This window comes from Klebsiella sp. Lac1 (assembly GCF_009825425.1).
Classification (GTDB): Bacteria; Pseudomonadota; Gammaproteobacteria; order Enterobacterales; family Enterobacteriaceae; genus Klebsiella; species Klebsiella electrica.
Map to the genome: position 1 here is coordinate 1,831,578 of NZ_VJZJ01000001.1, position 55,292 is coordinate 1,886,869.

At 54.7% G+C, this 55,292-nt stretch carries 64 protein-coding genes and 1 pseudogene (2 of these 65 cut by a window edge); 7 read left to right on the forward strand and 58 right to left on the reverse strand.

Translation table 11 applies throughout. From position 1 onward, the window contains the following. A protein-coding gene (locus tag FNY10_RS08680) for a flavocytochrome c (RefSeq protein WP_141964519.1) crosses the window boundary here: on the reverse strand, window positions 1–1,391 show its 5' portion. Its footprint begins 1,387 nt before the window's first position; the window shows 1,391 of its 2,778 coding nt (coding positions 1–1,391); the start codon lies at window positions 1,389–1,391; the stop codon falls past the left edge of the window. 636 nt (window positions 1,392–2,027) lie between these two features. On the opposite strand from FNY10_RS08680, the gene FNY10_RS08685 reads away from it, so the two are divergent. Both FNY10_RS08685 and fumA read left to right on the forward strand, forming a co-directional pair. Beyond that, a complete protein-coding gene (locus tag FNY10_RS08685) occupies window positions 2,028–3,539 on the forward strand; it encodes an anion permease (RefSeq protein WP_100685054.1) in 1,512 nt (503 codons plus the stop codon). 55 nt (window positions 3,540–3,594) lie between these two features. Next, window positions 3,595–5,244: a class I fumarate hydratase FumA gene (gene fumA / locus FNY10_RS08690; RefSeq protein WP_141964518.1), complete on the forward strand. Its 1,650-nt coding sequence runs from the start codon at window positions 3,595–3,597 to the stop codon at window positions 5,242–5,244. Between the two features lie 452 nt (window positions 5,245–5,696). On the opposite strand, the gene FNY10_RS08695 is transcribed toward fumA, so the two are convergent. The 9 genes from FNY10_RS08695 to FNY10_RS08735 all read right to left on the reverse strand — a co-directional run bounded on the left by FNY10_RS08695 (window position 5,697) and on the right by FNY10_RS08735 (window position 14,213). Then, window positions 5,697–7,232 (reverse strand): DHA2 family efflux MFS transporter permease subunit, encoded by a 1,536-nt coding sequence (locus FNY10_RS08695; RefSeq protein WP_131049630.1) that lies wholly within the window; start codon window positions 7,230–7,232, stop codon window positions 5,697–5,699. Between the two features lie 10 nt (window positions 7,233–7,242). Further along, entirely contained in the window at window positions 7,243–8,421 is a 1,179-nt protein-coding gene (locus FNY10_RS08700; RefSeq protein WP_100685057.1) for an efflux RND transporter periplasmic adaptor subunit, read from the reverse strand. A 24-nt stretch (window positions 8,422–8,445) separates the two neighbouring features. After that, on the reverse strand, window positions 8,446–8,901 hold the full coding sequence (locus FNY10_RS08705; protein WP_100685058.1) for a MarR family transcriptional regulator: 456 nt from the start codon (window positions 8,899–8,901) through the stop codon (window positions 8,446–8,448). Window positions 8,902–9,148: 247 nt separating this feature from the next. Further along, the gene (pcaC, locus tag FNY10_RS08710) at window positions 9,149–9,538 is read right to left on the reverse strand and encodes a 4-carboxymuconolactone decarboxylase (protein WP_131049632.1); all 390 of its coding nucleotides are present in this window, start codon (window positions 9,536–9,538) and stop codon (window positions 9,149–9,151) included. Next, window positions 9,528–10,295, reverse strand: coding sequence for a 3-oxoadipate enol-lactonase (gene pcaD, locus FNY10_RS08715; RefSeq protein WP_131049633.1), 768 nt, complete (start codon window positions 10,293–10,295; stop codon window positions 9,528–9,530). Before pcaD ends, pcaC begins: the two co-directional genes overlap by 11 nt. Continuing rightward, window positions 10,285–11,637, reverse strand: a complete 1,353-nt coding sequence (locus FNY10_RS08720; protein WP_141964516.1) for a 3-carboxy-cis,cis-muconate cycloisomerase — start codon at window positions 11,635–11,637, stop codon at window positions 10,285–10,287. The genes pcaD and FNY10_RS08720 overlap by 11 nt, the downstream gene beginning before the upstream one ends. Window positions 11,638–11,646: 9 nt before the next feature. Further along, a complete protein-coding gene (pcaF, locus tag FNY10_RS08725; RefSeq protein WP_160704956.1) occupies window positions 11,647–12,849 on the reverse strand; it encodes a 3-oxoadipyl-CoA thiolase in 1,203 nt (400 codons plus the stop codon). Window positions 12,850–12,859: 10 nt separating this feature from the next. Continuing rightward, on the reverse strand, window positions 12,860–13,516 hold the full coding sequence (locus FNY10_RS08730) for a 3-oxoacid CoA-transferase subunit B (RefSeq protein WP_131049635.1): 657 nt from the start codon (window positions 13,514–13,516) through the stop codon (window positions 12,860–12,862). A 10-nt stretch (window positions 13,517–13,526) separates the two neighbouring features. Then, a complete protein-coding gene (locus FNY10_RS08735; RefSeq protein WP_100685065.1) occupies window positions 13,527–14,213 on the reverse strand; it encodes a 3-oxoacid CoA-transferase subunit A in 687 nt (228 codons plus the stop codon). Window positions 14,214–14,380: 167 nt separating this feature from the next. Here FNY10_RS08735 and FNY10_RS08740 point away from each other — a divergent pair, with 167 nt between their 5' ends. Further along, on the forward strand, window positions 14,381–15,187 hold the full coding sequence (locus tag FNY10_RS08740; protein ID WP_100685066.1) for an IclR family transcriptional regulator domain-containing protein: 807 nt from the start codon (window positions 14,381–14,383) through the stop codon (window positions 15,185–15,187). Here the strand turns inward: FNY10_RS08740 and smrA are convergent. After that, window positions 15,184–15,747, reverse strand: a complete 564-nt coding sequence (smrA, locus tag FNY10_RS08745; RefSeq protein WP_160704893.1) for a DNA endonuclease SmrA — start codon at window positions 15,745–15,747, stop codon at window positions 15,184–15,186. The two genes, FNY10_RS08740 and smrA, sit on opposite strands and share 4 nt — an antisense overlap. 98 nt (window positions 15,748–15,845) lie before the next feature. Then, window positions 15,846–16,757: a LysR family transcriptional regulator gene (locus tag FNY10_RS08750; RefSeq protein ID WP_131049637.1), complete on the reverse strand. Its 912-nt coding sequence runs from the start codon at window positions 16,755–16,757 to the stop codon at window positions 15,846–15,848. Window positions 16,758–16,921: 164 nt separating this feature from the next. Here FNY10_RS08750 and FNY10_RS08755 point away from each other — a divergent pair, with 164 nt between their 5' ends. The 4 genes and pseudogenes from FNY10_RS08755 (at window position 16,922) to FNY10_RS08770 (ending at window position 22,089) form a co-directional block, all read left to right on the forward strand. Next, entirely contained in the window at window positions 16,922–18,232 is a 1,311-nt protein-coding gene (locus FNY10_RS08755; protein WP_100685069.1) for a M20 family metallo-hydrolase, read from the forward strand. Continuing rightward, window positions 18,232–19,677 carry a M20 family metallopeptidase gene (locus FNY10_RS08760; RefSeq protein WP_160704892.1) on the forward strand — a complete coding sequence of 482 codons (1,446 nt, stop codon included), beginning with the start codon at window positions 18,232–18,234 and terminating at the stop codon, window positions 19,675–19,677. The genes FNY10_RS08755 and FNY10_RS08760 overlap by 1 nt, the downstream gene beginning before the upstream one ends. A gap of 56 nt (window positions 19,678–19,733) precedes the next feature. Continuing rightward, a pseudogene (locus FNY10_RS08765) lies at window positions 19,734–20,825 on the forward strand (AbgT family transporter); the annotation flags it as partial. 163 nt (window positions 20,826–20,988) lie between these two features. Further along, complete coding sequence (locus FNY10_RS08770) at window positions 20,989–22,089, forward strand: site-specific integrase (protein ID WP_160704890.1); 1,101 nt, start codon at window positions 20,989–20,991, stop codon at window positions 22,087–22,089. A gap of 79 nt (window positions 22,090–22,168) precedes the next feature. Here FNY10_RS08770 and FNY10_RS08775 read toward each other — a convergent pair whose 3' ends face one another. From FNY10_RS08775 to FNY10_RS08995, 46 genes are all read right to left on the reverse strand, one after another. Next, complete coding sequence (locus FNY10_RS08775; RefSeq protein ID WP_160726283.1) at window positions 22,169–22,486, reverse strand: hypothetical protein; 318 nt, start codon at window positions 22,484–22,486, stop codon at window positions 22,169–22,171. Further along, a complete protein-coding gene (locus tag FNY10_RS08780) occupies window positions 22,486–22,725 on the reverse strand; it encodes a hypothetical protein (RefSeq protein ID WP_160705129.1) in 240 nt (79 codons plus the stop codon). Before FNY10_RS08780 ends, FNY10_RS08775 begins: the two co-directional genes overlap by 1 nt. A 97-nt stretch (window positions 22,726–22,822) precedes the next feature. Further along, window positions 22,823–23,110 (reverse strand): hypothetical protein, encoded by a 288-nt coding sequence (locus FNY10_RS08785; RefSeq protein WP_160726281.1) that lies wholly within the window; start codon window positions 23,108–23,110, stop codon window positions 22,823–22,825. 9 nt (window positions 23,111–23,119) lie between these two features. After that, complete coding sequence (locus tag FNY10_RS08790) at window positions 23,120–25,726, reverse strand: hypothetical protein (RefSeq protein WP_416309067.1); 2,607 nt, start codon at window positions 25,724–25,726, stop codon at window positions 23,120–23,122. Between the two features lie 28 nt (window positions 25,727–25,754). After that, the gene (locus tag FNY10_RS08795; RefSeq protein ID WP_160704865.1) at window positions 25,755–25,940 is read right to left on the reverse strand and encodes a hypothetical protein; all 186 of its coding nucleotides are present in this window, start codon (window positions 25,938–25,940) and stop codon (window positions 25,755–25,757) included. Next, the gene (locus FNY10_RS08800) at window positions 25,940–26,857 is read right to left on the reverse strand and encodes a hypothetical protein (RefSeq protein ID WP_160704864.1); all 918 of its coding nucleotides are present in this window, start codon (window positions 26,855–26,857) and stop codon (window positions 25,940–25,942) included. The genes FNY10_RS08795 and FNY10_RS08800 overlap by 1 nt, the downstream gene beginning before the upstream one ends. Then, window positions 26,857–27,633, reverse strand: a complete 777-nt coding sequence (locus FNY10_RS08805) for a DUF2612 domain-containing protein (RefSeq protein WP_160704863.1) — start codon at window positions 27,631–27,633, stop codon at window positions 26,857–26,859. Before FNY10_RS08805 ends, FNY10_RS08800 begins: the two co-directional genes overlap by 1 nt. Next, window positions 27,630–28,829, reverse strand: coding sequence for a baseplate J/gp47 family protein (locus FNY10_RS08810; protein WP_160704862.1), 1,200 nt, complete (start codon window positions 28,827–28,829; stop codon window positions 27,630–27,632). The genes FNY10_RS08805 and FNY10_RS08810 overlap by 4 nt, the downstream gene beginning before the upstream one ends. Further along, window positions 28,830–29,183 (reverse strand): hypothetical protein, encoded by a 354-nt coding sequence (locus tag FNY10_RS08815; protein WP_160704861.1) that lies wholly within the window; start codon window positions 29,181–29,183, stop codon window positions 28,830–28,832. 1 nt (window position 29,184) lies between these two features. Next, window positions 29,185–29,838 carry a Gp138 family membrane-puncturing spike protein gene (locus tag FNY10_RS08820; protein WP_160704860.1) on the reverse strand — a complete coding sequence of 218 codons (654 nt, stop codon included), beginning with the start codon at window positions 29,836–29,838 and terminating at the stop codon, window positions 29,185–29,187. A 291-nt stretch (window positions 29,839–30,129) separates the two neighbouring features. Then, window positions 30,130–30,471 carry a hypothetical protein gene (locus tag FNY10_RS08825; RefSeq protein ID WP_160704859.1) on the reverse strand — a complete coding sequence of 114 codons (342 nt, stop codon included), beginning with the start codon at window positions 30,469–30,471 and terminating at the stop codon, window positions 30,130–30,132. Continuing rightward, complete coding sequence (locus tag FNY10_RS08830; RefSeq protein WP_160704858.1) at window positions 30,468–30,812, reverse strand: hypothetical protein; 345 nt, start codon at window positions 30,810–30,812, stop codon at window positions 30,468–30,470. Before FNY10_RS08830 ends, FNY10_RS08825 begins: the two co-directional genes overlap by 4 nt. After that, window positions 30,809–31,837 carry a hypothetical protein gene (locus tag FNY10_RS08835; protein ID WP_160704857.1) on the reverse strand — a complete coding sequence of 343 codons (1,029 nt, stop codon included), beginning with the start codon at window positions 31,835–31,837 and terminating at the stop codon, window positions 30,809–30,811. The genes FNY10_RS08830 and FNY10_RS08835 overlap by 4 nt, the downstream gene beginning before the upstream one ends. A gap of 2 nt (window positions 31,838–31,839) precedes the next feature. Further along, window positions 31,840–32,142, reverse strand: a complete 303-nt coding sequence (locus FNY10_RS08840) for a phage baseplate plug family protein (RefSeq protein ID WP_416309049.1) — start codon at window positions 32,140–32,142, stop codon at window positions 31,840–31,842. Further along, on the reverse strand, window positions 32,143–32,742 hold the full coding sequence (locus tag FNY10_RS08845) for a phage baseplate protein (protein ID WP_202395498.1): 600 nt from the start codon (window positions 32,740–32,742) through the stop codon (window positions 32,143–32,145). It lies immediately after the preceding gene. Then, window positions 32,742–34,751, reverse strand: coding sequence for a lytic transglycosylase catalytic (locus FNY10_RS08850; RefSeq protein WP_160704856.1), 2,010 nt, complete (start codon window positions 34,749–34,751; stop codon window positions 32,742–32,744). Before FNY10_RS08850 ends, FNY10_RS08845 begins: the two co-directional genes overlap by 1 nt. After that, entirely contained in the window at window positions 34,741–34,893 is a 153-nt protein-coding gene (locus tag FNY10_RS08855) for a DUF6889 family protein (protein ID WP_160704855.1), read from the reverse strand. Before FNY10_RS08855 ends, FNY10_RS08850 begins: the two co-directional genes overlap by 11 nt. Before the next feature lie 41 nt (window positions 34,894–34,934). Next, window positions 34,935–35,381, reverse strand: coding sequence for a phage tail assembly chaperone (locus tag FNY10_RS08860; RefSeq protein ID WP_160704854.1), 447 nt, complete (start codon window positions 35,379–35,381; stop codon window positions 34,935–34,937). Window positions 35,382–35,384: 3 nt separating this feature from the next. After that, complete coding sequence (locus tag FNY10_RS08865; protein ID WP_160704853.1) at window positions 35,385–35,825, reverse strand: phage structural protein; 441 nt, start codon at window positions 35,823–35,825, stop codon at window positions 35,385–35,387. 9 nt (window positions 35,826–35,834) lie between these two features. Next, a complete protein-coding gene (locus tag FNY10_RS08870; protein WP_160704852.1) occupies window positions 35,835–36,986 on the reverse strand; it encodes a DUF3383 family protein in 1,152 nt (383 codons plus the stop codon). 1 nt (window position 36,987) lies between these two features. After that, window positions 36,988–37,554, reverse strand: a complete 567-nt coding sequence (locus FNY10_RS08875) for an LIC_12616 family protein (RefSeq protein WP_160704851.1) — start codon at window positions 37,552–37,554, stop codon at window positions 36,988–36,990. Further along, the gene (locus FNY10_RS08880; protein WP_160704850.1) at window positions 37,547–37,951 is read right to left on the reverse strand and encodes a head-tail adaptor; all 405 of its coding nucleotides are present in this window, start codon (window positions 37,949–37,951) and stop codon (window positions 37,547–37,549) included. Before FNY10_RS08880 ends, FNY10_RS08875 begins: the two co-directional genes overlap by 8 nt. Next, window positions 37,951–38,457, reverse strand: a complete 507-nt coding sequence (locus tag FNY10_RS08885) for a hypothetical protein (RefSeq protein WP_160704849.1) — start codon at window positions 38,455–38,457, stop codon at window positions 37,951–37,953. Before FNY10_RS08885 ends, FNY10_RS08880 begins: the two co-directional genes overlap by 1 nt. Continuing rightward, entirely contained in the window at window positions 38,454–38,864 is a 411-nt protein-coding gene (locus tag FNY10_RS08890; protein WP_160704848.1) for a DUF4054 domain-containing protein, read from the reverse strand. The genes FNY10_RS08885 and FNY10_RS08890 overlap by 4 nt, the downstream gene beginning before the upstream one ends. Beyond that, window positions 38,833–39,189: an STY1053 family phage-associated protein gene (locus tag FNY10_RS08895; protein WP_160704847.1), complete on the reverse strand. Its 357-nt coding sequence runs from the start codon at window positions 39,187–39,189 to the stop codon at window positions 38,833–38,835. The genes FNY10_RS08890 and FNY10_RS08895 overlap by 32 nt, the downstream gene beginning before the upstream one ends. A gap of 47 nt (window positions 39,190–39,236) precedes the next feature. After that, window positions 39,237–40,184, reverse strand: coding sequence for a DUF2184 domain-containing protein (locus FNY10_RS08900; RefSeq protein ID WP_160704845.1), 948 nt, complete (start codon window positions 40,182–40,184; stop codon window positions 39,237–39,239). Window positions 40,185–40,194: 10 nt separating this feature from the next. Further along, a complete protein-coding gene (locus FNY10_RS08905) occupies window positions 40,195–40,698 on the reverse strand; it encodes a hypothetical protein (RefSeq protein ID WP_160704843.1) in 504 nt (167 codons plus the stop codon). Between the two features lie 11 nt (window positions 40,699–40,709). Continuing rightward, window positions 40,710–41,993, reverse strand: coding sequence for a DUF2213 domain-containing protein (locus tag FNY10_RS08910; protein WP_160704841.1), 1,284 nt, complete (start codon window positions 41,991–41,993; stop codon window positions 40,710–40,712). 9 nt (window positions 41,994–42,002) lie between these two features. Then, complete coding sequence (locus FNY10_RS08915) at window positions 42,003–42,197, reverse strand: hypothetical protein (protein ID WP_085332301.1); 195 nt, start codon at window positions 42,195–42,197, stop codon at window positions 42,003–42,005. A 255-nt stretch (window positions 42,198–42,452) separates the two neighbouring features. After that, window positions 42,453–43,001 (reverse strand): phage minor head protein, encoded by a 549-nt coding sequence (locus tag FNY10_RS08920; RefSeq protein WP_160704886.1) that lies wholly within the window; start codon window positions 42,999–43,001, stop codon window positions 42,453–42,455. A 55-nt stretch (window positions 43,002–43,056) separates the two neighbouring features. Beyond that, window positions 43,057–44,526: a DUF1073 domain-containing protein gene (locus FNY10_RS08925; RefSeq protein WP_160704839.1), complete on the reverse strand. Its 1,470-nt coding sequence runs from the start codon at window positions 44,524–44,526 to the stop codon at window positions 43,057–43,059. Window position 44,527: 1 nt separating this feature from the next. Beyond that, window positions 44,528–46,144 (reverse strand): TerL protein, encoded by a 1,617-nt coding sequence (locus FNY10_RS08930; protein WP_160704837.1) that lies wholly within the window; start codon window positions 46,142–46,144, stop codon window positions 44,528–44,530. A 199-nt stretch (window positions 46,145–46,343) separates the two neighbouring features. Continuing rightward, entirely contained in the window at window positions 46,344–46,946 is a 603-nt protein-coding gene (locus FNY10_RS08935; RefSeq protein ID WP_160704835.1) for a hypothetical protein, read from the reverse strand. A gap of 244 nt (window positions 46,947–47,190) precedes the next feature. Then, window positions 47,191–48,195: a tyrosine-type recombinase/integrase gene (locus FNY10_RS08940; protein ID WP_160704833.1), complete on the reverse strand. Its 1,005-nt coding sequence runs from the start codon at window positions 48,193–48,195 to the stop codon at window positions 47,191–47,193. A gap of 64 nt (window positions 48,196–48,259) precedes the next feature. Next, window positions 48,260–48,688 carry a hypothetical protein gene (locus FNY10_RS08945; protein ID WP_160704831.1) on the reverse strand — a complete coding sequence of 143 codons (429 nt, stop codon included), beginning with the start codon at window positions 48,686–48,688 and terminating at the stop codon, window positions 48,260–48,262. Window positions 48,689–48,764: 76 nt separating this feature from the next. Then, window positions 48,765–49,226: a lysis protein gene (locus FNY10_RS08950; RefSeq protein ID WP_160704829.1), complete on the reverse strand. Its 462-nt coding sequence runs from the start codon at window positions 49,224–49,226 to the stop codon at window positions 48,765–48,767. After that, window positions 49,223–49,525 (reverse strand): hypothetical protein, encoded by a 303-nt coding sequence (locus FNY10_RS08955; RefSeq protein ID WP_160704827.1) that lies wholly within the window; start codon window positions 49,523–49,525, stop codon window positions 49,223–49,225. The genes FNY10_RS08950 and FNY10_RS08955 overlap by 4 nt, the downstream gene beginning before the upstream one ends. Beyond that, complete coding sequence (locus FNY10_RS08960; protein WP_160704825.1) at window positions 49,522–50,019, reverse strand: lysozyme; 498 nt, start codon at window positions 50,017–50,019, stop codon at window positions 49,522–49,524. Before FNY10_RS08960 ends, FNY10_RS08955 begins: the two co-directional genes overlap by 4 nt. After that, window positions 50,019–50,234 carry a class II holin family protein gene (locus FNY10_RS08965; RefSeq protein WP_131050591.1) on the reverse strand — a complete coding sequence of 72 codons (216 nt, stop codon included), beginning with the start codon at window positions 50,232–50,234 and terminating at the stop codon, window positions 50,019–50,021. Before FNY10_RS08965 ends, FNY10_RS08960 begins: the two co-directional genes overlap by 1 nt. 235 nt (window positions 50,235–50,469) lie before the next feature. Next, a complete protein-coding gene (locus tag FNY10_RS08970; RefSeq protein ID WP_160704824.1) occupies window positions 50,470–50,664 on the reverse strand; it encodes a hypothetical protein in 195 nt (64 codons plus the stop codon). 205 nt (window positions 50,665–50,869) lie between these two features. Then, a complete protein-coding gene (locus FNY10_RS08975) occupies window positions 50,870–51,652 on the reverse strand; it encodes an antitermination protein (RefSeq protein WP_160704822.1) in 783 nt (260 codons plus the stop codon). Then, on the reverse strand, window positions 51,649–51,783 hold the full coding sequence (locus FNY10_RS27175; RefSeq protein WP_255493184.1) for a hypothetical protein: 135 nt from the start codon (window positions 51,781–51,783) through the stop codon (window positions 51,649–51,651). The genes FNY10_RS08975 and FNY10_RS27175 overlap by 4 nt, the downstream gene beginning before the upstream one ends. A 2-nt stretch (window positions 51,784–51,785) precedes the next feature. Next, complete coding sequence (locus FNY10_RS08980) at window positions 51,786–53,657, reverse strand: toprim domain-containing protein (protein WP_160704820.1); 1,872 nt, start codon at window positions 53,655–53,657, stop codon at window positions 51,786–51,788. A gap of 103 nt (window positions 53,658–53,760) precedes the next feature. After that, window positions 53,761–54,780 carry a hypothetical protein gene (locus tag FNY10_RS08985; protein WP_160704818.1) on the reverse strand — a complete coding sequence of 340 codons (1,020 nt, stop codon included), beginning with the start codon at window positions 54,778–54,780 and terminating at the stop codon, window positions 53,761–53,763. Then, the gene (locus tag FNY10_RS08990; RefSeq protein WP_160704816.1) at window positions 54,773–54,973 is read right to left on the reverse strand and encodes a DUF4222 domain-containing protein; all 201 of its coding nucleotides are present in this window, start codon (window positions 54,971–54,973) and stop codon (window positions 54,773–54,775) included. The genes FNY10_RS08985 and FNY10_RS08990 overlap by 8 nt, the downstream gene beginning before the upstream one ends. A 79-nt stretch (window positions 54,974–55,052) precedes the next feature. Next, a protein-coding gene (locus FNY10_RS08995; protein WP_160704814.1) for a hypothetical protein crosses the window boundary here: on the reverse strand, window positions 55,053–55,292 show its 3' portion. It continues 36 nt past the right edge of the window; 240 of the gene's 276 nt are visible here — the last part of the coding sequence; the start codon falls outside the window, past its right edge — the gene reads right to left on this strand; it ends in the stop codon at window positions 55,053–55,055.

Below are 55,292 nucleotides of genomic sequence, written 5' to 3' on the forward strand. Positions count from 1 at the left end.
GATTTCAGCAGCGCTTTCGATACCGCTTTTTTCACCGCTTCACTCTGGCTGGTCGCGCCAGAAATCGCGTCCACGTGCGGCGTATTGGCGGTCAAAATGCGTTCGCGGATCTCTTCGAAGCTGGTGGTGAACTCGACGTTCTGCCGCGGACCAGCAGCCAGTTCGATATCGGCGATGCGGTCATTTTCCAGACTGACGTTGATAACCAGTTCGTTGGCATCATCCTGGACGGTTTCCACAAACAGGCCGGGTTTAAACTTCGCATCGCCCATGCTCATGTCGCGGATCATGGCTTCAACTAATGAGAAGCGCCACAGCGGCTCCGGAATATTCAGCGCCTCGCGCTGGGTGCTGTCGATAAACAGCTCGAGATTTTCTCCGGCAGCAATCCGCGCCGCCCAGTCAGGATAAGCAATGCAGGCGCGGCCGACGGCCATCAGATCGTAACCATGATCCAGCCCCTGCTCCGCATCCGCGGCGTTGACCACGCCGCCAACGCCCATCACCGGGATTTGAGCCAGGGTCTCGGAGCGCAGCGCACAATATTTTTCAATCAGCGGCGTCGGATCGCAGGTATCGACAATTGACGGACGCAGAGACGCGCCGACGGAGAAGTGCAGATAGTCGAGACCGCGCGCCGCCAGTTTTTCCAGCAGGTACAGGGTGTCGTCAAAACGGATACCCGGCTCTTCCAGCTCTTCCGGGGAGAAGCGATAGCCGATAATAAAGGCATCATCGGCGTACTGACTGGCCATTTTGTGGGTAATGTCCAGCACCGCCAGCGGGAAACGCGCGCGGTTGTCGCGGCTGCCGCCCCACTGGTCATCGCGCTGGTTGGAGTTCGGGGAATAGAACTGCTGGATGAGATAGGTGTTCGCGCCGTGGATTTCCACGCCATCAAAACCGGCCAGAATGGCGCGACGCACGCCGTCGCCAAATTTGCCGATCATCCCCTCAACTTCTTCAGCGCTCAGCTCACGCGGCATCGCGGCGCCTTCACGCGGGGCGGCCAGCGCGCTCGGCGCCACCGGCTGACGGCCGCCGATCAGCTGCGGGTCGACCATACGCCCGCCGTGATAGATCTGCAGAATGGCCTTTGACCCTTCGGCTTTGATGGCGTTGGCGATTTTAGCCAGACCGGCAATTTTCTCGTCTTTGTCAATGCCGATAGCGCCCGGGAAAGCCAGACCGTAGTCATCGATAAAGCAGCACTCAACGATAATCGTGCCAATGCTGCCGGCGCGAGCGCGATAGTATTCCACCAGTTCGCTGGTGACGCTGCCATCAAAATACCCGGTGCAGGTGGTCATCGGCGCCATTAACAAACGGTTTTTTAACTCAGTACCATTCGGTAAGGTAAAAGGACGCAATATACGTGGGTTACTGGTCATATTAACACTCCAGATCTTAAATATTAAAAATTCAGAATTGGGTGACGGAATTGTTTTTGGTTGTGTTTCTTAATTCCTGTTGTCATGCTCATAATATAACGCTATTTTTAGTTACCAAAGCAATTACGTTAGTTAAAAAACTATTTAATACCACCAATAACATCAATACCTCCATTGTATTATTAATTAAAAATACAATATTCACACAAAGCAAAACATCGATAACATATCCGCCACCTTTGTTAAATAACAAAACATATTAATCACAACACAAAACACAATAATATCAATAATATACAATAAACAAGCCGTTAAAAAACACAAATAGCTCGATTAAAAATTAACATTTAGTGATATTTTAAACAAATAAACACCTCACCCGGCAGGGTTATTTGCAAAATAAAAAAACGTCTCTGTATATGGAGTTTATTGATCTTGATCAATTGCAATAAAGCGACAAAGCGCAATATATAAATAACCAACAAATTAAATTTAACGCCCATAAAAATGCGTTAAACAACCGTCACAAAAACCAGTAAAACCGAAGATTAATAAGTAAAGAAAGTTTTGAAATTAAAAAAACCAACGGTTATGGCGTGACGAAACCGTATTTTCAACTACTCGCAGATACTCATTATGAAAGAGAAACAGACAACCATACCACCTGCCGGTACCGCCAGTCCCAAGGCGGCAAACAGGAACCGCCTGCTGATGATGGCGCTGCCCATTATTGTTGCAGTTCTTTTACTCTTCGTGCCGGTGCCTGACGGGTTACCGCCTTATGCCTGGCACTACTTTGCTATCTTCGTTGGCGTCATTGTCGGGCTGATTTTTGAACCTCTGCCGGGCGCCGTGATCGGCATTACCGGGGTGGTGGTCATCGCCCTGTGCAGCCAGTGGCTGCTGTTCAACCCGGCGCAGTTGGCCGACCCCAAATTCAAACTGGCCGGCGCCTCGTTTAAATGGGCGGTCAGCGGCTTTGGTAACTCCACCGTCTGGTTGATTTTCGGCGCCTTCATGTTCGCCGCAGGCTACGATAAAACCCAGTTTGGTCGCCGTCTGGCGCTGATCCTGGTGAAATATCTCGGCCGCCGCAGCCTGACGCTGGGTTATGCCATTACCTTTGCTGACCTGCTGCTGGCACCGTTTACCCCGTCCAACACCGCGCGTAGCGGCGGGACAATCTACCCGATTATCGCCAACCTGCCGCCGCTGTACGGTTCTAAACCGAACGATCCGAGCGCGCGTCGCATCGGCTCCTACCTGATGTGGGTGGCCATTACCGCCGCCTGTATCACCAGTTCGATGTTCCTCTCGGCGCTGGCGCCAAACCTGCTGGCCCTTGCGCTGGTCAAAAGCATCGTCGGCATCAATATCTCGTGGGGCACCTGGTTTATCGCCTTCCTGCCGCTGGGTATTCTGCTGATTCTGGCGATGCCGCTGCTGGCTTACTGGTTCTATCCGCCGGAGGTGAAAGTCAACAACGAGGTGCCGCTGTGGGCCGCTCGCGAGCTGGAAAAACTGGGCAAACTGTCACGCAATGAGATCCTGCTGCTGGTGTTCGTCTGCTTCGCTCTGGCCATGTGGATTTTCGCCGCCGAATGGATTGAACCGGCGCTGGCCGCCCTGCTGGTGATTGTGCTGATGCTGTGGACCGGCGTACTGTCGTGGAGCGATATCACCAACAATAAAGCGGCATGGAACACCTTTGTCTGGTTCGCCACCCTGGTGGCGCTGGCCGACGGCCTCTCCTCGACCGGCTTTATTGCCTGGCTGGGCAAAGAAGGCGGCGCGCTGATGAGCGGCATCTCCCCGGGCGTCGCCACTATCGTGCTGCTGCTGGCGTTCTACCTGCTGCACTACCTGTTTGCCAGCACCACCGCGCACACCACCGCGCTGCTGCCAGCGATGCTGACTATCGCCTCCACCATTCCGGGGATGAATATGCAGGTCTTCGTCCTGCTGATGGTCACCTCGCTCGGCGTGATGGGCATCATCACCCCGTACGGTACCGGTCCAAGCCCGATTTACTACGGCAGCGGCTACCTGCCGACCAAAGACTACTGGCGCCTCGGCACCATCTTCGGCGCCATCTTCCTGGCCGCCCTGCTGCTGATTGGCTATCCGTGGATGTCCATGATGTTCTGATTCATAACCGTCGGAGGCCCTCCTCCGGCGGTTTTACTCTTAGGGAGCTTAAGCTATGTCGACTAAACCGTTTGTTTATCAGGAAGCCTTTCCGCTGGCGAAAGATGAGACTGAATACTATCTGCTGAGCAAAGAACATGTTTCCGTGGCCGAATTTGAAGGCCAGGAGATCCTGAAGGTTGAACCTGAAGGACTGACCCTGCTGGCCCAACAGGCGTTCCACGATGCGGCCTTTATGCTCCGCGTTTCCCATCAGAAACAGGTCGCCGCAATCCTGCTCGACCCGCAGGCCAGTGAAAACGACAAATACGTCGCCCTGCAGTTCCTGCGCAATTCGGAAATCGCCGCGAAAGGCGTGCTGCCGACCTGCCAGGATACCGGTACCGCGATCATCATGGGTAAAAAAGGTCAGCGCGTGTGGACCGGCGGCGGCGATGAAGCGGCGCTGGCTCGCGGCGTTTACAACACCTATACCGAAGATAACCTGCGCTACTCGCAGAACGCGGCTCTGGATATGTACAAAGAGGTCAACACCGGGACCAACCTGCCGGCGCAGATCGATCTCTACAGCGTTGACGGCGACGAGTATAAATTCCTGTGCATGGCGAAAGGCGGCGGTTCGGCCAACAAAACTTATCTGTATCAGGAAACCAAAGCGCTGATTACCCCGGCGAAGCTGAAAAATTACCTGGTTGAGAAGATGCGCACCCTCGGCACCGCGGCCTGTCCGCCGTACCATATCGCCTTCGTGATCGGCGGCACTTCGGCGGAAGCGACGCTGAAAACCGTCAAGCTGGCCTCCACGCGCTACTACGATGGTCTGCCCACCGCAGGTAACGAACACGGCCAGGCGTTCCGTGATATTCAGCTGGAGCAGGAGCTGCTACTGGCAGCGCAAGAGCTCGGCCTCGGCGCGCAGTTCGGCGGCAAATACTTTGCCCACGACATCCGCGTGATTCGCCTGCCGCGCCACGGGGCCTCCTGCCCGGTCGGCATGGGCGTCTCCTGCTCCGCTGACCGCAATATCAAAGCCAAAATCAACCGCCACGGTATCTGGATTGAAAAACTGGAGAGCAACCCGGGCCAGTACATCCCGCACGCGCTGCGTGAGCAAGGTGAAGGTAAAGTGGTCAGCATTAACCTCAATCAGCCGATGAGCGAGATTCTGGCGCAACTGTCCGCCCACCCGGTCTCCACCCGTCTGACGCTGAACGGCACCATCATCGTGGCGCGCGATATCGCCCACGCGAAGCTGAAAGAGCTACTGGATAACGGCGAAGCGCTGCCGCAGTACGTGAAAGATCACCCGATCTACTACGCCGGTCCGGCGAAAACGCCGGAAGGTTACGCCTCAGGCTCGCTCGGCCCGACCACCGCCGGACGCATGGACTCCTATGTCGATCTGCTGCAGTCCCACGGCGCGAGTATGGTGATGCTGGCGAAAGGTAACCGCAGCCAGCAGGTGACCGACGCCTGTCATAAACACGGCGGATTCTATCTCGGCAGCATCGGCGGCCCGGCGGCGGTGCTGGCCCAGCAGAGTATTAAGAGCCTGGAGTGCGTGGCATATCCGGAACTGGGGATGGAAGCTATCTGGAAAATCGAAGTGGAAAATTTCCCGGCGTTCATTCTGGTGGATGACAAAGGTAACGACTTCTTCCAGCAGATTCAGAACAAGCAGTGTAACGGCTGTGCCCAGCGGTAGTGTTGCCGGCTAAAACCGGGCGCTGCATCATGCCTGTCAGTTCAGCGACTGACGGGCATTTTTGTCTTATCCGTCGCTACGCTCCCACCTGACGCAACAGCAGCGATCGACGTTCCGTGGAGAAAAAACTTGCAGCGGGGCCCTGGCTCCCCGCTGAAATCGGCGAACCGAAGGCCGAAAGACAAGGGCTGGCCGCCAGGGATGGCGGCAAGAGGCGAATCGAGACAGGAGCGAGCCCCTGAAAGGGGGTGAGTAGGTCGAGTTGAGCCGACCGCAGGCTGCAGGCCGGGAGGTGAGCGCAGTGCGCAGCACCGATTTCCTTGCGGGACCGCGGGGATTGTTAAGGGGAAGACGGTTATCTTCCCCTTAACCCGGTCACCTGGCGCCGAGGCCGCATGTTCTGCCTCACGTCCGGTGAGCGGAACACCAGCGAATTGACAAGCCCGTTTTGGCTAGTGGCCGGCCGAGGGGGCGCCCGGCGCTCCGGCGCGACTGAACGGCGGACGGGCAAACCAGATAACCACGATCAGCGCCATAAAGCCCCAGCCCAGTACCCAGAAATAATCGATGGTCGACATCATATAGGCCTGCTGCTCGATACTCTTATCAATCAGCGCCATATGCTGCTGCGTCGCGCCGCCCATCCTGGCGATATAGTCCATCGCCGCGGGATTGTAGGCGGAGACGCTTTCCGTCAGGTTGGCATGGTGGAAAACTTCCCGCCGCGACCAGACCCAGGTAGTGAGCGACGACGCAAACGAGCCGCCCAGCACGCGGAAAAAGGTCGCCAGCCCGGAACCTTCCGCCACTTCCGCGCCGTTCAGGTTTGACAGCACAATCGTGGTGATGGGCATAAAGAAAAACGCCACGCCGATCCCCATAAACAGCTGCACTTCGGCGATGGTGCGAAAATCGACGTTGGTGTTGAACTGCGCGCGGATAAGGCAGGAGGCCCCCATCGTCAAAAATGAGAGCGAAGCCAGAATCCGCAAATCGAAATTATTGGCGTAGCGGCCAATAACCGGCGTCATTATCAGCGGCAGGATCCCCATCGGCGCGGCGGCCAGCCCGGCCCAAATTGCCGTGTAGCCCATCTGCGTTTGCAGCCACTGCGGCAGAATAATATTGATAGCGAAAAAAGCCGCGTAGCCCAGGGTCAGCGAGAGCGTCCCAATCGCAAAATTGCGATCTTTGAACAAGCGCAGGTTAACAATCGGGTGCCGCTCGCCCAGCTCCCAGATAACGAAAGACACCAGCGAGATGGCGGAAATCGTCGACATCACAATAATCTGCGCGGAGGCAAACCAGTCAAGATCGTTGCCTTTATCCAGCACCACCTGCAGCAACCCGACCCCAAGCACCAGCAGCGCAATCCCGATGTAATCAATGGGGGCGTGGGTGGTGGTCTCTTGCCGTTCGCGCATCTGCGTCCAGACCACGAGAGTGGCGAAGATGCCGATCGGCACGTTGATGTAGAAGATCCACGGCCAGGAGTAGTTGTCCGTTATCCAGCCGCCGGTAATCGGCCCGACAATCGGTGCCACCACGGTCACCATCGACAGGAGCGCCAGCGCCATACTGCGTTTGCTGGCGGGAAAAATAACCAGCAGCAGCGTCTGGCACATCGGGAACATCGGCCCGGCGAAAAAGCCCTGCAGCGCGCGGAAGATAATCAGCTCGCTCATGCTGTGGGCGAAACCGCACAGGAATGAGGTCAGCGTAAACATCATCACCGAGCCGATAAACAGCTTTAACTGCCCGAAACGGCGCGTAAACCACCCGGTCAGCGGCAGCGCGATGGCGTTACACACCGCAAAGGAGGTGATCACCCATGTTCCCTGATCGGCGCTGACCCCGAGGTTGCCGGCAATCGTCGGCAACGCCACGTTGGCGATAGTGGTATCCAGCACCTGCATAAACGTGGCCAGAGACAGCGCGAGCACCGCCAGCCACATATTGGGCGGTGTAAAGGCAGCCTTATCGTGCATAGCGTCTCTCTTAACGGGCGCCAGCGGCTACCGTTTTGCTGTTGTCATGAAGGATTTTAGCCACCAGTTTGTCCGCCTCTGCCAACGGGTTTTGATACACATCGGTGGTGAAACGCGGGCTGCTCACGGTTTGCTGCGGCAGCAGGTGCCCGTCGGCGTGGCGAATATCGACGCTGACGTTCATCGACAGGCCAACGCGCAGCGGGTTCTTCTGCATATCATGCGGATCGAGCACGATACGCACCGGCAGACGCTGGACAATTTTGATCCAGTTGCCGCTGGCGTTCTGTGCCGGCAGCAGCGAGAAGGCGCTACCGGTGCCAATACCCAGGCTTTCAATGGTGCCGTGATACTCGACATTATCGCCGTACAGATCCGCGCTGAGCGTCACTTTTTGTCCGAGGCGCATCGCCCTCATCTGGCTCTCTTTGAAGTTGGCATCCACCCAGACTTCGTTCAGCGGCACGATAGCCATCAACGTCGTGCCGGAATCAACGCGCATGCCAAGCTGCACCGCCCGCTTCGCCACATAGCCGCTGACCGGGGCCACGATAGTGCTGCGGGAGTTGTCGAGATAGCGCTGACGCAGCGTGGCGACGGCGCTTTTAATTTCCGGGTGGCTGTCGATAACGGTGTCATCCACCATGGCGATATTGGTGCGCAACGCCTCCTGCGCGGCCAGAAGATCGCTTTGCGCGCTGGTCACCGCATCGCGATAGTGCGCGAGGTCTTCCGCGGCGATCGCCCCGCTCTGGAAGATTTTCTGCCGCCGCGCATAGTCGTTTTGCGCCGTTTGCAAGGCCACTTTTTTCGCCGCGACCTGCGCGCGGTAGTTATCCGCGGTGCTGTACAGCCCGCGAACCTGGCGAACGGTATTCGCCAGACTGGCTTCCGCCTGCTGCAGCGCAATTTCGGTATCGCTGGGGTCGAGCAGCACCAGCGGCTGCCCCTTCTGCACAAAGTCGCCCTCATCCACCGTCACCTGCGTGACCGTACCGCCAATCTGCGGGGTGAGCGTCACCTGGTTGCCATTGACATAGGCATCGTCGGTCGTTTCATAGTAGCGGGCGTACAGCAAATACCACGCCACCCCGCCACCGGCGGCAAGAAGCAGGATAATCAATAAGATAATAAAGTTTCGTTTGCGCTTGCTGCCGCGCTCAGCCTGTTGTACCGCAGTGGTTTCCATCTTGTCAGGACCTTTTTGAATGCGTTAGCGATGAGGGGCGACGATCTCGTCCGGCAGCATTTTTGTCATCAGATAGACCAGCTGTCGGGATTCATCGGGAGTGAGTCTGGCGGTGAGTTCGCTGATGATCGACACCAGCGCTTCATTGACAAAGCGTTCGCAAATCAGCAGCCCTTTGTCGGTCAAGGCCAGAATCACCTGGCGTTTATCCTGTGGATTCGGCGCGCGGCTGATAAGCTCGCGCTTGACCATGCGATCCACCATCCGACTCATGGCGCCGGCGTCCATGACCAGGTTTTTACTGATCTCGACCGGGCGGTTAAAGCCTTTATAGATACTGATCAGCACCTTGAACTGCGCGGCGGTAATGTCCATCCCGGAGAAATGCTGGCTAATCAGCTGGTCCTTGAACTGGTTAGCCAGATGGATCAACAAACCTAAGTGAAATTTATTGTTAATAATACCCGGAGGGTTATTCATGATATTTGCCTGGTCAGTAATTACAATTGAAACTACTGACCAGGCAAATATTTGTCAACGCAGTGTCAAGAAGATCGCACATTTTGTCAGCGCCAGGTCCCCGACTCAGCACAGCGTGACGCCGCAGGATCGGGCAGTCGAAGGGAACCGTGACGGTGGCGAAACGGAGCGGTACGCGGAGACGGACGTGCAGATAACAGAGGGATAAGACGATGCCGGCCGGCAAAGACCGGCCAGCAGAACCGCGTCAGGCCGGTTTCCCGTCCAGTTCATCAAACACCTGCTGCGCGAGGTGCATGGTGGCATTGGCAGCAGGCAGCCCGCAGTACAGTGCGGAGTGCATAATCAACTCTTTCAGCTCATCGCGGGTCACGCCATTATTAAACGCCGCGCGCAGATGCATTTTCAGCTCCGCTTCGCGATTGAGCGCAATCAGCATGGCGATGGTTATCATGCTGCGGGTATGGTGATCGAGCCCCGGTCGGGTCCAGGTTTCTCCCCACGCATAGCGGGTGATGAAATCCTGAAACTCGTCATTGAGCGGCGTCAGATTGCGCAGCGTGCGCTCGACGTGGGTATCGCCGAGGACTTTGCGTCGAACGCTCATACCCTGCTGGTAACGCGTTTTATCGTCCACTCGCGTTCTCCTGCAAAAATCCCGACAGCGCCGCGCTAAAAGCCCCCGGCGACTCAATGCTGGACAGATGTGACGCCGAAAGCACCACCACCTGCGAGGAAGGGATCTGCTGATGCAGGAAGTGAGCATCGGCCACGGTAGTGACAGGGTCACTTTCACCGGCGATAATCAACGTCGGCACGCTAATCTGCCCGACTTCGCTGCGCAAATCGGCTGCCGCCAGCGCTTCACAGCACTCGGCATACCCTTGCGCATTGCTATGGGTCAGCTGATGGCACAGCGTCTCGACCACCTCCGGCGCCTTCTGGCGAAAGGCGCGCGTGAACCAGCGGTCCGCCGCACCGGCGGCCACCACGTCCATGCCTTCCTGACGCACGGCGCGCGCGCGGGAAAGCCAGCTGGCCTGATCGCCAATGCGCGCCGCCGTGTTGGCCACCGCGATACCGTAAAAACGATCCGCAGCAAAGCGCCCCAACCACAGCCCGGTCAGACCGCCCATCGAGATGCCGCAAAACCAGGCTTTGGCGATATTGAGATGATCGAGCAGCGCAATCACATCTTCGCCAAGCTGCGCCAGCGTCACCTTGCCCGACTTTTGGGTTTGACCATGACCGTGGGTATCATAGCGCAACACGCGAAAGCGTTGGGTTAAGGCCGCCATCTGCGGCTGCCACATGGCGCGGGTGGTCCCGAGCGAGTTAGAAAGCACAATGACCGGCGCGCCTTCCGGCCCGTCCAGCTGATAATCAAGGTTCATCACGTTGCTCCTTGTAACGCGCCACGACCTGGCGCACAAAACGTTCGGCGCTGCCGGTGGCCGTGGCCGGGTCCAGCAACTGCGTTAAACGGGGGGTCGCAAGGTGCTGGCTGACCAGCGGGTCGTTTTCCAGCAACTCCTGCAGCGGGCGGGATTCGTCGATCGCCTGACGGCACAGCGCCTCAATACGGTGATGGGCATCGGCTTTGCCAATAAACGCCGCCAGCGCCAGCGTCACCGCCTCGGCCATAATCAGTCCGTGGGTCATATCCAGATCGGCGCGCATTTTTTGCGGGAAGACCTGCATATCGCGAACCAGCGCATCGCTTTGCGCCAGCGCGCCGCCCACCAGCATAATCAGCTCCGGCAGCGTTTCCCACTCGGCCTGCCAGCCGCCCAGAGCGCGCTCATGCTGCTGAATCTGGCTGGCGTAAAGCGTCGCCACCAGCCCCGGCGTACGCTGGGCCGCGGTGAGAATCGCGCTACAGGCGATCGGGTTGCGTTTGTGCGGCATGGTCGACGATCCGCCGCGCCCTTGCGCAACCGGTTCGCTGACCTCCGCCACTTCGGTTTGCATCAGCAGAGAAAAATCATTGGCAAATTTGCCCAGCGTGCCGCACAGGCCAGCAAACCAGGCCCCGACCTCCAGCAACCGGTCACGCTGGCTGTGCCACGGCGTATCCGGCAGGGTCAGCCCGAGCAGGCTGGCCAGCGCCGCGGCGACCGGCGAGGCGTCGGCTTTTAGCGAATCCAGGGTACCCGCCGCGCCGCCAAACTGCAGCACCAGCACCCGCGGACGCATCTCCCGCAAACGCTGCTGCCAGCGCAGCAGCGCATCAAGCGTGCCCGCCAGCTTCAGGCCAAAAGTCACCGGCAGCGCGTGCTGCATCCAGGTGCGACCGGGCATTACCGTGTTCTGATAACGTTCCGCCTGCATGGCGAAGCCGTCGATCAACTGTTGCAGCAGCCGCTCCGTTTCGTCCAGCGCGCCGCGCAATTGCAGGACCAGCCCGCTGTCGATAGCGTCCTGACTGGTCGCCCCCCAGTGAACATAGCGTGCCGCCCCGGCATCCTGCGTCTTCACCCGGGCGGTGAGCTGTTTCACCAGCGGAATCGCCAGGTTGCCTGCGTTGGCGGCGGCCAGCCCGAGGGCCGGAAAATCGATCGCCGAATGCTGGCAGGCGCTGACGATGGGGGCGACGGCCTCCTGCGGCACGATGCCACAGGAGGCCTGTGCGCGGGCCAGCGCCGCTTCAAAATCCAGCATCCCCTGCACCCGCTGCGCATCGCTAAACCAGGCGGTCAGCGGACTGCTGCGCAGCATGGGGGTCAACAAACTCATGTTGGCTCCTTAAACACGTTCAATAATCAGCGCAATACCCTGGCCGACGCCAATACACATGGTACACAGCGCATAGCGACCACCGGTGCGGCGCAGCTGATACGCGGCGGTCATCGCCAGACGCCCGCCCGACGCCCCCAGAGGATGGCCCAGCGCAATGGCGCCGCCGTTGGGGTTGACGTGGGGCGCATCGTCGGCCAGCCCTAAATCGCGGGTCACCGCCAGCGCCTGCGCGGCAAACGCTTCATTTAATTCAATGACATCCATTTGCTCCAGCGTCAGTCCGGTCTGCGCCAACACTTTACGGACCGCCGGAGCCGGACCGAAGCCCATGATGCGCGGCGCCACGCCCGCCGTCGCCACGCCGACAACCCGGGCCAGCGGTTGCAGATCGTTGGCCACCAGCGCCGATTCGCCGGCCAGCAGCAAGGCACAGGCGCCGTCGTTAACCCCTGAGGCGTTCCCCGCGGTCACCGAACCGTCCGGACGCACCACCCCTTTGAGTTTCGCCAGCGCTTCCGCAGTCGTGCTGCGCGGGTGTTCATCGCGGGTAAACAGCAGCGGGTCGCCTTTACGCTGCGCGACAGAGACCGTTATCAGCTCATCCGCAAACCGTCCGGCCTCCTGCGCCGCGGCGGTACGCAGCTGGCTGCGCAGCGCAAAAGCGTCCTGATCGGCACGCGAAATGGCAAAATCAACGGCGACATTCTCGGCGGTCTCCGGCATTGAATCCACGCCGTACAGTGCTTTCATCCGGGCGTTGATAAAGCGCCAGCCGATCGTCGTATCCTCAATCTGCATGTTACGGCTGAAGGCATTCTCCGCCTTGCCCATCACAAACGGCGCGCGCGACATGCTCTCCACGCCGCCAGCGATCATCAGCTGAGTTTCGCCGCTTTTGATGGCCCGCGCGGCAATGCCGATCGCATCAAGGCTGGAGCCGCATAGCCGGTTAATGGTGCTGCCCGGCACCGTTTGCGGGAGTCCGGCCAGCAGCAGCGCCATACGGGCAACGTTGCGGTTATCTTCCCCGGCCTGGTTTGCGCAGCCGTAAATCACGTCATCAATGCGCGCGGGATCCAGCCCCGGATTCCGCTCCAGCAGCGCTTTCAGCGGCAGAGCGGCCAAATCATCGGCGCGCATTGTTGCCAGCGTACCACCAAAACGGCCGAACGGTGTACGTACCGCATCACAGATAAATGCCTGATTCATCATAGGTTCCTTATGCGCTTTCCGCCAGATGTTCGAAGGTCAACGCCACCGGAGTGATGCGCTGCAGTTCCTCAAAAGAGAGGCCGTTGAAAATTTCCCGTACCACCGGGCCGCTCGCGGTGATGTCGATGACCGCCAGGTCGGTGTAGATCCGGCTGACGCAGCCCACGCCGGTAAGCGGGTAGCTGCACTGTTCAACCAGCTTACACTCGCCGTCGCGGGTCAGATGGTCCATCATCACAAACACCTGACGTGCGCCGATGGCGAGATCCATCGCCCCGCCCACCGCCGGGATCGCGTCCGGCGCGCCGGTGCTCCAGTTGGCGAGATCGCCACGGGCGGAGACCTGATACGCCCCGAGTACGCAAATATCGAGGTGACCGCCGCGCATCATGGCGAAGGAGTCGCCGTGATGGAAAAAGCAGCCGCCTTTGAGCAGGGTCACGTACTCTTTACCGGCATTAATCAGCTCCGGATCTTCTTCACCCGGCTGCGGCTTGCCGCCCATCCCCAGCAGGCCGTTTTCGCTGTGCAGAAACACTTCTTTGTCGGTCGGCAGATAGTTGGCGATGCGCGTAGGTAAACCGATGCCCAGGTTAACATAGGCCCCTTCCGGGATATCGCGCGCCACTCGCTGGGCCATTTCATCGCGGGTTAGTTTTTGCATAGCTGGCTCCTCAGGCGCGTTGTGCGGTGGTCAGGTGTTCCAGCGAGAACACTCGCTGGACGAAAATCCCCGGGGTTATCACGTTTTCCGGGTCAAGGTCGCCAAGGCTCACCAGGCGGGAGACTTCAACGATGGTGGTTTTTGCGGCGGTGGCCATAATGGGGCCGAAGTTACGTGCCGCTTTGCGGTATACCAGATTGCCCCAGCGATCCGCCTGATGCGCTTTGATCAGGGCAAAATCGGCCTTGATCGGATATTCGAGGACGTAATGGCGACCGTCGATTTCGCGGGTCTCTTTGCCTTCAGCCAGCGGCGTGCCGTAGCCGGTCGGGGTAAATATCGCCCCCAGACCGGCGCCGGCGGCCTGGATTCGCGCCGCAAGGTTCCCCTGCGGGACCAGTTCCAGCTCCACTTTGCCGCGGCGATAAAGATCGTCAAAAATCTGCGAGTCAACCTGGCGCGGGAAAGAACAGACCATCTTTCTCACGCGTCCGGCCTTCAGCAGTGCCGCCAGGCCAACTTCGCCGTTGCCCGCATTGTTGTTGATAATGGTGAGTTCGCGGGCGCCCTGTTCAATCAGGGCATCAATCAGGTACGTTGGCTGACCGGCGGGACCAAAACCGCCGATCATGATGGTCGCCCCGTCGTGAATCCCGGCGATGGCGTCACTTAGCGTCGACACGCTTTTATCAATCATCAGGTCGCTCCTTTACGTGCGGTAATCGCACTTTTATGCGTTGTTCGCACAAAATGTGACCCGCTTAACGATGTTGGTCAAGGGCGATAATCGAAATATGGTGCGATAATCGAACATCGTATATCTTTAGCGAAAGAATGTGATCGATGGCAAATATGGAGAAGAAAATGGAGAAGCATCCAGACGATTTACTGACGGGCGACAGCGATCCGTTTAAAGGCGATCCGAACTTTATGGCCTCGCTGGCTCGCGGGCTGGAAGTGATTCAGGCCTTCACCCCGCAACGCCCGCTCCTGTCTATCTCGCAAATCAGTCAGAAGACCGGCATTCCGCGCGCGGCGGTGCGCCGCTGCCTGTACACCCTGGGCAAACTGGGGTTCGTCTATGCGGAGGATGGCAAAAATTTCCAGCTGCGCCCGCGTATTCTGGCCCTCGGCCACGCGTGGTTAGCCTCCACGCCGCTGGCGCGTTCGGCGCAGCCGGTACTGAAACATCTGAGCGAAATGCTGAACGAGTCCTGCTCGATAGCCACCCTCGATGGCGACGATATTCTCTACATTGCCCGCGCCTCCAGTTCGCGAATTATGACCATCGATCTGGATATCGGCAGCCGCCTGCCGGCCTGGGCGACCTCGATGGGGCGCGTGCTGTTAAGCCATCTGCCAGAAGAGAAGCTCAACGATATGCTGGCGCGGGTCACGATGATTCGCTACACCCCGCAAACGGTGGATTCGGTGAACAAGCTGCGCGCGGAGCTGAAGCGTGTCCAGCAGCAGGGCTACGCGCTCAACGATCAGGAGCTGGAAATGGGACTGCGCTCGCTGGCGGTGCCCTTGTTCAACCCGCAGGGCCAGATACAGGCCGCGCTGAACGTCGGCGTGCATGCCGGGCAGGTCTCCACTCGCGAGATGCTGGAAAGGGTGCTACCCGAGCTGCAAAAAGCGGCCCGCGAGCTGACGCTGCTGCTGCGCTAGCGGCTGCGCTTGGCGTGACGTTCCCAGTTTTCCTGCTTCGCTTCGGCGGATTTGCGCAACGCGACGTAACACGCTCCGCTGCCGCCATGCTGTGCCGAGGCCACGCAGAACGCCTGGACCTCGGGCAGTTCGACCAGCCAGCGCGCCAGATAGCTACGCACGATATTGGCGTGCGCGTTGTCTTCCCGCCCTTTTCCGTGGACGATCAGCAGATTGCGCAGCCCCTCTTTCTGCGCCTGCACCACAAAGGCAAACAGCATTTTCCGACACTGTTCGATCGGACGGCGCAACAGATTCAGGCTCGCCTGCGGGTCATATTTCCCCAGTCGCAGTTTATCCAGCACACCGTTTTGCAACCCTTCGCGTTTAAATTCCAGCGCGGTCGTCAGCGGCAGAATATCGAGATAACCGGTAGTGAGAAAATTATCGAGCTGCAGGACATCGAGACGCTGCGTCGGGCGCGGGTTGCGTTCCGGATGCCAATGAACGTCATTGCCGCGCTTCAGAGGCTGAACGTCCTCCATGGCGCCAAGAAATAGCGATTTGTCGTCAAGATTCATGTGCACTCCTCCGGCTGCTACCGGAGGCTACTATAGCCGCCGCGCCCGGCGTCCTCAATGCGTTTGTCGACAACCGGCGACAATTTGCCCTCCCGGGCTCAGGCGGGAAACTGATGGCGGCTTTGTCGGCGAAACTGGGTAATCAGCGAGGCCGTTAGCGGCGTCTGCCGCGCGTCGCGGCGCTGGATCAGATAATAGGTCGCTTTCGGCAACGTTTCGCTCACCTTGATCATCACCAGCTTGTCGGCAATCATCGGGTCGTTGCCCAGCTCAACCGGTAAAATACTCAGGAAATCACTCTGTACCACCAGACTGATGCAGGAAGAGAAGGTTTCGCACACGATGCCGACATGCGGGATCTGCGAACGGTGGCTAAACAGATCCTGGAGCTGCTTAAAGTAGCTGCCGCGCGGGGTCGGCATGGTCCAGCTGTAGTGCAGCAGTTGCTCAATCGAGGTCGCCTGGGTCGCGGGATGTCCGACGCGGGCGAAGACCGCAAACGGCTTTTCAAACAGCTTCTCAAAGCTGAATTCATGATCGTAGGGGCCGGGATAATAAGTATTGATGGTGAAGTCGAGCTCCCCCTGCCGCAGTTCGTTGATCATCGACAGCAACTGACCCTCCATGATCCGCACCTTCACCAGCGGGTGCTGCTGATGAAAACGACAAATCACCGAGGGCATCAGCGAACGCGCCACGCTGGCGCCGAGGCCAATATTGATCTGCCCGGTCAACGCCCCCTGGCGCTGCAGCAAATCCTCCTGCGCCGCCCGCAGCTCCTCAAGAATCAAACTGGCGTGCTGATAAAAACTTTCGCCATTTTCGGTTAACGATACCCCCTGGCTGCGGCGCACGAACAACTGGGCGGACAGCCCCTCTTCCAGCTCTTTAATGGCCTTGGTCAAGGCCGGCTGCGATAACGCCAGCGTCCGGCTGGCGCCGCGAATACTGCCCTGACGCGCCACTTCAACGAAGGCGCGAATTTGGTGAAATTTAATCTGAAAAGACATCGCCGTAGTGATAACCATTGTTTATCAAACAGAAGAAAATGGCATCTACTGTAATGCAAAGTGTTGTGGCAACGTAACAATGCACTGATGAAAAAGCCACCAGCGATAAGTAAAAGCTATCACATCGTGAGCCTTATCACATTTTACATATGACAGGACAGGTTATGCCGCTACTCAATGAATACATCCATCAACTGCTGCCAGAGATGACGCAATGGCGGCGCGATTTACACCATCATGCCGAGTCCGGCTGGGTCGAGTTCCGCACCGCCAGTAAAGTTGCAGAACAGTTGCATCAGTTGGGCTACGACCTGACGCTGGGTCGCGACGTAATCGATGCCGATAGCCGGATGGGGTTACCGGATGAAAGTACCCTGGCCAACGCTTTTCAGCGCGCCCGCGAGCAAGGCGCGCCGGAACCGTGGCTGAGTGAGTTTGAAGGCGGCTTCACCGGTATCGTCGCCACGCTTGATAGCGGGCGTCCCGGCCCCACGCTGGCCTTTCGCGTCGATATGGATGCCCTCGATCTGCATGAACATAGCGACGGCCAGCACCGTCCGTTTCGCGAGGACTTTGCCTCCTGTAACCCAGGGATGATGCACGCCTGCGGGCATGATGGTCATACGGCCATCGGCCTTGGCCTTGCCCATGTTCTGAAACAGTATGCCGATCGACTGCACGGCGTCATCAAGCTGATTTTCCAGCCTGCGGAGGAAGGTACCCGCGGCGCGCGGGCGATGGTCGCCGCTGGGGTGGTGGATGATGTCGATTACTTTACCGCTATCCATATCGGAACCGGCGTACCGGCCGGCACCGTGGTGTGCGGCAGCGATAATTTTATGGCGACCACCAAATTCGACGTGGTATTCACCGGGGTCGCGGCTCACGCCGGAGGTAAACCGGAAGACGGGCGCAATGCGCTGCTCGCCGCGGCACAGGCGGCGATTGGTCTGCACGCCATCGCGCCACATAGCGCTGGCGCGTCGCGGGTCAACGTCGGGGTCATGCAGGCGGGAACCGGACGGAACGTTGTGCCATCCGGCGCGCTACTGAAGGTGGAAACCCGCGGTGAAACGGAAGAGATCAACCGCTATGTGTATGACCGCGCGCAGGAGGTTATCCAGGGCGCGGCCGCGATGTACGGTGCCCGCGTCGAGGTACGTCTGATGGGCGCAGCGACCTCCAGCGCCCCGTCCCCGGCATGGGTAAACTATCTGCGCGAGCAGGCGGCCGGGGTTCCCGGCGTGGAACAGGCTATCGACCGTATTGCCGCCCCTGCCGGCTCCGAGGATGCCACCCTGATGATGGCCCGGGTGCAACAACATCATGGTCTGGCCTCATATATGGTTTTTGGCACGGAACTCAGCGCTGGCCACCACAACGAACGATTCGATTTTGATGAGAACGTGATGGCCATCGCCGTGGAAACCCTGGCCCTCGCCGCGCTCAATTTCCCCTGGCAGCGAGGTGTGTAATGGAGGCCCTCTACCGCTATGTTGATGAGGCGATTACCGCCCGCGCCGGGGAGTTGACCGCCATCGCCGATGCCATCTGGGACCATCCGGAAACGCGCTTTGAGGAGTTCTGGTCAGCCCAACGGCTGGCCGTCGCCCTTGAAGCCGAAGGTTTTCAGGTCTGCCGTGAGGCCGGCGGGATCCCGAACGCCTTTGTCGCCAGCTACGGCAGCGGAGAGCCGGTGATTGCCCTGCTGGGTGAATATGATGCGCTGGCCGGGCTCAGTCAGCAGGCGCACTGTGCGCATCCTGCTGCCGCGACGCCAGGAGCGAACGGCCACGGCTGTGGCCACAATCTGCTGGGCACCGCGGCGCTGGCAGCCGCCATCGCCTGTAAGAGCTGGCTAGCGCAGCACGGCGGTTGCGGGACGATTCGTTTCTACGGCTGCCCCGGGGAAGAAGGGGGTTCCGGCAAAACATTTATGGTACGCGAAGGATTGTTTGACGATGTGGACGCCGCGCTAACCTGGCACCCGGAAGCCTACGCCGGGATGTTCAGCACCAGCACGCTGGCCAACATTCAGGCCGCCTGGCGTTTCAGCGGCACCGCCGCCCACGCCGCCAACTCGCCGCATCTGGGCCGCAGCGCGCTGGATGCCGTCACGCTGATGACCACCGGCAGCAACTTCCTCAATGAACACATTATTGAGAAAGCGCGTGTCCACTATGCCATTACCGACAGCGGCGGCATTTCCCCCAACGTGGTCCAGGCTCAGGCGGAAGTGCTCTATTTAATCCGCGCGCCGGAGATGGCGGATGCGCAGCAAATCTATGCCCGCATCGAGAAAATCGCCCAGGGCGCGGCGCTGATGACGGAAACATCGGTCGCCTGTCGTTTCGAGAAAGCCTGCTCCAGCTATTTACCGAACCGCACGCTGGAGGCGGCGATGTATGAGGCCGTTTGCCACTACGGCACACCGTCATGGAGCGAGGAGGATCGCGCGTTTGCCGACGAAATTCGTGCAACCTTAAGCGCGAACGACCTCAACAACAGCCTGAAAAATATCGCCGCCACCGGCGGCGAAGAGGGAAAATGCTTCGCCCGTCGCCACCGGGAAACGGTGCTGATCGATGAAGTCGCGCCCTGGGCGGTGACGGATAACCTCCTCGCTGGGTCAACCGATGTGGGCGACGTCAGTTGGAAAACGCCGGTCGCCCAATGTTTTAGCCCCTGTTTTGCCGTCGGCACACCGCTACATACCTGGCAGCTGGTGAGCCAGGGCCGTACCGCTATTGCCCATAAAGGCATGCTGCTGGCCGGAAAAGTGCTCGGGGCCACGGCTTGCCGCCTGCTCACCGACAGCGCGCTGCTACAAGCCAGTCAACAAGAACTGGCGCAACAGCTGGCGGAACGGCCATATCATTGCCCGATCCCGCAAGACGTGACACCGTCACCTTTAAAATAAAAAACCACTCACACAACAAACATCACAACTAACACAACAACGACTGAGGAATGCCCATGAGTATGTCATCCATACCGTCGCCTTCCCCCAACGGGAAGCTGTACAGCTGGGTTGAAAAGATCGGCAATAAGGTTCCGCACCCTTTTTTGCTGTTTATTTATCTGATCGTGGCGCTGGCGGTAGCCACCGCCGCGCTATCTGCCTTTGGCGTGGGGGTTACCAACCCAACCGACGGCTCCACCGTGGTAGTCAAAAATCTGCTCAGCATCGAAGGACTGCACTGGTTTCTGCCGAACGTCATCAAGAACTTCAGCGGGTTTGCGCCGCTGGGGGCGATTCTGGCGCTGGTGCTCGGCGCCGGGCTTGCCGAACGGGTAGGCCTGCTGCCGGCGCTGATGGTCAAAATGGCCTCGCACGTCAGCGCGCGCTACGCCAGCTATATGGTGCTGTTTATCGCCTTTTTTAGCCATATCTCATCCGACGCCGCCCTGGTGATTATGCCGCCGTTAGGCGCGCTGATGTTTCTCGCCGTCGGTCGCCACCCGGTCGCGGGATTACTGGCGGCAATCGCTGGCGTCGGCTGTGGATTCACCGCTAATTTGCTGATTGTCACCACCGATGTGCTGCTCTCAGGCATCAGCACCGAGGCGGCAAAGACGCTGGGTGGCTCGCTGCATGTCAGCGTCATCGATAACTGGTATTTCATGGCCAGTTCGGTGATCGTTCTGACCCTGGTTGGCGGGCTCATCACCGATAAGTTGATTGAACCACGGCTGGGAACATGGGCAGGCCGCAGCGAAGACAAACTCCAGGCGCTGACGCCTGAGCAGCGCTTCGGGTTGCGGGTTACCGGTATCGCGTCATTGGTTTTTATCGCCCTGATAGCCGTCACGGTCGTGCCGCAAAACGGTATTCTGCGCGATCCCGTCACCCATACGGTAATGCCCTCACCCTTTATTAAAGGCATTGTGCCGCTGATTATTTTTTTCTTTTTTTTCGTCTCTCTGGCCTACGGTATTGCCACCGGGAAAATTCGTCGTCAGGCGGATTTGCCGCCGTTAATGATCGAACCGATGAAAGAGATGGCCGGGTTTATCGTCATGGTGTTCCCGCTGGCCCAGTTTGTTGCCATGTTTAATCGAAGCCATAAAAATCACAATTTATTATATATCCATTAAAAACATGAACTTATTATAATAAACTGTATTTAATACCAGTATTATTATGGATTGTTTTTGCCTATTTTCTTCCATTTTATTATCATCAGCACCCCACACAGCACCCCATAAAATTCAGGTAAGGAGCAGGGATATGGCCTTCTTCACCATAGAGAAAAGACTACGTAGCGATGGCACGGCCCGCTATCGCTGTACTGTGGCGGTTAAGAAAAACGGAAAGTATGTGTATCGAGAAAATCACACCTTCTCGAAAAATACCCTGGCGAAATCATGGGGCGCCAAACGTGTTGCGCACATTGAGGAACACGGCATTCCCGGAGAGCCTGGCCAGCACTTCGATAAGACAATCATCACTGTTGGTGACCTGCTGTCCAGATATGAGAATCATCCAAACATAAAAATCGGCTCATCAAAGAAAAGTTCCCTTCGCGTTCTATCCCGTTCCCCGATCGCGGAGTTGAAGATATCCGACTTAAAGTCTAAAGACATTATCGATCACTGCCAGATGCGAAAAATGCAGGGCCTGTCCCCTTCCACCATTTCTCAGGATGTCTCCTATCTAAGTGTCGTTTTGCAGTCTGCTCGTCCGCTATTCGGTGTCACGATGGACTTAAATGAACTGGTTGATGCAAAGGTATGGGCAAGAAATATGGGGCTCGTTTCGCCCTCTCAGAGGCGAAGTCGGCGCCCAGAATCATCAGAAATTGAAAATTTATATGACGTACTAAAAACAAAAGCGGAAACCGCTTACACCGGCGCCCCACTTCATCAAATTTTTATGTTCTCAATCCTGACATGCATGCGTATAGGTGAAGTTTGTCGTATTCAGTGGAGCGATGTAGATGAAGAACAACATTCCGTTATTGTAAAAGACCGCAAGGATCCCAGGAAAAAATCAGGAAACCATATGTCCGTCCCCTTGCTTGGGGACGCATGGCGAATACTAAAAATGCAACCTCATATTGACGATCGTGTGTTTCCATTCAACCCGAAAAGCATAACTGCTATGTTCCGGCGCGTTCGCGATGAATTGGGGATTGAAGATCTGAGATATCACGACCTACGCCGCGAGGGGGCAAGTCGTCTGTTTGAGGCGGGGTTCAGTATTGAAGAGGTGGCGCAGGTCACGGGCCACCGTTCACTGAATATTTTATGGCAGGTTTACACTGAATTATTTCCGAAAACCCTGCATGATAAGTTCGATAAGTTGCAGAAAGACAAAGTTAATAAGTAAAATCATCGCCGACTGTACGGCATGAACACCTACAGTTCTCCTACCCGACAGGTCTTGCATAAGGCTGCCGGGTAGGGTTTTACACTGGAGAATCATCGCGCATCAGATCAATGATTGTGTGCGTTACAACGCCAGCAACTGTGACATCATCTAACGCATCACCTTCTATAGCTTCTCCCTCTGCTGTGATAAACGCCTTCCCTATTAGTCTTGCGAACTTAGTGCGGCCGTCATGGTGAATCAGCACGATATCGCCCTGCCTTGGGCGTTGCGACACGTCAATGACGGCATAGCCGTCGCTGGTTTCAACAACGCGCGTATTAGCACCGATATTACATAAGCTGTTGACCGTGAGCGTAGCTTCAACGTAGTCGTTTGCTGGAGACGGAAATCCCATTATAAAACAATCCCCATATTGCGAAGCATCCACAAACGGTTTTCCGACTCGTCTGGCGTCTTGTCAACGAAGTAGGTTTGATAGCGCTCTATCCATTGGTTTGCTTCACGCCCCGAGAAATGGATTCCTCTCTCCTGCAACTTACACACAAAATCTCTGGTATGCAGGTAACGATACCCCTTCGGATTAACGGCGATCGACTCACGGAACGCCTGGGTGATGTCTGACTGACGAAGCATGATCTGCTCTCCTGAATATACTGTTTATGCATACAGTAATTTCATTCAGGAGGCAGATCAAAGAGGCTGCGGCTATCAATTTTCTCTACAGGCGGCTTTATGAAGCAACTGAACCAGAAAACTCTTCCAGCTCCATAATTTGCGCTTCTGCCTGCTCAGCCCAGGATTTTGATGATGTGGTATCCAGCGTAACGGGGTAATCTCCCACCATGATTTTTGCCTGGTCATCGTAGCGCACGGATAGCGAAGCCTTGACCACACCAGCGTCGTCCTGCCGGACGCTTTCGACGGCATAAATCAGGTCGATTTCGATTTGCTTATCGCAGAGATACCCGCTGAGATAATGAATCTGAACGGTTTTGGGTGATGATAATTTGAAAGCCATAATTATTCCTCACGAAGGTAAGTAGTATTTTTCGCCGTAAATCAGTTTGCACAGACTAAATGCCGCTGCATCTGCGCCAGCCTTGTAACTGACGGTATAGCCGAGGTCATTCGGGTGGTTGTAGTTCGTACCGTCGAACAGCGCCGCCCAACCATGCGCTTCAACGCCATCCCGGAACCACGGTATTTCACATTCCATCAGGAATACCGCTTTATCTCTTGCCACAGACCGGAACATGCTGTTCACCATGCCGAATCGGGCAGCGCCTACGGTTTTGGTTCTGCTTCCAGACCAGTCCCGCTCGATAAATGATCGTGACGGAGGTGGCTCTAGAATCTCTTCGCGTAGGCTGTTAAGACCGATATGACGAATAGTCGTCTTTATGAGACCAGAAGCCGGGAAAGATTCTGCTACTGTGATGGTGTTCCGGTCGGCAGAAATGGCTGAGATTGTGTAGTCCCCCGCGTTTTCACCACTCAATACACGGAGCGTATGACCTACCTGAAGAATCTGGCCGCCCCAGCTGGTAGCGGCGTTGTCTGTCCCGTAGGAGAATGCCCCGCCATTGATGGTTCGCGCTGCCGCATCAAAGGTATAGTTTGTGTCAACGTTGAACGTCCTGACAGGCCATGAAACGTTCAGGCTGCCTAAGTCCATAGCCGTAACAGACGGGCTTAGTGGGTTGTGGTGTGGGCTGGTAGCAACAATCACTACCGCGCCTTTGGCTTTACACTCATCGATAAGAGCTTCAAGTTTTCCTTTTTGCGCAGGGAACGTTAGCCCGTTGTTAAAGTTCCCGACGGGCGCATCATTCATGCCGCCAATAATGAGTACAAAATCGGGCCAGTCATTCTCGTTTGTGCTGGTGAAGTATGGTGAGTTATGAAGTTGGGCAGAAAACTGCTGTAGCGCCTGAGTGGGAATACATTGGTTATCATTGATAAACTCAAAGTTACCGTACCCGGCTAACTGCGCTTTCATGGCCTCGACGAACAGCGAGTTAGGCGCAAATTTGGAACCATCAGAAGAACCCGCTCCAACACCGACTGACGAGCCGATTGAGGTAAATACCAGCCGACGCTTAACTGTGGTCCTTACCCCATTCGTGAACGATATCGAACCAAAAGGCCCGGTATTCGCGGTCGTACCATCGCCGATAATTTTTTTCGCCAGCTTCGCATACGGGTCGGTAAATGAGGCTTTGAGAGTTTCAACATCCGACTGGAGTTTTGCCACTGGAGTGGACAAATCGCCGGACGAAATGATTTTGAAGTTGTTTTGCGGTGCGCCGCGATACATCAGAAAAACTGGTTCTGCGTACTTTATCTCCCCACCTGTCAGCGGCGAGTTTGCACCCTTAAACACACTGCGTACAATCTTGTCGCCGTAACGGTTAACGACAGTGATGGCGACCGCCCCGGTATTCGTTGCTGGTGGTTCCAATACTACCAACGTGCCATTGCCGATATAACCATCAACCGTGACAGATAAATCATTCGGCGTACTGGCATCGCTGGTCATGGTTGCGCGAAGAACTGTACCGTAAATTTTTTCTCGCTCATCGGCATACGTCATTACCCGAAACTGATTAGCCCCTGCGTGCCAGTGCAGCAGATGCGCCCGGCCTGATGCCAGGTCTCCGGCAGCAACCTGCCCGCCATTAATATGTCTAATGTCATAGGCACCCCACGCATTGAGTTTCAGCTTGGGGGTACGGGTTGTATTTGCGGACGGCGGCGTAAACAGGAAGAGTCTCCCGCCCTGTAGCTCGCCGCTGGTGATGGATGATGTTGCCGTGTAAATGTCATCGGCAACACTGCCAACTGTCACCGGGATAGGCACCTGATTTTTCAGGGTGGCGGTCAGGGCATCATTAGTGGTCTTGTATGCGGTAAGGCTGGCTGCCACCTCCGACGCCATTGGGCCAGACGCTACCAGCATAAAATTGTTAATCGGTGCTCCCCGGTAGATACAAAGAACAGGATGGGAGACATTTAACTCCCCACCTGCTAGTGGTGCGTTTGCACCTCTAAGCACAATTCGATTAACGGTATTCCCCTTCGCGTCTGTCACGGTCACACTGACCGCCCCGGTATTCAGGATGGGGGACAGGAAATAAATCAGGCTGCTGTCAACAAGCAGGCCTGGAATAGTGATCGCGACCGTGTTTGCCGCGCTGCTACTGACTGCCGTTGCGGACTGGTATCCTGTAGGCATTGCTGAGGGCATTTTTCTGCCGGTTGCTACAAGCGTACCTGCGTTATTGATTACCTCAATAGCCAGAGCGCTGTCGTCAGGGCTTCGGTAATACGTTGTCGAGCCAGCAGGGATATTCGCGATATCAGCCTGTGCCTCTGCCAGCGTCATGTACTGACGACTCAGGGGAATAAGGTTCTGGCGGGTTGCCTCTACCACGGCTGCGCCATCAGTTGCCATTTGTTCGCGCTGATCGTCGGCCTTCTTCTGTATACCGGCCATGGTGTCGCGCTCTATTCCGGTTCTTGTTTTTACGCTTAAATCAGGTGAGTTAACGAAATTATCAATAGTTTCATTATTATCCCAAGCATCAGGCATGGCCGAGGACGGGACAGAATTACCCGTATTATATTGAGTCATATTTTCACCAAGGGGATTTTATAATAGATTATTCACTTACAGAGGGCGGTGTAAATTCACCATCCCTATATGAACCGCCGATACAAAATGGCTTATCTCCACAATTAACCGCCGTCATCCCCTCAGGTGGCAACCATTCTTCAGACCCGTCCCAAACCACAATATTTACTACAATGCCATTGCTATCAATTACAGCCCATGCATTAGTATCCATTATGCATACTCCTCAATAATAACTATTCCGTCACGACCATTCGCGCCTGCTTTTGCTGATTGAGAGGGTCCGTTAGAACATCCTGACGCACCAGAACCATAACCGCCGCCAGTGTTTGCGGTCGTGTTTATTGCCGGAACGGATCCGCCGACGCCCAACTGACTGTCTGCCCCACGTGAGCCAGCCGCATAACTTGTGGATACAGCTACTGCTGGCTCAGTTCCCGGACCTGAAGTGCCTACAGTGTTCCAGCCTGTTGGACTATTGGAGTTTGTATTTGCTACAGGCTGAAATGGAGGAACTGCCGGGCCTGCGGGCAACCCGGCTTTTCCGCCTGGGGCGGAGATGAGCACTCCCACAGAGGTTGTGCCACCATCACCGCCGTAAAGTGAACCAGCTGTACCGCCTATACCCCCACTGCCAATAGTTACCGAGACTGATGTTAATGCGGACACATCATAAGTACCTTCTGCATACGCTCCGGCACCACCGCCCCCACTTATCGAAACCTCACCTGCGCCGGTAGCAGGCGCAGCTGAACTCCCGGCACCTGCACCCAGCGCACGAATACGCCATTTTTTTGCACCTTCTGATTTTGTAATCAGAGCGCTGCTGGTAACAACCTGTACATTCAGAAGGCGTCCCGGCGTTACCGCTGTCATGCCATTTTTCAGATTTAAAAGAATTGCAGCGACATTCCCGTTATCCAATACATCGACATTTGCCGAGTCTGAAATAAACTGAGCGAGCACGCTAGCCATTACAGTAGCTTGCCGGATGGCTTTATTCACCTGTGCTGAAGATGCTTTGCCAGATGAGAAACCGCTTATTAGTGCAGCAAGTGCTAAATAATCGGCCTGGGGAATTACGTTTGCATTATTCCCGACAGCAAAAGGTTTAAAATCATTGGTAGGCATTATAAGTCTTCTCCCCAATTACCAGAATCAAATCCTGATATATATTCATTATCAACATCAAAACCAAAAAATGAGTAACCACCATTTGAAGGGATCTGTATCTCTCTCACCTTCACTCCTGCCGCTTTAACAGTCATATATCCGTTCTGTATGGTCCACCATAATTCGGCATTAACCTGATCAATGGGATTGAGGTCATAGCGGGATGGAACATAACCGGGGGGTAGCGCAATAAATGGTCCTTTATTAACCGCGCTATCAAGAATCATCCTGTCTATTTCGCTCATAACGACAGACGGATCCGGCAGTATCCATATCGAGATGGACATATCCTGATTATCGACAATAGCCATCCGAATACCCGAGCCAGCAAGAGCGTTATCGAGGATCTCCGGCAATGTGTCGTTCTGGCCGTTCCAGTTGTTGATAGCGATTTTGACTTTCAGTACCAGGCGGTAAACTTCATCGCTCAAATCGAGAAAGCCATCATCTGGATCAAAAGGTCCCTGCCAGACACCCTGGTCCCAGCCAAGTTTTTCTGTGTCCCACGAAAAATAAACGCCCGAGATGGGTGTGCTGACCCTGCGTTTGCGGCCTATCCATTCACCTAAAATATCCAGTTGCTGACCAATGGCGGTATCAATGTCAAAATCCTGAATCATGCTGACCATCGCAGAGGATGTGTCGATTAATGGCCGCGTTGACAGGTCAACGTGCGCAAAAAACTTCGGTTTCCCCGCGTGGTAGTTCGTTATCCGGTCAGTGTATTTACTCATAGAGACACTTCCAGATTAATGTTCTCAACCGTGCAGGATGCTGAATGGTCGAACGCTATTACGACATTACCCGCGGTCACTCCTGCGGGAGACGTCCCGATCAGCAATTCCGTAATGTCGTAATATCTGGCGTTGCCGCCGCTGACAACGCCCAGGTTTGCCGGAGAGTACACGCGGCTTAATAGCACACTGGCGCCGATGGATAGCGAGTTAATGTACGCAGCGACCGCAGACTTTATCTCATCCCCCACCTGCGAGGTATAACCCGTCAGTGGGCTAATGGTGATTTTGACGAAAACAGGCACATTAACCGGTCGTGAGAATCCGACCGGGTGAGGGCTGCCGTACTTATCCGGAACAATAATTACCGTGCTGCCAAATGGAGTAACGCCCTGCCCTTTTACGCCACGAAGGCTATTGGCAATCTTAGTCGCGTCACCACCCTCAACAATGGCGGCAATTGAGTGCGGCGGTAACCCGTTAGCGTCTGGGTTATCAGTATCGTTCTCATACAGCTTATGGCGCGTTACGCCATCGATATTTGCTATCGCACCATCAACTGCTTCGAATGGCGTCAGCGACGGTAACGCGACGCTCTGTGACTGTCTTGCGCGCAATTCTGCGTCTTTTTCTGCTGGCACACCCACAGTGGCCGCCAGCGGGTTTGTGACAGATGCCCATCCGCGCGTCGGCGTGTTGATGGCATTTACTGACCCCGCCACCGCGGCTACGGCGCCAGGATTTGCACACGTAGCCGTCGCCACCACGGTACCATCAGAACCAATAACCACCGTCGCTGGCAGATTCCAGACCACGCGGTTTGCGTCGCGCACAGATCCGTTGGTGATGGCCGTGCCTACGGTGCCGGTAAGTAACAAATCGACCGTTGAATTTGTCGCCGCACGCCGGGTAATGCCGTTAATTTTGACGTTACTGGACAGGCCGGCGCCGATTCCCGTCGATGGTGAAAAACTGTTATAAACGGCGATCGCCGTATTATTTGCATCGTGAATAGCCAGCGCCACCAGGGCCACCATCTGGCCGTCTTTGCTGTCAGGGTCGATATAAGCATCACTGCCGTAAATCTGCTGGAAATAGCCAGTGATGGTGGCCAGCACGGTCTGATAGTCGGGCGCACTTATCCCCTCAGCGGTTACCGTTGCCGATAAGCCGAGCGTGTCCAAATTGAGGGCCATTTATGCCTCGCTGGTTACTGTCGTTGTTCCGTAGATGGTTTCTACCGTTGCCGTGAACGTTACACGCCGATTCCTGCCGTCAACGGTAGTATTAAAGTCGGTGATTGATTTCACCCCGCGCGTTTCAAGGATTCGTTTTCGAATGGCGAGGTTATAGGTTTCTGGCTTGTGCCTCCCCAGAACAGACTGTATCCAGGGTGTTCCTGCTGTCGTATCAAGGAACCATTCTCCATACCAGAGCAGGAAGCGTGTTTTAATGGCCTGCGCGACGGCCTCCGGGGAGTTAACCAGCCAGGTATCATCACCCTGACCGAAAGTGTAATCACCGTCATCATCTTCACGTCGGTATCGCATATCACCCCCCAAGCGGTGCTGTGTTACTGCCGCCTGATTCAACGCCACCATGCGTATGCTTATCGACGATTGAGCCATCCACCAGCTGCAGGCGCCCATCAGGAAGAATTTTAAGCCCGTTCAGGTTAAAACCTCCCGGCGCCGTTCCGTTGATGGCTCCGCTGGCAGGATTAAGGCTCAGCTTTGTACTGCCATCGTCGCTACGCAACTCCACCGCACTGGTACTAATGCCGCTGATTTTCTTCGCCTGTGACTGCGGGCCCACGATACAGAATGCATCCGATAAATCGTGCATGCGCCCGTCTACCGGCTCCTGAATACCGCCGCTCTGCCACCAGAAATCAATGCAGCGGTCTGCAAAGATAACCAGGCATTCATCACCAGCTTTAACAGGAAAAGTCAGCGTGCAGCCTCCGCCGCGAGGGAATACGACAGGAACGTCCACCAGCAGCGGCAGGCTTACCGAAACCTCGGTGCCTGATTCGTCCTGCTCTGCGCCTTTAATGGCCGGCTGAACAACAGCGGTGACAGCATCCGGATCAAACGACTGAATGATGCCGGGAATAGAGACGCGCATTGCGGACATGATCGCCTGCGCCAGCTGTGCGTCGGCCTGCTCTTTGCTGCCGAGCTGGGAGTTTAGTGCTACGGGCATTTGGTTTACTCCGGGCATTAAAAAACCCGCCGAAGCGAGGTTTATGTTGTGTTGCGGAAATAAAAAACCCGCCGGAGCGGGTTAGTTGCCGTATTAAGAATTATCTTCGCAGAAGATCTCCGGAAACTTTAACGGCGTGAGAAAACTCTTCTACGGTGCCAGTTTCGGTACTGTCGACAAGCTTAACCGGGTAGATATACTGACGAGTAATGAGGATCTGGTTAAGCAGTATGCTTTTTGTCATTTTGTAGGCTACATACCACCGACCATAACCCGCCCTGCGTGCGATTTTCATTTTGATTCTCGTAAAATTAGCTTGCAGTCATCATCCTTTAGCTGCGACGCCTCCATGGCCACCCCCTGCTCACATTGGTTTTCAAGGATTCGCAACGCAATCTGAGCGTAGCTATCGCCGTCTTCTTTTAGCAACCGGGTCATAACCTGACCTGACATTTCACCATCTTTCTTCTGAAGCGAGACGTCGTCAATCGTGGCAACGCGTGCTGTGGACTTAATAGCATTTCGAGTGTGAATATTGTTATATAAATCCGGATGCTGGGTGAAAAAATCCTCTAGCGTTCCTGCGCTAACCACTATCGGGCATAACAGTAGAGCCAATAAATACTTTTTCATTTTATCCTCTTACAGTTATAGGTCCAAAACTGCCGTGGTTCATCCATATTCTTGCGAACGACCTCAACATTTAGAATAGGTTTTCCGTTTCGAGCAACAAAATCCATTCCAAGCCAACGGCCAGATCTGGCATCCGGAATCATCCACTGTATTTTCACATTGTTATAATCATCCCTTGCCTTCAGAAAAGTTATTTTCTGGGATTCAGGCCTAGCCCCATTTATCCTTGCAAATCCATCCTGCGCCTTCCAGTTAATTCCAAACGGTCCGCAGCCTGTATCTGCATAGGTAGAAGTGGTGAGAAGGAGGGTTAAAATACAAACAATGATATTTTTCTTCATGTGTATTGCGCCGCATCTAAACCTTTTGAGTTGAGCAAATCCCGAGCCCCTTTCGCCAGGCAGAGCAAATCCATATACCACGGCTGCCCGCGAGTATCGCCAGTATAGTCAATGCTGCCGACAATGTAATCACCATCAGTGTTGATTGCCGCCAGTTGCGCCCCGGGAAGACCGTCAACATAGATGTTACCATCTGTGGTGCTTTCGCCTAATGACCCTGGTGACTGTCCAACCTGGTCATTGCCGAGGGGGGTGCGATATACAGAAGCCTGATCCAGCCTGATAAGGCCCCCGAGCTTAATATTTGGGTTTATCAGGCAGCGAACGTTAACCCCGGCGCCCATTGTCTGCTGTGGCATGCCGATCAGTCCGGTATCGGCGTTCAGCACGATTGCTTCCTGAATATATTTGTCCTCAGGAAGGATATGCACCTGATTATTTTCATACCACCAATTGGCCTTACACTGCCCAGCCAGACCGAACATCAGGCGCCCGGTACTCTGGTAAATGGTACGTCCGCGGGGAAAAACAGTTGAGCCGAAATCGGGCGTGCTACCTTCAGATATTCCGTATGGCCTTAATGACTGCATGCCGAGATCAAACAGATCTGCATGCTTCCAGCCTGCCGCAACCGTCGTTTGCACGCTGGCATTCAAATGCCCTTCCCAGCCATCGATACACTGGATGAGCACCCAGCTATCGGTGACGTTATCTTTGCCAGTAATGGTGAAGCGGATGTCACCATTGAAAATCAGACCGATGTTTTTATCCGGGTATTCCCCGCTATCATCAGCGGCGCCGTTGTAGCCGGCGATGGCTCTAATCCGGGTAAACTCCGTCCCCATTATCCGGTTCTGGGTTTCAGGCGCCAGATTGTAAATTTTGAAGTTACCCACGAACCCGTTAAAGATAGTCGCGGGCATCTTCTGGATATTAAACGTCACCTTAAAATCCGACAGCGATATCCCATTCCCCTTATCGTCAATAAGCTGCAACTCAAAGTGTCGCATCCAGTTCTGAGACATAATCACTCCGTTACTACGTAGAGGTGGCTTTTAATGCCGAGGTCGGTTTGGGTTGGATTATCATTTGCCGGGTCGTCGCAATTGACATAGAGCGAAAATCCAAGACCGAGATAGCGATACTGTGCCAGCAGATCGGCGCCGGTGATAAGAGGAATGCCTTTTATCAGGTCGGCTCCGGAACTGTCCATGATATCCAGACACCAGAAAGCCGCACGCCAGGTCACAGTCATTTGCAGACCTTGTCCCGCCACAGATATGAAGAATTGCTGGTTTTCCGGGGAAAGAGGGATTTCTGAAACAGCCATTTAACCTCCCGAGATGAAACCGAAAAACCGGCTTAGTAGCGACTCATCTTTCGGAGTCGGCGTCTTTACTCCTGAGTTTTGCACCGCTGACGTGTTTGCGCCCTCTTTCATGTTTTCCTTCGCCGCCACGCTGACTGTTTGCGTCTGGCTGGTGATCACCTCCCGCAGTGTAACCGTAGCCATAAGAACGTTTTCACTGGTGCGATCGGTGGTCACATCCAAGGCCCGGATAACCATATTGGTATACAGGCGCTTGCCGGTAGTCACATCGAGCAGTTGCCTTTCCTGCTGCATTTTAAGCAACTCAGCATAAACCTCCTTGGGCCCCATACTGTTGAGCGGTGTCGACAGTCCGATATTTCTCGTATCGTAGAAATCAACCAGCGAACCACCACCAGCGAAGCCAATCTCCATGACGACTTCTGAAGGTCGACGATATGCATGATCGGCAACGAACCCCGTACTGGCGCTTGTAGGCCTCTCCACTGGATGCTCGGTCACTTCCAGCGCATCACTATGGCGCTCTGAAATAACCACATCAGGCACCATCAGGCCAATGCGTCGGCTACGCTGCTGGAAAAGCGTAGAAAGAATATCCATTAGCTTGGCCCCTTAGTCAGTTGCTGGGTTGCGCGGGAATTAACATTGCCCTGGTTGTCAGCGACAATTTTACCGGCCTCCCTCGGGTCGCTGACGCCAGAAATATTGATGACGGTATTCTGGTTTAGCGTCGCTCCAGCAGCCTGGTACGCCATCGGGCTGCGCCAGTTCGCGTAACCCTCCTTGCGGGCCATGGACTGCATAAGAGCCCCCATGGTATTCGGATCTGTCAGGTTCAGCGCTGCTGTAGGTGACACCCCCATCCAGCCAGCAACGTCACGGGCATATTTAGCCGGGTCGTTATTGTCCCCTGCTGGCGCCCAGGTACTGACGATATCCATGATGGTTTGCAGTCGGCGCCCGGTCGTTTTCCCGGTAAAGTAGCGCATCAGCTGATTTTTCATGGCAGTCCAGCCATGAAGGGCACTCTGAAAGGTACGAAATCCCCCGCCGCCCACCGGGCGGATATTGCCGGGGTTGTTGTTTCTGTCGGCAACAGTGCCACCGCTACCGGGAATATCCGGTTGAATATTGGGGCTATATACCACGCCGTTACTCTGCCCCTGACGGATAATCTTTCCGGGTCCAAGTAACCAGTCCATCCATGCCGGGTGGTCACGAACTTCACTGACATCTTTCCGCCCGAGATCTGTTTTAATGCCTATAGCAGCCAGAGCATCTCCGATATTGCGTTTGGTATAATCCCATGAGGATTTGGCGCTATCAGATATGTTGTCTTTATCACTGACAATATACCCGGCATACAATGCCCAAAGCTTCAGCCAGGGTGGTATCGGGAGGCCCATCAATTTAGAATGAGCGCCAATGATTTTAGCTATCCATGCGCCAGCCATGAAGGTGGCTATTCCCTCCAGGGCGTTTTTCCAGCCGCCGACATCATCCTTCAGACCCAACAGCTTATCTCGGAGCCACAGTATCGCCGCTTTGGCTTTCTCAATGGCCGGCTCCCACTGCTTCCAGTCAATGAGGCTTTTACCGCCTTCTTTCCACGTCTTGTAATCGTCGTAGAGCAGCAGAAGCGCACCCGCGAGCGCCAGCACCCATGTAATCGGAGAGGCGAGCATAGCGGCGTTCAGTAATCTCCAGACCACCAGCATTCCGCCAAGTGTGCCGATCAGCTTCTGCGTGTCTTCATCAAGCCCTTTCCACCAGTCCCGGATATCACCCGCAGCCTGAATAAGACGATAAATAACCCTGCCTACCATTTCCCCGGCCCAGAGGATGCCCTTAACCGTCGCTGTAATGGCCCCTTCTATTTTCGGGAAGTTGTCGAGGATCTGGCGCCGCAGCCGGTCCAGCGCCCCGGTCAGACCGTCAGCCAGGCTTGACCCTATCTTGTCCCGCGCCATTCCCGCCATAAGGCCAAAAGAGCGCAGCGAGGTCATGAACTTGTTTGAGCTGACAGCGGCCGCATCAGCGTTATAGCCGATAGCCTTCGCCATAGCGGTGTATTCGCCGCTAAACTGACCGATACCGCGACGCATTGCCATCAGGGTATTTTCATCCAGGCCCAGCATCTGCGCATACTGGTTAGCCCGGTAGTACGGCATACTGCTGAGTCGCTGGCCTACGCCTGTGAAGATGCTCGCCATATCGCGCATGTTGCCGCTGGCGTCGCGGGTCTGGACGCCCAGCCGATTCAGAAAGCCCTCGGCGCCGGGGTTGTTGCGCATGAACCGGGCAAGATTTTCGAGAGAGCCGCGGGCCCCGTCGACACTACCGCCCATCTGGCTGACGGCATAGCCAATTTGTTTGATGCCCTCTACCATCGCACCGGTACGCTGAGAGGCCCAGTACAGATTATCAAGGCTGCTGGCGACTTTCGCGGTAAAGGCCACCACAGACGCAGCGGCCAGCTCCACTTTGGCACCAAGCTCAATCGCCTTGAGCGTTGCACCCGCTACGGCAGCATTGAATTTTCTGGCCCCGGCCTCGTCAACGTTAAAACCCAGCGAGATCAGAAAGTCCTTGAGCGTTTCAGCGTTCATTGTTCTCTCTCCATTTCGCTACGCGGTATTCGTTATCAGCTTTCAGGTCGAGCCAGTCATTCATACGGGCGATGTCGGCCAGGTCGACCGAACCGTCTTTGAGTGCGGTGTAAGGGATATATCCGGCATCTACTGGGCGCATCAGAAAGTCCTCTCCATCAGGCAAAGAATCCAGCGCTATTCCTATTTCGGGTCTGGCATCTCTTTGTCGCGTGGTTCTGGCAAAAAATTTCCCAGACTGTCGGCGACCACCCGCGCCACCAACTGCAGCATGCTAAACAGGTCGATGTCGTCAAACATCAGTTCGCCACTGCGGAATACGGGCGCCCACGTTTTACCATTTTGGCGCACGACCACAGCCAGGCACGGATGAATAATGGCATTGGTGTCCTCTTCACTGAGTTTTGACACCTCGTCAGCGATACGCGGTAGCAGGGTATTAAATACCGGCTCCAGCTTATCCAGACTGCCGCTATCGAGTTGAGCGCTGGCAGGTAGCAATGCTTTGATGCTGGAGAAATCTGACATCAGGCCCGCGAGGATCGGAAGTAGTTTTCGGGATACCTTCAGCTGGTCAAATACGCCCAGCTTGTTGGCGCGATAATTCACGCCATTGATTGTGCATTCCATCTGTTAAAACTCCCCCAGCAGTTCATCAATTTTTCCGCCGTCAAACACCCATGCGACCGTCCCGGCGGCTTTCGGGTTGTTCCAGTCCGGTTGTTTCTGGAAAGCTACGCTGCGCGCCGTCACGATGTCGCCACTGACTTTGTTACGCAGAACAATGATGTTGTTACCCCAGAGCGCGGAGGACTGGCTCTGTGCGTTGTACATCAGCGACAACTTTTTATTGACCGGGGAGGTCTTCAGCAGCGTAACGGTAATAGTGCCGCTCTTACCGCCGTGCAGACTATGCATAACCTCGCCATCAGCACCAACAGTCATGGTGTTTTTGGCTTCGGTCATAGCTACGACAATCCCCTCTTCGGAGTTCGCCGATCCGGAACCAAGCTCTATCGAACCCGTCGGCCCGGTAAACGTGCCGGATACATCAAGAAAAGAATAAGCAGACATGGTCTCTCCTTAGCGAACCACAGTGATTGCCACGCTGCCGTAATGGACAGCGCCAGCCAGTTTCCCGGCGACCTGAATAGGCACGCCTTTACGCGCTTCGCGATCGACCTGAAGCTGGTCATCAACGTTTTCCGCCCAGGTGTAATAACCCTTCGTCAGCGTGTCGCCCGTATTCAACTGACCGATTGGCTTGCCAGTCCATTTACCCGGCGCAAACAGCCCGTTCTTGACGGCTTTATCAAGCACCAGCTCAATGTTCGCAATACGAGTGGTGGTACCAGCGTCGGTCTGCGGTATTTTGGTTGTGCTGGTATAGAGCGTATTGAAGTCGGCGGTCTGGACCGCGTTCTGCAGCCAGTCGAGGCCGTGACGCTCGTCGAAGAAATCACCATTCGCCATGACGCCCTGCTCAAGAATCGCCGTATCGTTCTCGTAGTAGACGTAAACGTTACAGTTCTTCGCTTCCAGGTTATTGGCCTGTGATGTGCCGAGGGTTTCGTAGGTAATGCCAGGCTGCTGTTTGAACTTCAGGGTGATCGTCGTGTTGCTACCGGTGAAATCGACAGTGAAGGCACGGGCAAAGGCAGATAAAGCGGCGTAGCGGCTGCTGGTTGAATACTGGGTAAAGGTTCGGCTGTATTTCGCCGCCTTCAGTTTAGAAGCCAGATCCGTCGTTGTGGCCGCATCCAGAATCGTCGCCTCAGCAGTGGTAATGCCAAAGATGCGCGATACGGTAGACGCTTCGATAGCTGCTGATACGGAGATAATAGCTGCGTCGTCCGGGTAGTCATCCGCCGGAACCGCCAGATGAAGACCATACCAGGCGTTGTAGTCCATCAGCGCATTAACAGCCTGCAGCAACGTTTCTACAGCGCCGGTCTCGCCGGTTTCCAGTTTCTTAACCCAGCGCCCGACATAAACCAGGGCGGGCTGTGGCTGTTGAGAGAACCAGATAACAGCGGCTTTATACTCTTCGCTGTCTACCCCGAAATCATCGCCGATATCATCAGGAGCAGAATAAGCCCGGAGGCGTTCAGCAATCGGGATGACGGTTGAGTCACCCAGAATAAGCATCGAGCCAAAATTGCGCCCCTGCGCGGCCCGTGCGGAAAGCGTCACCGTCACATCAGTGATACGGTTAAGGGGAAGCCCTTTTTCCATGTTAGTCTCCGGTAATTATTTTAACGTTCGCGTCGATGACGGATTCAGCAACTACAGATTTAACGTTGTAGGTACGGGTGTTTTTGCGGGAAAGGGTCACGGTCAGGTCGTACCGGCGCACCCACTGGTTATTGATCAATTCGGGGAGGTTGCGAATTTCTCCGGCATCCACCAGCGACAAACCTGAGATTCGTCGGAACGTATCTGAGTTTTGCTCTATAAACATTCCATCGCGAAAGCGCGTGGCCATCGCAGAACCGCCAGGACCGTAGAAACAGAACAGAGCCTGGATATTCTCCCACGACCATTGTTCGCTTTGCTCGTCGCTGACCTGGGTGTTTGCTGGCATACCTGGACGAGACAGCGTGGCGAAGTTGAAACCGCACCATGTTTCCCCGTTTACTGGTATCTTGGGTTGCGGATCTGTGAATCGGGGAAGCACCATATTAACTGGCATTCCCGTCACCCCTCTCACCCAACGACTCAGTTGCTTTTCCAGGTCCTTATCGTAATCAGGAGCATCACCGACGGGGGTAAGATAGCCGGGCTCTGTGCTGTCGTTACTCAACGGGAATACCTCCGTTAAATTCCAGCAGTTCGCAATGTGCCTGCACGAAACCAGCACCGTATCGGGTGTACGGATCGACAAACGTCACGCGGTACCGACGCCCGCTATAAATAACGATATCGGCGTCCAGTTCCGGCGTTGTGTCGCTGGCCGGCATCCCCTGGGTAAGCCTGAACTGCGTCACGATAAGGATGGCGCCGTTGATATTCTGCCCTGCTGCCATACGCTTTGCTTCCAGCGCGCGGTCAACGGTCACCACTCCAGAGAACGGGATTTCATGCGGCGTATTGATCGGATAGTTATCTTCGTCAACCGTCTGCACCTGCCGATGACAGAACAGAGAAAGGTCGACAAAATCCGGATCAAGCAGGACATCCGTCACATCGAGAAAAGGCATTATTTTTTCCTCACGACGTACTGAATTGCCCGGAACAGGAACCCGCGGGCGCGAAGTGGCTTATCGCCGAGGATAGGTGGCTTCATTGCCCGGCGTTTCTGGATGGTTTTTTCAGAAAGTGGCATCAATCGGTCACCCGCTTCAATGACGGCTTTTGAGGCATCCCGTGCTATCTGGCCGGCGGCTTCAAGATGCTGCTCTGCCGCACCAGCTTTACCTTCAAGCGCAGCCTGAGCAGCCAGCTTTAACCGCTCGGTGGTTTTATCCCGTGAATCCTCTATACCCATATCCAGAAATGGCCTGGGGGGCAGAGTCACGGTTTCCCCGTCGATCTCTACTGTGGCGCCTGTCGATTGCAGATATCCCAGCTCAGCGTTACTCAGCGGTGCGTCTTCGCGCTGTGGGCCAGCAGGTATACCTACCAGCACATCAGTGCCTGAAAGCTGCTTTAGTGCATCCAGAACGCCAGCGTAATTGTCCGAACGTATCGTGAGTCCGGACTTCATAGCAGTTGTCTGCCGCCGGCGCCGAACATCGACCACCACCAGAAGAACTCACGTCCGTAGCCGGTATTGTTCCAGAACCCCGCATCGGGATTAATAATGCCCGAGACGTCGTAACTGGCGCTGACCTTATCTACCGACTTTGACGCAAGCACACCCCCGCTCGATGAGTTCACCCCACCGCCGATAGCCGACGTTGCAATCGCCCGCCCGCGCAGTTCGGTATAGTGCGCAACGAAAAGCTCAGCGAGATAAATGAACTGGTCGCCCAGCACGTCCTGATTGAGAATGACATCAGCCTGCCCCAGGTAAAAAGTCACTGCGGGCTCAGGATAGCGGGTGGTATCGGCGAACTCAGGGAAGTCGGCGCGGAACTGATTACTTGTTGGTAGAAGACTGTTTTTTGGCATTGCCAGTCTCCTGATTTTCATCGGTAGTGACAGGGTTTTCAGTAGCGGACTTCAGGTCAGCGATTTCTTTGTCCTTTTCGGCAATCTGGTTTAACAGCTCAGCGTTAGCACTTTCCAGAGAGGCAATATAGGCCTTCATGTCAGCGTTAGCTGCTTCAAGCTGCTCCGCCTCGGCATCGTCGATCTGCTTTGCATAAGCTTCAAAGGCCCAGTGCGATTTCACACTACCCGGGAACTCAGAGCCGCTGTGAACGCCCTTACTGATTTCAAACTTTGAACCATCCGCAAAGCTTAACGTTGCGGCAGCAGTTACGAGATACTTCATTTGATCACTCCATTAAGGGGCGAGGCTTCCCTCACCCTCATTGGTTATCAGGATGCCGGAACGTCCAGGTAAGAGAGCGCATTGGAATACGGCACTTCAACCTGTCCCAGTTTTCCGTAGTACACGGTCAGTTGCTGCATGCTGCGATACTCCAGCGGTGTGTTCAGCAGCGGCACCATCGGGAAGCGGATGTATTTTTCATCCTGAGTGTACGCGACGATGCGATGGGAACCGCCCGCACCACGTTTTGACGCCCATTTAATGGAGACGATCTCCAGCGGTTCGCCGTTTTCCTGAAACGCGATGCTGTTGATTTTCACGTACTCCAGCACGGAGATGTTACCGGCAGAGGAAACCTTTTTAATGGTCAGCAAGCCGAACAGCTCCGGGGCCAGGCCGATTTTTGCAGGGCATACCGCATAACCGGAGCGCATCCATACATCGGTCAGCAACAGGTTAATATCCTGCAGGATGACGTCTGGATCGGTTGTAGCGGTCCACGCTGCGGCAGCAGCCAGCGGTGTGATGTCTGGCAGGTTAAGCATACCGGGCACACCCAGTCCAGAGTCACCGATATACACCTGCTCGTCGGTATCCATGTTCCACTTCAGCTTCATCGCTTCATACTTCTGGGTATCGATAGGACGCCCCAGTTTCTGTGCAGATGCCAGTTCAAGGACGGTCCACGATACTTCCGTCGCCCACGGCGTGAGGTTGTTACGCGTCGGTTCAATATTCAGTTCCGGGCCAGGCGTTGCCGTACCCTTCTTACCCATCCAGTTTTTACCCATCGGGTTTGGGCCGCCGACACTGGAAAAATCGGTATTGGTAAAGGACGAAACTTCATCCGCGATGGAGATATCGCTACGCAGTGGCATGTCGCGGGTCCACTTAACGGACACCAGCGGCATGTTCAGCGTCTGATCCATGCGCTCCAGCTCGCCGACAACAAAAGCGCCGGTAGAGTCGATGGTCGCTCTGTCAACTGTAAACATTCATTCTTCCTCAGATGTTAAATGCAATTTCGATACGGCCGTCGGCTTCGCCTGGCCCCATTACCTCTGCATTCGTCAGCTGAGGTGTGTTTGCTGCAGTAGCATCCTGTGTCAGCACAAAGGAGCCGACAGGGCTTGCAGTCGTGCCCGCAGTGACGCGCACATATACCGGATCGCCTTTTTTCGCCGCAGCCGCGTTACCTGCAGTCGCCTTGACGCAGATGTATCCACGCTTCAGGTTGTCACCGACCTGGTTAGCAGTGATGCCGAGGTAAGCCAGATCGGGGGCGGAGGTGATCGGGAACGGACGAACGAAAATCCCTTTCACTTTGGCGATGGTGTCGCCATCTGCCAGCGGAACGAACTGATCGTTCACGTATTTACCCGGCAGGCCGTAGGTTGAAAATAAGTTGGTGTGGTCCAGCGTGACCGGCTCAATAGTCAGATCTCGCGGGCGCGTTACTCCACCGACAAACCCAAGGGGCATGCGGGTTAAATATGCTTTTCCAGCCATGTTGAATTACCTTATTTGCGCTTGTTCCAGAAATCGGCGTTGATCTTGTTCAGCTCAGCCGGGGACATGTTTTTGGTGCTGGGGTTGCTGTCGGTTGTACGAACACTGTTATTCAGCGGCGACAGATGGTTTTTGGCCTTGTTGATTTCGACAGCGGCCTTAAATACAGCGTCCACCGTGGACTTTGGCGCTTTGGTGAAATCATCAACGCCAAACGCTTTCAGGCTGTCACCGGTGCGCATAGCGTGGCTCAACACCTGGCGTTTAAGACCTTTGTCGCCGTTAGGCTGGAAGCCGGGACAGATGATTTCAGCGTCAGCGATGATGTTGCGTTTAAACGCCGCATCGCCTGTCACTTTCTTATCTTCTTCCGCGTCTTCGTCACCGGTAGGGGTGCCTTCCGGATCCGGGTCCGCGTCGGTGGTCTTACCTTCCAGTGCGTCGATACGGGCGATCAGCGCCTGAGCCCACTCAGGCACACCTTCGTCGCTGGTTTTCTCTTTCCCTGAGTTGTCGCCAGGCGTTTCGTCCGTGGTGGTCCGGTTTTCGGTCGGCAGCGCGGTAGCCTGTGACGGCACGTTGATGTTGATAGTCGGACCGGGGATAGAGCCCATGCCATCAGACGGCATGTCCGGCGCTTCGTCGATGAGCTTCGCTAACGCGTCCTCATCTTTCGTCTTAATGGCCTTAGCCAAGCTTTTAAACCATGACATTATTGGCTTTTCCTTTCTTAACGTTGATGGGACTGAATCCCCGATTGCACAGCGGCCGCCAGCTCTCCCCCGGTCGATGCCGACAGCGAGATGGTTCCCGGTGATTTGGTATTGCTTCCCCTTGCCCGGGGAAAGTTGTTTGTATTTGGCGTCGTAGCCGCAGCTGACGTCTGTATAACCAGCCTGAATGGCGTCGATAGCCTCCTGACGCTTAACCAGCACATCAGCTATCAGCAGGTCTGACTTATCGCCAGTACCGCGGCGAACGTTCTGGATATGTCCGTGGGCCAGTTCGGAGTAGTTTGAAGGGTTTACAAAGACGATTTCACCGTTCACCCCTTCTGGATGCTCCAGGGTGACAGCAACACCTTCAAAGCTCGCCATCGTCTCCGGGGAGAAAACCTCATCCTCGGTACGCCACACCGTTACGGTGCCGGTAAGCGGGTCTGGATCGATGTCCACCTCTTCCGGCAAATAGATTTGCGTGCCTGTTCTGGCGATCGGGACGTCTTTGCACAACAAAGAGCCATCAGCCTGCAGGTATCGCGTCTCCCCCAGTCGGGCGGTAAAGTAATATTTCATGGTGCCTCGCTAAATGAGCGCGGGGTCAGCGTTGCGAATGAACTCACGGAGCAGCGCCTTAACCTGGCGGACGTTACCGCGACCTGTGGCTTTTAACTCTGAGAGCTCGCCAGCGGCGCGATAACGCGCGGTGATACCGCCTATCGATATTTCGATAACCCTGCGGTCGCCGGCTCGCTTTGATTCGATATGGACCTTTTTCATTCTCACCTCTTCGGGCAACAAAAAAGGCCGCTCAGAGGCGACCTTCGGTAAAGGGATAATTGTTCAAAATAGCGGGCTATTTAACATAATGGTTCTTACCCGCACCAACGAAAATGAACTGGATTGAAATGTCCCGTTAAAGCCGCAAAAGACCAGGTTTTGTCGGTGGTTTCGGCCTCTTTTTCACCACAACATTTTGGTAACATTTCACGGGTTTGATAGTTAAGCCAGATTGGCAGGGATAAGCCATGTTTTTCACTTTCTCGGTTCAGGTATCTGCACTTCTGACCAGCATTTGCAGTTAGGCAGGCAACCGGCATGCCCGGTCATTCCGTCAAGCGTCGGCGGGTTATCCCAACGCACAAACTTATCTTTCATCTTGCGGTGCGATGGTCGGGTGCCGGCGCCTTCAATGCGCCACCAGTAGCCCTCAGAGCCAACGGCCAGCGCTCGCGCCTGTGTCAGCGCTCCGGTAGCGCGGCCTATCTCCGTACGGGCTATCATTCGCGCCCTGCTGGCTGCCACGCCGCCCGTTTCCATAATCATCTCGTAGAGTTGATCCGGGCGCTCGCCATTCACCATCGCCTCAATAGCTCGGGTCTGGATATCACGCACCCGGTCGGCCGACTCCAGAGGCAGAGATTTCATCAGCTGAATCTGCCGATAAACGATATCCTGCGCCACCTGTCCGACGGGCGTATTCCCAATCACGTCGCGCAGACCCGCGCCTATCTCTTCGGAGACTGACCGCCATTGCTGCCATTCTTCCTGCTCCACCTGGGCGAACATCTTCTTGCCGACCATTTCCGCCCAGTCGTCGATCACCCCGGAGTAGTCAACCAGAGATTTAGTAATGCTCTCAGCGCTTGCCTGTGAACCATCGTATGAACCCGTTACGATTTGGTTTATCTGGTCGACTATCGCCAGTAGGCTTTTCTGATACTGGCGTTCCGACCGGCGGCGGAGGTTGGGTTTCAGATTCAGCCTCCTCCCACTGGGCTTTCGCATCTTCAATATCCTTGTCAGTGATTGAACCGCCGATGCCGATCACATCGGAGATATTCCGCAGGTCGTTCATGGCTGCGTGGACCGGCATAATCTGGCGGTCTACCAGCGCAGTGAGCGCCGTAGCGACGTTGTTAGCCATTGTTGAGCGGTCGGTATCAGACATCTCCCAGAGCTTGTTAAACTCAAAGGTGAAATCGTCTGGCAGTGACTGGCCGAACAACGATCGCCAGCTGACATCGAGCAACTTGCGTACATGCCTACGTAACCGGCGCTCCTGCAGCGAGTTAACGCGGCTGTAGTAGTTTTCCAGGTCACCATCGCCGGTATTGAACCCCGCGGGAGACTGGCCGAACAGGCGAACCAGCGGGATACCTGTTGCGCCCGAGACCTGCTCAGCGAAGCGCAGAAGTACGTCCGCCACGCCCGCGAACGAATAGCTGTGAGTCTCGAATTTGTCCGAGGCATCCATGAGGGTCATCCCCTCGATAGTCTGGAACTCGCGGATCATGTCCAGATGACGCATCAATCCCTTTTCCAGATCCCCGCCGGTAGCCAGTATCGTGCGTAATTTTTCGATGCTGTAGGTACGCAGGTGGGCCTTGTGGATGAGCTGAGTTGTGCCAACCGTCGCCGTATCGAATGCCTGAATGCGTTCAAATATGCGTTCGACAACCGACATACCCCAGCCGTTTTCTGTCTGGGCCTGTTGGAATGGTAACGAGTCGCCCTCCATTCGGATGAGGCGACTATGATGGATTCTCCAGGGGGGAATCCCCTGCTGGTTAACAACCACCTTGTAGAATTTCGGTTTACCGAACTCTGGGCCGTAGTCAGTCACTAGATTGTTGTAGGACGGGTTTACCATCCAGCGATCCAGTGCCATCACACCTTTAAATTGCCCCTCTTTGATGCGGTCGATATTTAATGGCGTGGACATATCCTGACCATCAATCAGCATGACCAAAATCGCGCCGCCGTACAGTCGTGACCACTTCAGAACATCGTTCAACCCATCCCAGATAGCGAAGTCATCCCAGAAGGTTTCTACCTTGCCCTTCTGACCTGGCTCCAGTTTTGAGCTGATGCTAATCCCCTTTCGGGTCATGTCATCGGCCATAGAGTCAACACCAGCGCCCACCAGAAACGATGACCGGTAGGCAAATTCCAGCATCACACGGTCGCGCGTGATATAGCCAGGCACGTACGTGCCACCGGTCTGGATATTCTGAGTATTAGTGCCGAGTTTTGCGGTGAAGTTGTTGTACCCGTCAGCTGTCCTAACGGGCTGTTGTGCGCCGTTCTGGCGTTTCTTACGGGACATATTAAGCTCCGGCCAGTTTGGCCCAGATATCAAGGGATGAATCCATCGGCGCGTAGTTAATCATCACTGAGTCGGCCAGATTGGGTGACTTCGTGCCTTCAGGTTGTTTGTCCACAAGGATTTTGCCAACGGTATTTCTTGACCAGGTGGGTTGAGATAGTTCCATCAAAAGCCGGTCTTTATTTTCCATCGTGCTGCTGATTGAAATAATCTGATCGGGGTCGTAATTCATCCCCTGAAGCGCACGAAAGGTGTTGCGAAACAGCTTTCGAAGATGCCACCAGCCCTGAGCTTTAGCATTCGCAAACATATCTTTGTTCAGTCGGGCTGGCTTTCCGTTATCGCCGGGAACGGCTTCATCTTCCGGATCAAAGACGCTGCCGCTACCACGGAAAGGCGTGGCGGTGATATAGCCCAGCCTTTCTGCCTGGCGAAGCTCGTTAATCACCCGAGCATCACCGCGAGCGCCAGCACCCAGACCATCCTCATCGAAACGGAACTCATCAAGGCCAAAATCATCGCAGTAGCCAAAGACCTTGACGACTGAGGCATAGATGTCACTCCCCTCGCCAGACCATTCTTTAACGTCATGCAGAAGAAAGCCGTAACGTGCCGAGAAGCTGTTTTTATCCTTACCTTCGTCCGCAACGTCCATCGCCCCAAGACGCTGGCCACTGGGCTGAATACCCAACTTGATATGAGCATCAACAGCAGCCTGCACCCACTCGGAAGGAATCAGGATACCTTCGGCTGATGCCTGATAGTTCAGGTCCAGCTCCTGAGCAACGATGACCGGGTTATCAATTTTCTCGCACTCCTTGCGGTACCACTCCTCGTCCTTACGCGGGTCGCTACGCCAGTGGAATGTGAATACCGGAATTTTCCCGCTATGGCGCTTTTGCGCAAAGGGGTTGCTCATGCCATTGACAGAAGAGAGATCGATACGGCAGCGCGTAGTTTGCGAAAGCGCTGCATCAATCAGCAGTGGCCGCTGAAGGAATGCCGCCTCATCGACAAAATAGAGAGTCGTACGGTCACCACGGCCAATGTTATCGCCCGCTTCACCTTTGATTACCGCCCCCGTGTCCGGAAATTCAACACGCATATACGGAGCGTGCTTCTTTTCCATCCAGGACCCGCGGAACTCGACGGGCAGCATTTCAACAAACTTACGCGCCTTCCAGAACAGTGCTTTCGGGTCGCCGGTACTGTCGACATATTCCTCTTTGCGGGAACCGAAGCCGATCACCATTTCTTTGTTGAACAGGCAGAGAGAACAGGCCAGGCCGATAGAGGTCCAGCTCAGCCCCATTTCACGGCTCTTTTCTGTTAGCCCGTGTTCGAGTTGGATACGGCGCTCCATGATCCAGTTAATCCACTCCTCCTGTCTGGGGAAGAGCAAAAATGGAATGGTAGCCGGCAATCCATAATCGAGGTTACGCGGGTCAGTAGTCATCCCCCAGTCGATGATGAACTGGGCCGGGTTCGTCCGGTAAAACTCTTTTAGCGCCGGTAGAAAGCCGGGGTTTTCCCTAATGCGCTGCAGGCGCTCCATCCTCCACTCAAAAACCATGTTGTAATCAGGATTTTTGAAGTCAAAAGGGAAAGGCAGCGGCATGAGATAATTTCCTAAAAATCGACCCGATTTAACATAATGACTGTTACCCGCACCAGCCGGATCCCTCCCATGATGAAATGTCCGCCAAAGGCTTATTTCGTCAGGATAAGTAGCAAAAAGTGCGTGAATAAAACGTGCATAAACAGGGCCAAAAAGTGCATAGCATTTTTTCCGTTCGAGATGCCTGTTTTTGCATTTTTCAGCCCATGAATTTTTTGTAGAGATCGGCCGCTTCGAGTGGTGTCAGTTTTTCAGCGTCTGCTTTGGCTGTTGCTTCGATATTGGTGAACGATTCGAATATTTTCGGCGCTTCCAGTTCCATAAGCAGGGTTTCCGGAAGTTTTATCCCCTCGGACTCAAGTAGCTGAGCTGCCTCCAGCGCGGTATACTTCCCGGCAACCTTATGCTTCATCACGTCACGAAGCACATCACGAAGCCGATCTTCCTCCCCGTACACGCTGCGACCGAGCCCAAGGGATTTGGCAAATAGGGCAACATCGTTGTGCGTTGGTAGCACATCTTCAACAGTAGTCTTTACACCATCAGGCGAAGTGGTGATGGTTTTCCGCTTGCGAACGTCCAGACTTTTACCCGCGACGTTGTTTATCTTCTCCGCCAGCACTTCGCGAGCCTCGCTGAAAGCACGCTCGAAGTCGATATTCTCTTTTCGCCAGCGGCGGATCGTCGTCTCATCCACACCTAAGCGCTGAGCAACCATTCGGTTGCTGATCTTGCTGCGGGCTAATGCCATGTCCATAACGATACCGACGTAGGCTTTTTTGAAGCTTTTTTTAGGAGCCATACGCCCGCCCAAGTCAAGGTGTTTATTTTTTGTTCAAATCTCAATTTCCCGGATCCGAGTGCGGCGTATCACGCTGCAATTTCTGGCTTGCAGGCCTCGTCCTCTCTGGTGCCAAGTGCGGCATATCAAAGGGGGTAAAAATGCGGCATATCGTGTTTTTTGGCAAAACTGCGATTTGATGCTCTCAGGCCGCATGAAATGGGGAGATAGTGGATCGCTATACCATTTCCATTTTGTGGATAACTCAGTCCAGATCCATATCTACTGACTCGTTAAAAAGATGCCCGTAAACATCGATGGTGATCCTGATACTCGAATGACCAATCAGACGGGAAATCTTCATAATATCCACCCCTTTTTCAGCCAGGCGAGAAACCGCAAAATGCCGGAGATGATGAAAACATCGGATATCGAAAGCCTGTAGCGATTTATACAGCGCCCCCTGAGTCCCGTAGCAGGTCGATAACGGTCCACCAGTAAACTGGTTCGCTATCAGCGGGTGTGTTGTACCGATAAGCGATTTATCGAGTAAATCAAAAAGCTCGTGGGGCATTCTTACCCGGCGTTCGACACCTCGCTTCAGACCATCGCAGATAACACCATCCACTACGTGACGGCGGATGTGAATCCAGTCCTCAGAGACATCAGCATAGGTAACGGCGAGTACCTCACCAATTCGCAACCCACAAATTCCCAGCCAGCACGCGATACGTTCGCGCTGCGGGGCAGCATTCAGCAATTGACGAACCGTCGCTTTTGATGGAATGGTGATAGGTTTACGCTTGCGCTTCACGGCTTTTTTAACCGGGTTAAAGTTGATCAGCTTCTTTTCAAGCAAAAGGAAGTAAGCAGAACGAACCCAGCGATGGCAGCCAGTCCGAACAGAATCAGCAATATCATAATGAGAAATATTTAATATATTCCTACTCAATATTTCGCCATCTATAGCAAGAATATCATGTCGGCATTTTTTGTAACTGGATAAGCGGATCTGATTTGTTTCAACTTTATTGAACTGATGCCCAAGGAAAAACATTAACAGTTTCTTTAAATTCCATGAATTATCGATACCGCTCCAGTTAGCAGTTCGACAATCCAGTTCAGCATTCTGTTTTTGCCAGAAAAGATGTGCGGCATCATCAATATTCTTAAAAATTCGGCGGCGCCCATGACCGGATTTTTCATCCTTCCAGTGGACGTAATATTTTGATTGTCCATTGGTATCAGTGGATTCTTTTATCGAAGCCATACTGAACAATCCTCAATAATTGACATTATTGAGGCCACTCCGTGAAATGACCTCTGTAATGCCTTTATACTTCGCCGTCTTTTTTTGCTGGGTGATATGGCATCGAGATCACGCTAGAAACCTCATCAGCCGCCACTAAAATTTTACCCTCCAGCTCAGGAGTGGCGCTGGCACTGAAGTAACGGGAGTGCAGGTCAAACATCTCATTCGACCGATACCCTGTAATGGCACCACCTGATTTTTTGTAAAAGACAACGTGATAAACCGGCTCGTCTACCTTTAAGGTTCTCAGGAAATCGCCGAACTGTTTGTTTACCTGAGCTATTGTTTTCTCAACATCAGTGGTATCCAGTTCAATTTTGACCTTGAATGTTTGAAGGTTTTCGTCTTTCACCCGAACTTCACCATCTACCCCTCGCTCGCTAATGCCGGGAATAGGGCCAAGATTAGTGATATGTTCACCGGCGCGACCTATGTTATTTCGGTTTGTCATGACTTTATCCTGTCTGGGTTTCGGGTAAGGGCTTCTTCCCGCTATAGAATGTGAAATCAGAAGCATGCTTGCTCCTTTATTTCAAACACTGCGTGCGAATGTAGTCCTGCAAATAATTCACTTGCCCGGTGATTGTGTCGATTCGCTCTCTGAGGGTGAAATAATCCCGTTCAGCGGAGTCAGTAAGTCGGGGGCCGGAAGCATCGCCCACGCCGCTGGTGCCGGTCGCTCCGTCCGAGGGACATTTTGCGTTGAGCTGCAGCCGACGCTTGCCAGAAGCAACATCACGCTCAAGCTGATCGATAGTGGCTTTAGCATCTGCCAGTTCTCCTGTGTATTTCGCATCCAACGCAGCGACATCGCGCTGACGGGTCTGCATATCGGTGATAGTGGCGTTCGCCAGATTCAGCGCCCGTGTTTTCTCGTCGCGCTGGCGCTTATATTCGGTGGCGTTGGTGTGGTAGTGACTGGCAAGCCACCCGAGACAGACAATCAGGCAGATAACCACTGCGCTGATAATTGCGGTTAAGCGGCTCATCGCTCATCCCTTACTGATTGCGAAACCTTGCCAACCATCTCGCTATGCGCTCCTACCTCAGAAATCCCGATACCGCTAATGCCGATGTATTCCTTCCCGGTCTGCTTATCCTGTATGAGGTAGACACCCCGCCAGTTTCCGTATGCAAGCTCATCACGAAATTCCGACATCTGTGTCACCCTGATACGATCTGCATCTGCAGAAAGCTGGGATGAAACAGCCATCATTGATTTTGCAGGGGTTGGGCCAGCATCACAGGCAGACAGCAATAACGCTAATATAACCATGATTATTTTCATCTTTGCCCCCATAAACACACTTCGCGCTCAATCTCGCGGCGCGTTACAAGGCCCTTCCAGATAACCTTCTTGGCATAAATCCAGACTCGCAGTTGGTCACACGCGCCTTTCTGGTCGCCCTGGTTGATTTTGCGCAGCAGCGTTGAGGTCTGGAAATTGCTAGCGCCAACGTTATAGGCGAACGAGTACAGTGCCCCACGCATAGTTTCGGGGATCGGCTGTTTGATGTAAGGGTTAATCTGGCGGGCGACGGTGTTCAGGTCTTTATTGAGCAGCGCTCGACACTCTGCCTCAGTGTAGGTTTTACCGAGCAGGATATCTTTGCCAGTGTGGCCATAGCAGACCGTCCAGACGCCGACTACATCCTGGTACGGCTTATACCGCACACCCTCAAGCCCATCGTTACCAGTCGGCCCGGCAATAAGCGCTGACGCAATGGCAATAGCACCGCCGCCAACAGCTGCAATGACACTTTTTCGAAGTGCTGGAGACATTATTCACCCCTTGCAGCTTTACGCCGGTCTTCTTTGATTTTGAAATACAAATTTGTCAGGTAGGTAAGGAAACCGAATACCAGACTCCCAAGAACGCCAATGGCAGCCCACTGGGATGGGGATACTTTGTCGAGCAGTTGTAGCATCCAGAACCCCGCGCTACCTGCGGACGAGCCGTAGGCAATGCCTGTAGTGAGTTTGTCCATTCTGTGCATGCTCCACCTCCGTTGATGACGGATGGCGCTGTGTGAAAGGAATAGGCGGGCTCTGCGCGAGCGCCCGACGGGTGGGTTATGAGCCGTTGTCGGTGAGCCCTGTATTGGTAATGGCCGCCAGATGGATTAACGACAACGCACAGAGTGAGTGACGTTCTGGCGGCACAAATGAAAAAGGCCACGCAAATGCGCAGCCTTAAAATGAAAAACTCATTATTCGGAGGTGAAGAAAAAATTAGATAGGCAACTTCTTGGGTCTGCCCATGTGGTAAGTCACACGACTACTTTTACCGCCGTCATCCCAAGCTAAAATGCTTTCGGATATTTTAATAATCACCCACCCCTTGGATAGGGCGATGTTTACTTGATCAATATCTTCAGTAGTTCGAACTTCCTCAACGCTACCCAAAAAACCTTCATCTGCATCCATCGAAATACCCTCGGCTAAAAAATAAATCATACCAAAGGAATAGATGTAATAGTGTTTTCCAGATAACAAAAACCCCGCCAGGCGGCAGGGTTTCAATGATTATTTTCGTATGGGCGCTATATCCCACGATTGAAAGCATACAGGACACTTTTATGCAAAGTCAACACTAACGTTTAAAAAATTGCCGCCATCTGTTTCGATCACATTAGTAAGTTGTTGCCTTCTCAAATTCAGCCGCGGCCTGTCTCTCTCCTTTGTGAAGCATATCCACCAGTCCCTCATAGAACGGCTTCCAGTTGCGTGACCATGAGGACTGATGTAAGTCAGGTATGTACATCTGGATCGCCCGGTGTGCGTTCGCTGACTTGACGCTGGTGAAACCATTTCCCGAACAGCGCTCACAGGTTTTATATACCGGCACTCCCTGCTCTTTTGTCGCGTTGCGGTCCAGCACCTGACCAGAACCACCGCAACGGCAGCGGGCGTTAATGACCCCCTTCCCGCCGCATACAACGCACTGCCGTATTACCATCTCGCGCCTGATAATTGGGGCTACAATCTCCTGGCCGTCGTTTTTGTGTATTCCAGGGTGTTTAACAACCTCCTCAACTGATTTGGTTACACCGGCCCCTTCGCATGTCTTGCAGATCCCGGTAGTTTCAGCTGAACGGGAATACTCAGCAAAAGCAAACTGCGCCAGTACCAGGCAGCAGCGCCCCAGCGCAGTACCAGCGGCCTTGCGAACGTTTTTTGGTGCCGTCTCAAGGGCATGCCGCGCCAGCGCCTGAACCGCCAACTGCTCATCGGTTTTACTGATGCCAGCCTTACCGAAGAACGCCGCCAGCCCGAACCGCGCCCGACTGCTGGTCACCCCGATCCCGGTCATGACGTCTGTTCCGTTCAGGCGATTCGGCGATGTGCTTTTCACGTCGTCGCTGATATGCATGCCCTGCGGGCTGAAGTGTTTTAGAGATGCTTCCAGTTTCATACTTTCCCCTTAGCGTCCACATCAACACCGCCGAACGACAAGGGATCATCAAACTCAGATTCCTGCGGAGTGGCCTGCGCTTTCAGGCACTGATCGTTCTCGATTGCTTCTTTTAAAACCTCGGTTGTCATGCTCAGTACCTCGTAACGTTATCAGCGTCCCACTCAATATCGAGTTCGCTTTGTTGTTTACCGACCAGGTAGTTAAACGGCCCCTTATCGCCTTCAAGAAACTGGTGTGACCGGGCGTCAAAGGTGGCGCCGATGTCACCAATCCACCCTTCACCCTCTCGCTGTTTCAGCAGGCGTATCATTGACGCTGGCATCTGGATGGCGGTTTGTTCGTCCTTGTCCAGACTCTCATACCCCATGCGATCAGCCTTGCGCTGCGCCAGTTCGCGCGGGATGTTCCGCCATACGGCCATTACGTTGTCAGGCATGTCAGTTAATGCGCCGGTGCCTTTAACGTCCATTTTCCCCGTAGGTGCCGCTTCGTTGGTTTTGCGGGCGTGTGTGACCAGAAGGACATGGCAGTTATGCTCGTTTTTGAAGTCGCACAGGGTATCGATAAATTCTTTCTGTCCGCCGTAATCCTCCTCATCGAGTCCGCATTTCGCCAGGTTGTCGATCACAAACAGGTCAATCCCATACCGGCGGCGGGCGTAGGCGAAGATTTCCAGCAGGCGTCCGGCCTTCGCGGTGCCGGTAAGCTTGAACACCCACAGGCGATCGGAGAACCACTCATTCGTCGTGACGATTTCTTCGCGTTTCGGCGAGGCGGTGCAGATGGTCTGGCGGGTCAGGCGGGCCAGCATTTTCCCAGGCTTCAGTTCCAGAGAGGCGACGCACGTCCGGACATCCTGACTCATCGCGTCTACAGCGATATGTCCAACCAGTTCCGTTTTACCGTGGCCGTTCACCCCGTTAACCAGAGTCAGCTCGCCGGCGCGGAACTTGAAATTGCTGTTCAATGACGCCCATGGACTGGTGAAAAGGCCGACATCGCGATGCTCGAAAGCATCAATGGTTTCCTGAAGCAGATCGCCGGCGGAGCACAGTTCGTCAGGATCAAAGAATTTCGCCGTACCCAGGCAGTTCCAGACATCATCCTCGCTCATACCGGCCATCAGGCATTCGTTGATATCTTTGTGCGGCAGCTCAACCATTCGGCAACGGTGCTCACCCAGGCGGCGGGCGATTTCTTTCGCGGCTTCGCGCCCCACGTCGTCGTTGTCCAGGCTCAACCAGATTTCCTCGAAGCGGTCCAGATTGTGATATTCATACTCGATCCACTGCTGTTTGGCCCCCTTCCCGCCGCCGAACGGTACCGACAGTGCGCTGATACCCAACTGCGAGTAAGTCATACAGTCGATTTCACCCTCGCACAGCACGACGGCGCGGGCTTTGGCGTCCATAGCCTGCCAGCCGAATAAACTCGGTTCGCAGTCAGCCTCGGCCATGATGAGTTTTTTTCCGTTCGGGCGTTCGGTACCGATGCGCTTAACCTGCAGCAGGTCACCGTTACGAAGATACGGAAACGCCACCGCCGGTACTTCGCGGTTTTCGTCGTGGTGCCAGACCACCGCATCGGAAACGCGAAACTGGTCGGCTGTCTCGCGAGTGATTCCGCGGGAGGCCAGATAGTCGTAGCAATGGTTCGCCTTTTTGACGCCCTTCTTCGTTGGTCGGGAGAATGTTTTTTTCTTGGATTCGAAGTGGTGATCGTCGTCTTTCAGGCCCAGGAACTCTTTCGCCTCCCGCATAGCATCGTGCAGCTGACAGTTGCGCACCAGAATCCACAAATCCAGCAGATCGCCGCTATCGCCACTGGCAAAATCTGACCACGCCTTTTTCCCACCCAGGTTGATTTTGAGGCTTTTCCCCGTATCGCCGTTGGTATTACCCGCACACCACTCTTTTCCTTCCAGATGCCCGCGAGGCAGCAGATATTTCGCCACCCTCTCGGCGTTGTCCCACAGTTTTTCGGATAGTTCAGCCGGGCCCATTAGATACTCCGTAAATCAAATTTGATGAAACACCATGTCACGAATCCTTCGCGCAAAATGCCGCGGTTATAACCGGCAACCAACATGCGTTTCAGGATGGTTTTCATGGGCGGTTTGCTCCGCGTTTGAGGCGGTCAATAGCGGCCTGATTGATAAACACCTCGGCGGACCCGTCGTTGGATTTGGCATACCAGGCACCTGTCGCGCCACCGTCGCTGGCGGGACTGCCCGACGCTGAAGCGTCTGCTGGTTTTTGATCGTTCCATCGCTCACCGTTGAGGTATGACGTTGGCAGAAGTTTGTCGAAGCCCAACTGCTGCGCCGCAGCCCTGATCCGAATATCCTCAGCCAGCATGCCAGCGAACTCTTCAGCCGTTCCCCGGGTTGTTTTTTTCCAGTCGCGGTATTTTGTTCGGAATGCCGTGCGGGCTTTGACCTTTGCGTCCTTCCTGAGCCCTGCCCCCCAAAAAATATTCTCGAAGGCGACGTCGACCGTATCTGGTTCTCCAGTTCCGGCAGATTCGCCTTCAGGAACCTCCTGTGCAGGCTGGTCCTTCTGACCATCAGAACAATCGCCACCAGTCCGATCCGAATCGGACATGATATTTTGATCTTGTTCTTTCTCTTGCTCCTGTTCTTGCTCTTGGCTTGCAAGCCCCTTAGAAGCCCCTTCCGGTTCGGGTTCGTTTACCGGGGTATTTCCCCGGCGAATTGTCATGTGGTAATGGGTTTGATACTTATCGTAAAACATTGACAAAAATGGGTTTTCTGGCTGTGCGTTGTACTCGTTTTGAACGCCAGGGCAACGCTTATCTTTCGGGCTAAGATTGCTCCCGATCTGATGCGCCGCCATTTCAGGCACCCATACCATTTCGGACTGCTCGTCGTAATGGCAAAACCCGGCTTCGATGGCGCTTGCAAGCCCCTTAGAAGCCCCTTCGATACCCAAACCAGTTTCATGCGCAATAAACATTAAGGGCATGTAATAAAGGCCGATCATGTTGGCGTGAGGATTGGTTAGCAGATAAAGCGAAACCAGCTGAGCTTCCGCGCCTGCAGTTCGCAATGTTTTACCTGTTCGTCCAATCCAAAACTGAGGAGACACTTTTCCGTAATCACGCATCTGCCTTCTCCTGAACCCTCGTAAAGTACTGTTGAAACTTCCAGACTGGCTGCATGCACTCATGCGGATAATCCGGTCTGGTGAAATAGACCTGTTGCTTTTCGCGGTTCCAGCCAGTGACGTGCACGGTTACACCTCGCGGGTCGCGATAAAGCATATCGAGCGTCTTAATGGCGTCCGTTTCTGGAAACATACGGCTCACCTGCGCTTGATTTGTAATCGAATATTCTGATATGGTTTTTCATGAAATAACTCCTGAGGTCATTTCAAAATCAGTGCTCGAAGTCAGAACAGGCCGGGTTGAGTGCCACCACCTCTACCCGGCTTTTTCTTCCCAGCCTTTCGCTCTGCAGATGTTGTTTGCCCCAGAGCCCATTGACGAGCTCGAAAGAGACAATCATCGAATATCGCCCCTTTACGGCTCGCCTGAGAGCTTCTACGGTAATAATCAACGCCGTGTTCAGCCCCCCCCCTGCGACGCTTTCAGAGAAGCCTTCAGCGACAAGCGACGC

Coding starts and splice junctions, on each gene's coding strand:
- FNY10_RS08685 (WP_100685054.1), top strand. CDS start 2,028: ATGAAAGAGAAACAGACAACCATACCACCTGCCGGTACCGCCAGTCCC.
- fumA (WP_141964518.1), top strand. CDS start 3,595: ATGTCGACTAAACCGTTTGTTTATCAGGAAGCCTTTCCGCTGGCGAAA.
- FNY10_RS08695 (WP_131049630.1), bottom strand. CDS start 7,232: ATGCACGATAAGGCTGCCTTTACACCGCCCAATATGTGGCTGGCGGTG.
- FNY10_RS08700 (WP_100685057.1), bottom strand. CDS start 8,421: ATGGAAACCACTGCGGTACAACAGGCTGAGCGCGGCAGCAAGCGCAAA.
- FNY10_RS08705 (WP_100685058.1), bottom strand. CDS start 8,901: ATGAATAACCCTCCGGGTATTATTAACAATAAATTTCACTTAGGTTTG.
- pcaD (WP_131049633.1), bottom strand. CDS start 10,295: ATGAACCTTGATTATCAGCTGGACGGGCCGGAAGGCGCGCCGGTCATT.
- FNY10_RS08720 (WP_141964516.1), bottom strand. CDS start 11,637: ATGAGTTTGTTGACCCCCATGCTGCGCAGCAGTCCGCTGACCGCCTGG.
- pcaF (WP_160704956.1), bottom strand. CDS start 12,849: ATGAATCAGGCATTTATCTGTGATGCGGTACGTACACCGTTCGGCCGT.
- FNY10_RS08730 (WP_131049635.1), bottom strand. CDS start 13,516: ATGCAAAAACTAACCCGCGATGAAATGGCCCAGCGAGTGGCGCGCGAT.
- FNY10_RS08735 (WP_100685065.1), bottom strand. CDS start 14,213: ATGATTGATAAAAGCGTGTCGACGCTAAGTGACGCCATCGCCGGGATT.
- FNY10_RS08740 (WP_100685066.1), top strand. CDS start 14,381: ATGGAGAAGCATCCAGACGATTTACTGACGGGCGACAGCGATCCGTTT.
- smrA (WP_160704893.1), bottom strand. CDS start 15,747: ATGAATCTTGACGACAAATCGCTATTTCTTGGCGCCATGGAGGACGTT.
- FNY10_RS08750 (WP_131049637.1), bottom strand. CDS start 16,757: ATGTCTTTTCAGATTAAATTTCACCAAATTCGCGCCTTCGTTGAAGTG.
- FNY10_RS08755 (WP_100685069.1), top strand. CDS start 16,922: ATGCCGCTACTCAATGAATACATCCATCAACTGCTGCCAGAGATGACG.
- FNY10_RS08760 (WP_160704892.1), top strand. CDS start 18,232: ATGGAGGCCCTCTACCGCTATGTTGATGAGGCGATTACCGCCCGCGCC.
- FNY10_RS08770 (WP_160704890.1), top strand. CDS start 20,989: ATGGCCTTCTTCACCATAGAGAAAAGACTACGTAGCGATGGCACGGCC.
- FNY10_RS08775 (WP_160726283.1), bottom strand. CDS start 22,486: ATGGGATTTCCGTCTCCAGCAAACGACTACGTTGAAGCTACGCTCACG.
- FNY10_RS08780 (WP_160705129.1), bottom strand. CDS start 22,725: ATGCTTCGTCAGTCAGACATCACCCAGGCGTTCCGTGAGTCGATCGCC.
- FNY10_RS08785 (WP_160726281.1), bottom strand. CDS start 23,110: ATGGCTTTCAAATTATCATCACCCAAAACCGTTCAGATTCATTATCTC.
- FNY10_RS08790 (WP_416309067.1), bottom strand. CDS start 25,726: ATGACTCAATATAATACGGGTAATTCTGTCCCGTCCTCGGCCATGCCT.
- FNY10_RS08795 (WP_160704865.1), bottom strand. CDS start 25,940: ATGGATACTAATGCATGGGCTGTAATTGATAGCAATGGCATTGTAGTA.
- FNY10_RS08800 (WP_160704864.1), bottom strand. CDS start 26,857: ATGCCTACCAATGATTTTAAACCTTTTGCTGTCGGGAATAATGCAAAC.
- FNY10_RS08805 (WP_160704863.1), bottom strand. CDS start 27,633: ATGAGTAAATACACTGACCGGATAACGAACTACCACGCGGGGAAACCG.
- FNY10_RS08810 (WP_160704862.1), bottom strand. CDS start 28,829: ATGGCCCTCAATTTGGACACGCTCGGCTTATCGGCAACGGTAACCGCT.
- FNY10_RS08815 (WP_160704861.1), bottom strand. CDS start 29,183: ATGCGATACCGACGTGAAGATGATGACGGTGATTACACTTTCGGTCAG.
- FNY10_RS08820 (WP_160704860.1), bottom strand. CDS start 29,838: ATGCCCGTAGCACTAAACTCCCAGCTCGGCAGCAAAGAGCAGGCCGAC.
- FNY10_RS08825 (WP_160704859.1), bottom strand. CDS start 30,471: ATGAAAAAGTATTTATTGGCTCTACTGTTATGCCCGATAGTGGTTAGC.
- FNY10_RS08830 (WP_160704858.1), bottom strand. CDS start 30,812: ATGAAGAAAAATATCATTGTTTGTATTTTAACCCTCCTTCTCACCACT.
- FNY10_RS08835 (WP_160704857.1), bottom strand. CDS start 31,837: ATGTCTCAGAACTGGATGCGACACTTTGAGTTGCAGCTTATTGACGAT.
- FNY10_RS08840 (WP_416309049.1), bottom strand. CDS start 32,142: ATGGCTGTTTCAGAAATCCCTCTTTCCCCGGAAAACCAGCAATTCTTC.
- FNY10_RS08845 (WP_202395498.1), bottom strand. CDS start 32,742: ATGGATATTCTTTCTACGCTTTTCCAGCAGCGTAGCCGACGCATTGGC.
- FNY10_RS08850 (WP_160704856.1), bottom strand. CDS start 34,751: ATGAACGCTGAAACGCTCAAGGACTTTCTGATCTCGCTGGGTTTTAAC.
- FNY10_RS08855 (WP_160704855.1), bottom strand. CDS start 34,893: ATGCGCCCAGTAGATGCCGGATATATCCCTTACACCGCACTCAAAGAC.
- FNY10_RS08860 (WP_160704854.1), bottom strand. CDS start 35,381: ATGGAATGCACAATCAATGGCGTGAATTATCGCGCCAACAAGCTGGGC.
- FNY10_RS08865 (WP_160704853.1), bottom strand. CDS start 35,825: ATGTCTGCTTATTCTTTTCTTGATGTATCCGGCACGTTTACCGGGCCG.
- FNY10_RS08870 (WP_160704852.1), bottom strand. CDS start 36,986: ATGGAAAAAGGGCTTCCCCTTAACCGTATCACTGATGTGACGGTGACG.
- FNY10_RS08880 (WP_160704850.1), bottom strand. CDS start 37,951: ATGCCTTTTCTCGATGTGACGGATGTCCTGCTTGATCCGGATTTTGTC.
- FNY10_RS08885 (WP_160704849.1), bottom strand. CDS start 38,457: ATGAAGTCCGGACTCACGATACGTTCGGACAATTACGCTGGCGTTCTG.
- FNY10_RS08890 (WP_160704848.1), bottom strand. CDS start 38,864: ATGCCAAAAAACAGTCTTCTACCAACAAGTAATCAGTTCCGCGCCGAC.
- FNY10_RS08895 (WP_160704847.1), bottom strand. CDS start 39,189: ATGAAGTATCTCGTAACTGCTGCCGCAACGTTAAGCTTTGCGGATGGT.
- FNY10_RS08900 (WP_160704845.1), bottom strand. CDS start 40,184: ATGTTTACAGTTGACAGAGCGACCATCGACTCTACCGGCGCTTTTGTT.
- FNY10_RS08905 (WP_160704843.1), bottom strand. CDS start 40,698: ATGGCTGGAAAAGCATATTTAACCCGCATGCCCCTTGGGTTTGTCGGT.
- FNY10_RS08910 (WP_160704841.1), bottom strand. CDS start 41,993: ATGAAATATTACTTTACCGCCCGACTGGGGGAGACGCGATACCTGCAG.
- FNY10_RS08915 (WP_085332301.1), bottom strand. CDS start 42,197: ATGAAAAAGGTCCATATCGAATCAAAGCGAGCCGGCGACCGCAGGGTT.
- FNY10_RS08920 (WP_160704886.1), bottom strand. CDS start 43,001: ATGGTCGGCAAGAAGATGTTCGCCCAGGTGGAGCAGGAAGAATGGCAG.
- FNY10_RS08925 (WP_160704839.1), bottom strand. CDS start 44,526: ATGTCCCGTAAGAAACGCCAGAACGGCGCACAACAGCCCGTTAGGACA.
- FNY10_RS08930 (WP_160704837.1), bottom strand. CDS start 46,144: ATGCCGCTGCCTTTCCCTTTTGACTTCAAAAATCCTGATTACAACATG.
- FNY10_RS08935 (WP_160704835.1), bottom strand. CDS start 46,946: ATGGCTCCTAAAAAAAGCTTCAAAAAAGCCTACGTCGGTATCGTTATG.
- FNY10_RS08940 (WP_160704833.1), bottom strand. CDS start 48,195: ATGGCTTCGATAAAAGAATCCACTGATACCAATGGACAATCAAAATAT.
- FNY10_RS08945 (WP_160704831.1), bottom strand. CDS start 48,688: ATGACAAACCGAAATAACATAGGTCGCGCCGGTGAACATATCACTAAT.
- FNY10_RS08950 (WP_160704829.1), bottom strand. CDS start 49,226: ATGAGCCGCTTAACCGCAATTATCAGCGCAGTGGTTATCTGCCTGATT.
- FNY10_RS08955 (WP_160704827.1), bottom strand. CDS start 49,525: ATGAAAATAATCATGGTTATATTAGCGTTATTGCTGTCTGCCTGTGAT.
- FNY10_RS08960 (WP_160704825.1), bottom strand. CDS start 50,019: ATGTCTCCAGCACTTCGAAAAAGTGTCATTGCAGCTGTTGGCGGCGGT.
- FNY10_RS08965 (WP_131050591.1), bottom strand. CDS start 50,234: ATGCACAGAATGGACAAACTCACTACAGGCATTGCCTACGGCTCGTCC.
- FNY10_RS08970 (WP_160704824.1), bottom strand. CDS start 50,664: ATGGATGCAGATGAAGGTTTTTTGGGTAGCGTTGAGGAAGTTCGAACT.
- FNY10_RS08975 (WP_160704822.1), bottom strand. CDS start 51,652: ATGAAACTGGAAGCATCTCTAAAACACTTCAGCCCGCAGGGCATGCAT.
- FNY10_RS27175 (WP_255493184.1), bottom strand. CDS start 51,783: ATGACAACCGAGGTTTTAAAAGAAGCAATCGAGAACGATCAGTGCCTG.
- FNY10_RS08980 (WP_160704820.1), bottom strand. CDS start 53,657: ATGGGCCCGGCTGAACTATCCGAAAAACTGTGGGACAACGCCGAGAGG.
- FNY10_RS08985 (WP_160704818.1), bottom strand. CDS start 54,780: ATGCGTGATTACGGAAAAGTGTCTCCTCAGTTTTGGATTGGACGAACA.
- FNY10_RS08990 (WP_160704816.1), bottom strand. CDS start 54,973: ATGTTTCCAGAAACGGACGCCATTAAGACGCTCGATATGCTTTATCGC.